The following is a 52,640-nucleotide window of genomic DNA, read 5'->3' on the forward strand; positions in this document are numbered from 1 at the left end:
TCAGTGCGACGACGCCTACGTCAGTGCGCCGACGCCTCTGCCGTGCGTGCGACGACGCCTGTGCCGGTGAGCCGACGCCTGTGCCGGTGCGACGGCCGCACGGGTGCAGGAGAACGCACGCACACAGGATGCTCCGGCCCTCAGCATCCTGCCGCCGAGCGTTCTCCTGTGCCGGTGCGACGACGCCCGCGTCAGGGCGACGACGCCTGCGTCAGTGCGACGACGCCTGTGCCGTGCGACGACGCCTGCATCGGTGAGCCGGCCGCACGGGTGCAGGAGAACGCACGCACACAGGATGCTCCGCCCCTCAGCATCCTGCCCCCGAGCGTTCTCCTGTGCCGGTGCGACGACGCCTGCGTCAGTGCGACGACGCCTACGTCAGTGCGCCGACGCCTCTGCCGTGCGTGCGACGACGCCTGTGCCGGTGAGCCGACGCCTGTGCCGGTGCGACGGCCGCACGGGTGCAGGAGAACGCACGCACACAGCATGCTCCGGCCCTCAGCATCCTACCTCCCAGCGTTCTCCTGTTCCGGTGCGACGACGCCTGCGTCGGTGAGCCGGCCGCGCGGGTGCAGGAGAACGCACGCACACAGGATGCTCCGCCCCTAAGCATCCTGCCTCCCAGCGTTCTCCTGTTCCGGTGCGACGACGCCTGTGCCGGTGCGACGGCCGCACGGGTGCAGGAGAACGCACGCACACAGGATGCTCCGGCCCTCAGCATCCTGCCTCCCAGCGTTCTCCTGTGCCGGTGAGCCGACGCCTGTGCCAGGGCGACGACCGCGCGGCTACTCGTCGGCGGTCTCCTGCTTGCCGCGCATCACCAGGAGCGGATCGGGCTTGCCCACCACATCGTCGTTGCGGCCCTCGTACTCGAACTGACCCAGGAAGAACCGCATCGCGTTCAACCGCGCGCGCTTCTTGTCGTTCGAGCGGATGATCGTCCACGGCGCGTGCTTCTTGTCGGTGCGCCGGAACATCTCCTCCTTGGCCTGCGTGTAGTCCTCCCACCGGTCGAGCGAGGCGAGGTCCATGGGCGACAGCTTCCACCGGCGGACCGGGTCGAGCTGGCGGATCGCGAAGCGCGTGCGCTGCTCGGTGCGCGAGACCGAGAACCAGAACTTCGTGACATGGATGCCGGAATCGTTCAGCATCTTCTCGAACTGCGGCGCCTGGCTCATGAAGTCCTCGTACTGCTCGTCGGTGCAGAACCCCATGACCCGCTCGACGCCGGCCCGGTTGTACCAGGAGCGGTCGAACATGACGATCTCGCCGGCCGTCGGCAGGTGCTCGACGTACCGCTGGAAGTACCACTGCCCCTGCTCGCGCTCGGTGGGCTTGGTCAAGGCGACGACCCGGGAGGTGCGGGGATTGAGGTGCTCGGTGAATCGCTTGATCGTGCCGCCCTTGCCCGCGGCATCCCGCCCCTCGAAGAGGATGATCGCGCGCTTGCCGTTGTCTTCGAGCCAGTACTGGTACTTCAGCAGCTCGACCTGCAGCAGGTACTTCTCGTATTCGTACGTGTCGCGATCCAAACGCTCGTCGTACGGGTAGCCCTCCTGCCACGTGTAGACCGGATTGCCGTGGGGGTCGATCAGGTCGGGGTCGGGGGTGTGTCCGTCGCGCACCGAGTAGCCGTCCTGACGCAGCTGCTCGATGTAGTCGCGCAATCCGTCGCCGCGCTGATCGTCCATGTGTCCTGCCCTCTCACCCGACCGCTCCGGCGGCGGCCCTGCGCGCATTATCCCGCCTGCGAGTGACTGCGCGGTGTCGTCCGCTCGACGAGCCGGTGCCGCGTGTCTAGCTGTGCTGAGGGAAGCCGAGGTTGATCCCGGTGTGCTCGGTGTGGTGGCGCGTGGCGGGGTCGAGCCAGCGGGCGGTGACGGCCTTCTCGCGGGTGAAGAAGTCGAACCCGTGGGTGCCGTAGGCCTTCGCGTCACCGAACAGCGACTTCTTCCAGCCGCCGAACGAGTGGTACGCGACCGGGACGGGGATCGGCACGTTGATGCCGATCATGCCGACCTGCACCTCGTTCTGGAATCGGCGGGCCGCGCCGCCGTCGTTCGTGAAGATCGCGGTGCCGTTGCCGAACTGGCCCGAGTTGATCAGATCCAGTCCCTCGTCGTACGACGCGACCCGCACCACCGACAGGACAGGTCCGAAGATCTCCTCCTGATAGGCGCGGGAAGACGTCGGGATGCGGTCGATCAGCGTCGGTCCGAAGAAGAACCCGTCCTCGAGCCCGTCGACGGAGAGCCCGCGACCGTCCACGACGATCGTCGCCCCGTCCGCCTCGGCGATGTCGACGTAGGAGGCGACCTTGTCGCGGTGCACGTCGGTGATGAGCGGGCCCATGTCGGGCTCCACCCCATCCACACCCGCGCCGTTGCCGATCTTGAGCCGCCCGATCCGCTCGGTGATCTTCTCGATGAGCTCATCGGCGACCGGCTCGACGGCCAGCACGACCGAGATCGCCATGCACCGCTCGCCCGCCGCGCCGAACCCCGCGTTCACCGCCTGGTCGGCGACGAGGTCGAGGTCGGCGTCCGGGAGCACGAGCATGTGGTTCTTCGCGCCGCCGAGCGCCTGCACGCGCTTGCCGTTGCGGGATGCCGTCTCGTAGATGTACTGCGCGATCGGCGTCGACCCGACGAACGAGATCGACTGCACGACGGGGCTGTTCAGCAGCCCGTCCACGGCGAGCTTGTCGCCCTGCAGCACCGTGAACACCCCATCCGGGAGCCCCGCTTCCTTCCACAGCTGCGCCATCCACAGCGACGCCGACGGGTCCTTCTCGCTCGGCTTGAGCACGACCGCGTTGCCTGCGGCGATCGCGATCGAGAAGAACCACATCGGCACCATCGCCGGGAAGTTGAACGGCGAGATGATCCCCACCACGCCGAGGGGCTGCTTCAGGGAGTACACGTCGATCCCCGCCGAGGCATTCTCCGAGTAGCCGCCCTTGATCAGGTGCGGGAACCCGGTCGCGAGCTCCACGACCTCCTGACCGCGGAGCACTTCACCCATCGCGTCGGAGACGACCTTGCCGTGCTCGGCCGTGATGATCTCGGCCAGTTCGAGCTTGCGGGCGTTCAGCAGCTCACGGAACGCGAACATCACCGCCTGGCGCTTCGCGATCGACCACCCCGACCACACCTCGAACCCGCGCTGCGCCGACGCGATCGCCTCATCGATCTCGGCCTGGTCGGCGAATGCGACCTGCGCCTGGACCGCTCCGGTCGCGGGGTTGTAGACCGGCGCGCTCCGCCCGCTCGACGACGCGCGCTCGGCGCCATCGATCCAATGCGAGATCACCCGGACGGGGCCGGATTCGGTCGAGGCGGTTTCCACGGTCTCTGCGGTGGTCATGATTGGCTCCTTCGCGCGTCAGGTCGCCGACGTGCACGGTCATGGATGTGCACGAAGGTCGAGGTGCACGCGATCGAGGCTACCTCCGCAGCGCCCCGTTCAGGAGGTCCCGGTCGGATGGTGCGGCCCGTCGGTCGGCTCAGATGGTCGCGACCGAGCCGGCGTCCACGCGATAGTTCGACCCGTTCACGAACGATGCCCGGTCGGAGCAGAGGAAGGCGATGACATCGGCGACCTCCTCCGGCTCGCCCCGGCGCCCGAGCTCCATGTACGGCCGTTCCTCCGCGAGGAACGACGCGATCGCCTCCTTCGTGGAGACGCCGAGCTCACCCGCGCGCTTCTGCATCATCGCGTCCGTCATCGGCGTGTGGATGAAAGCGGGCGACACGGCGTTCACGAGCAGCCCCTCTGACGCGTACGAACGCGACAGTCCCTTCGACAGAGCGAGGATGCCGGCCTTCGCGGCGCAGTACGGAAGCTCATCGTCGTACGGCTGGACGGCATCCTCCGACGCGACGAAGACGAGCCGCCCCCACCCGCCCTTGCGCAGGGAGGGGAGGAACTGACGTACGAGCCGCACCGGCCCGAGCAGGTCGATCTCGACGGTCTTGACCCATCCTTCGTCGCTGATCTCGTGGAAGAGCCCCTGGGCGCCGGTCACTCCCGCGGCCTGGACGAGGATGTCGATGTCACCCACCGCGTCCTGCACCGATGCGTGCAGGGCCTCGAGGGAATCGAGGCTGGTGATATCGGCGGCGAACGCGTGCAGCCTGCCGCGCTTCGGCTCCAGTCGCGCGGCAGTCGCGTCGAGCTTGTCCTGATCCTGGTCGGAGATCACGACGGTGGCGCCCTCTTCCAGGAGCAGGCGAGCGGTGTGCCAGCCGATGCCCGAATCGGCGCCGGTGATGAGTGCGGTGCGGTGTGCGATGCCCAGGTCCATGTCGGGTCATCCTCTCTTCTCGTGTCGTCTTGTCGGCACGGTCGAGGCGCCCGGGGTGAGCTCGTCGATCGTGATCGCCGCGGTGATCAGGGCCAGGTGGCTGAGGGCCTGCGGCAGGTTCCCCCAGAAAGAGCCGTCGGCAGGATCGATCATCTCGGCGAGCAGGCCGACGTCGTTGCTCTGCTCGACGAGCTCGTCCATCAGCGCGACCGCCTCGTGGTGTCTGCCCACGCACGCGAGCGCCGTCGCCCGCCAGAACCCGCACGCGACGAACGCCGCCTCCTCCTGCTGGACACCGGAGTACCGATAGAGATGGGGTCCGTCGCCCAGCGAGGCCGAGATCGCATCGATCGTCGCCGACATCCTGGGCCCGCGGTCGAATCCGCTCATCGCGTGCAGCAGCACGGATGCGTCGAGGTCGTCCGAACCGGGATGCATCACGTAGGCCTGCGCAGCCTCCGACCAGCAGTTCTCGTGGATCCACGCAGCGATGCGATCGCGCTCGATGCGCCAGCGGTCCGAGCTCCCGGAGACCTGGCCGGCGTCGGCGAGGTGGATCGCATCGCCCAGGGCCTGCCAGCATCCCATCTTCGATGACGTGTAGTGCTCGACATCGGGAAGCTCCCACATGCCGGCGTCGCGATTGCGCCACACGTCGCACGTGCGATCGGCGATCTCCGCGAGCATCCGCCCCGTCTCGATATCCAACACGTTGCCCGCGTCGACGTACGTGCGGCAGATGGCGAACAGGTCGCCGTACACACCGAGCTGCAGCTGGCCCTGGGCGGGGTTGCCGGTGACGACGGGTCCGATACCGCGCCAGCCGTCGACGTCGTGCTCTTGCACGCCCTGGGGCACGCCGCCGTCCAGGTCGTAGAAGATGTGCAGCTCCGGCCCGTTGTCGCGGACCGTCCGCAGCAGCCACGAGAGCGCCGCATGCGTCTCTTCGCGCAGCCCGAATCGCACGAGGGCGTCGGTCGTGTATGCGAGGTCGCGCACCCACGCGAAGCGGTAGTCCCAGTTCTTTCCGCCGCGGCGGCTCTCGGGGAGAGAGGTCGTGCCGGCTGCGGCGATCGCGCCGCTGGGGCTGAAGATCAGGAGCTTGAGGGCCAGCGCGCTGCGCTGCACGTGCGTGCGCCACGGCCCGTCGTACGAGAACTCCCGCGACCAGGTCCGCCAGTTCGCGATCGTGCGATCGATCCCCTCATCGACGATCGCCGGGTCGGGAAGGTGCAGCGGCTCGTCGTGGGTCGCGACGATCACGAGGAGGTGACGCGACCCGGCGCGGGTCGTGAACGATCCGGACAGCTCGGGCGCGGCATCCTCCGCGTGCGCCCGGCGACGGGGGCCGTGATCTCTGCCGACCGTCGCGATCGTCGTCCGGCCCGAGCGGATGATGGGGCCTCGCGTGGTCTCTTCGATCCAGGGCGACGCGGTGCCCAGCGCCGTGCCCGGGCGCACCCGCCAGCGGAACCTCATGGCTCCGCTGATCCCGTCGATCCGGCGTGCGAGCTCAGCCCACGGCAGCCGTCCGGCGACGCCGGTGACGAGCGCATCGGTCACCGTGGCCTTTGCGTCGGCCGTCGTGAAGGTCGTCCGCAGCACGTTCGTGCCGGAGACGTAGCCGCGCCGCACGGTGTACGCGCCGACCGGCTCGAGCTCGATGCACCCACCGGTCTCGTCGTCGAGCAGCCGGGCGAAGACCGGTTGCGAGCCGAGGTCGGGGATCGGCATCCAATCGACCTGACCGCGCATGCCGATGAGCGCGACCGTGCGTCCGTCGCCGATCACCGCGTAACTGCGCAGATCCTCCCCGGCAGGTTCGACCGGCCCGTCCCGTTCACTCATCCCGACCACGGTACGTTGCCGCCCTTCCTCCTCACGGGGGCTTGCGCGGCTGCGCGATCTGCGCCAGCACCCTTCTCAAGCCCCTGGGGGCAGCGGTGGCGCGCACGTAGACGACGGGACGCCGGGGCGCAAGCCCGGGTCGCGCGCGGGGGCGTGTGCGTAGCGTCGGCGGCATGGCTGACATGTACACCGCACAAGATCCGACCACGCAGTTCCCCCGGCCTCCGTTCCCCCCGCAGCAGCAGGACGCGCCGGGAGACATCCACAAGATGGATCCCGCACCCGACCACGGTGAGAAGACCTACATCGGCAAGGGCCGGCTCCCCGGCCGCAAGGCCCTCGTGACCGGGGCCGACTCGGGCATCGGGCGGGCCGTCGCGATCGCTTACGCCCGCGAGGGCGCCGACGTCGCCCTGAGCTACCTCGCCGCCGAGCAGAAGCAGGCGGAGGAGGTCGCCGAGCTCATCCGCGCCGAGGGCCGCACGGCCGTGCTCATCCCGGGCGACCTGCAGGTCGAGCAGGCGAACATCGACGCGGTCGACAAGACCGTCGCCGAACTCGGCGGGCTCGACATCCTCGTCATCAACGCCGGTACCATGCCGACGGTCGACAGCATCGACGACTTCGAGACCACGACACTCGATCACGTCACCAAGACCAACATCTACCCGTTGTTCTGGCTCACGAAGGCGGCATCGCCCCACCTCGAGCCCGGCGCCTCGATCATCACGACCTCGAGCGTCCAGGGCTTCCAGCCGTCGCCGTCGCTCGCCGAATACGCGGTGTCGAAGGCCGGCATCGCGAACTGGACCCGGGCGATGTCGCAGCAGCTCATCGAGCGGGGCATCCGGGTCAACGGCGTTGCGCCGGGCCCGATCTGGACCCCCCTCCAGCCGGCGTTCGTCCCCAACGAGAAGATCGAGGAGTTCGGCTCGCAGACCCCGATCGGGCGTGCCGGCCAGCCCGTGGAGCTCGCGCCCGCGTTCGTGTTCCTCGCATCGCAGGAGTCGAGCTACGTCATCGGCGAGACGATCGCCGTCACGGGCGGGATGCCGGTGCACTGAACCCGACCCGGGGCCCTGGGGCCGTCCGCCTCAGGGCCCCGGATCGCCCGCGAGAGCCGGTCATGGCAGACTTGCGAAACGGGAGGACGAGTGGGAAAGCTGATCTATGGCGCCCCGACGTGGTCGGTGGAGTTCGATGACAGGGCGCTGGCGCACCTGCGGATCGTGATGATGGCGAAGCTGCGGCGTGCCGAGAGCTTCTCCTTCTCATGGAAGTTCGAGGCCGCCTACGGGAGCGGCCGGAGCTCGCTGTGGCTCCACCCCGCCATCCCGCTGCAGTTCGAGTTCTACGGGGGCCGCGAGCCCGCGCTCAACCGCGCATGGATCGAGGAGCTCATGCTCACCGCCAACAGTCCCGGAGGCCTCGAGCTCACCCCCGAGCCGGGAACGGCGGCAGCCCGCACAGCAGGACGCGCGTAGCCGCACGCGTCGCAGAGATGAAAAGGTCCAGATGACTAGTGTGAACCGACTCACCGTCGACGGTCGCGACTACTTCCTGCCCGACCCGGTGACCGAGCTGCGGGAGCAGATCCTCGCCGCGGTCAAGGCGGGCGGCGGGTACGTCAACATCCCGCCGCTGCGGTCCGGCCCGGGGATCGACATCCTGTTCTCTCCCGGGATGCCGGTGGTGTGGACGCGCATCGACGTGGGCGGCGAGCCCGACTCGTCCGAGCCCGACGTCATCGAGGACTCGTACCCCGACGTGTGATCGGGGGGCTCAGAGCGCCTCGACGTCGCTCGTGCTCATCGGGGCCGCGAAGAGGTATCCCTGCGCACGATCGCAGCCGAGGTCGCGCGCATACGCGAGGTGCTCCTCGGTCTCGACGCCTTCTGCGACGATCCGCAGACCGCGATCACGCGCGCGCTCGACACCTTCCCGCAGCGCGCGTCCGGCCTTCCGGCTCGCGCTCTGGATGAGCGACCTGTCGAGTTTGACCTCGGTGAGAGGCAGAAGCTGCATCTGCGCCAGCGAGGCGTGGCCGGTGCCGAAGTCGTCGAGCGACACCCCCACTCCGAGCGCGCGCACCTCTTCGAGACGCGGCACGATCACTGACATGTCCGACACGGGCATCGACTCGGTGATCTCGATCGTCATCGTCGGTGCACCCGGCGAGCGCTTCGCCGCCTGAGCGATCAGGTAGTCGACGAACGATGAGCGGGTGAGCTGCATCGACGACACGTTGACCGACACATCGATCGCTCGCCCGGTAGCGACGAATCGATCGTGCATCGCGAGGCACTCGTCGAGCATGAAGCGACCGAGGTCGTGAATGATCCCCGATCGCTCCGCGGCCGGGATGAACACGTCGGGGCCGACCGCCTCGCCATCCGCGCGCCGCCACCGGCACAGCGCCTCGACGGCGCAGATCTGCTCACCGCGCAGGTCGATCTGGGGCTGATACAGCGCGTACAGGTCGCCGTGAGCGAGGGCTGTGGCGAGGTCAGCCGACAGGTTGTCCAGATCGAGCATCCTTCACTCATTCATTTTCTCGGCTGATCGGACAAGGCCCCGCACCCCGTGCGAGATGAGCGTATAGTGCGCCCCGGCATCCGAACTCGGTCTCACCGTCATCTTCATCTACGATTCGATATGAGTCCGTCTCGCACACGGCGTTCACGTCGTTCCTCGGGAGAATCAGTGGCATCACGACTGTCGGGCGACGTCATCCGTCGCCACAACGAGGCCAAGGGCCGGGGCCGCTCCGGTCGGCCGATGACTCATACACGCGAATCCGGTCGCGGTCAATCCCCCGCAAGCCCGGCCGCCACCACCCGCGTCAGCGCCTCATGAATCTCGGGGACTACGAGAGGCTCTATCTTCACGCGCCGTGCGGTCTGCTGACCACGGACGCGGCCGGCCGCGTCGTGAGCGTGAACGACACGCTCCTGGATTGGACCGGTCATCGCCGTCCCGCGCTCGTGGGCACGGATTTCGCATCGCTGCTGGATGCTCCGGACCGGATCCTCTTCGAGACGCACCTTACCCGGGCCCGCCATCTCGAACGCGGCGTCGCGGAGGTCGCACTGATGGTTCTGCGCGCCGATGGGTCGCGCCTGCCGGTCCTGCTCAGTTCGGCGATCGTCCACGACGAAGCGTCACCGCTCGTACACACCGCCCTGTTCGACGCGACCGACCGGATGGAGTATGAGGACGAACTGCTGCGCGCCCGCACCTCGGCGGAGTCGTCGGAGGAAAGCGTCCGAGTGCTGCAGGAGATCTCGAGCCTGTTCGGCGAGAGCGTGAGCGATGAAGACGTCGCCCAGACCTTCGCCGAAGTCGCGCGGGCGGCGTTCGACGCCGAAGAGACGGCGGTGCTCCTGCGCGGCAGCGACGGGCTCTACGAGCTGGTCGGGGGCACCAATCCGCTCGCCGACTCGGTGCCGCCGATCCAGGCGCTGCGCGACACCGCGGTCGAGATCGTCGTGCATGATGTCGACGCCGAGACGGACTACCCGGTCCTGGCGGCCGGTCTGCGTGCGGCGCGGCTCGAGTCGCTCAGCATCACTCCCCTCTTGAGCGACAGTGAGCGCCTGGGCGTGCTGGTGTGCTTCTACCGTCGGCGGCGCGAGTTCGACGACCGCGCCTTCGAGCTCCAGCGCGCACTGGGGCGACAGGCATCGCAGACGCTCGTGCGCGTGCGGTTGCAGCGGCAACTCGAACACCTCGCGACGCACGACCCTTTGACCGGGTTGGCGAACCGGCAGTTGCTGCAGCAGGAACTCGACGATGCTCTGGAGGACGCCCGCCGCGCGAACGAGCCTCTCGCCGTCATCTTCCTCGATGTCGACGAGTTCAAGTCGGTCAATGACGGGTGGGGACACGCGACCGGCGACGGGGTGCTGCGCTCGCTCGCGGATCGGTTGCGCAACGGCGTCCGAGCCGACGACATGGTCGGCCGCATCGGCGGCGACGAGTTCGTCGCGATCTGCCGGAATGCCGACCTCGATGCCGCCGTCTCGATCGCCGACAGGGTGCTCGAACTCACCAGGGCCCCCGTCGTCATCGAGGACGCCACGATCCGCGTGTCGATGAGCGCGGGAGTCTCGACGTTCGATCCCGCACAGCATCCTCTCCCCCTCGCCAACGATCTGCTCATCCGCGCGGACGTCGCGATGTATCGATCGAAGGATGCGGGGAAAGACCGGGTCACCCTGTCCACCGGGTGAGCGGTCGGCGCTCCGCTCAGCGGAAGATGCGCCGGAACACGTTCGTGTCAGCCAGGTCCAGGAGCTCGCCACCCCGCCCCGACATGACGGTACGGAGGGCGTAGAGCGCGAAACCCTTCGCCTGCGCCGCCGTGATCGACGGCGGGATCGACAGCTCTTCCCGGGCGACGACGACGTCGATCAGGGCGGCTCCCGGAAGTGCCAGCGCGCGCTCGAGAGCCGGACGCAGGTCGGCTCCCTTCTCGACGCGGATGCCGGTGATCCCGATCGAGGCCGCGACGTCGGCGAAATTGGGGTTCTCCAGCTCGGTGCCGTAGTTGACGATTCCGGCGGCCTTCATCTCGACCTCGACGAAGTTCAGTGATGAGTTGTTGAAGACCACGATCTTGATCGGCAGATCGTTCTGGCGGATCGAGATGAGGTCGCCGAGCAGCATCGACAACCCCCCGTCGCCGCTGAGCGCGATCACCTGGCGTGAGCGATCCACGCCCTGCGCGCCGAGCGCGTGGGGCATGGCATTGGCCATCGATCCGTGTGTGAACGATCCGATCAGGCGCCGCCGCTCCGTCATCCGCAAATACCGCGCAGCCCAGATCACGGGCGTGCCCACATCGGCGGTGAAGATCGCATCGTCGTCGGCGAGCTCGTCGATCAGCCGCGCGACGAACTGCGGATGGATCGGCTCCTTCCCGTCGTCGTCGGCGAAGCCGTCGAGCTCTTTGCGCGTCTTGCGGTAATGCCTGACGCTGCCGTCCAGGTGCGCGCTGGAGCGACCTTCGGCGACCAGAGGAAGGAGGGCGACGGCCGTCTCGTGGACGCCTCCGACCAGGCCGAGATCGATCGGCGTCCGCCGGCCGAGCTGCTCGCCCCGGATGTCGACCTGGATGATCTTGGCCTTCGAGGGGTAGAACTGCCGGTACGGAAAGTCGGTTCCGAGCATCAGGAGCACGTCGCACGATTCCATCGCCCGGTATCCGGACGCGAAGCCCAGGAGCCCTGTCATCCCGACGTCGTACGGGTTGTCGTACTCGATGTGCTCCTTGCCCCGGAAGGCGTGCACGATCGGTGCCTGCAGCCGCTCAGCCAGCGCGAGCACTTCGGCGTGGGCGCCGGCGACACCCGCGCCGGCGAGGATCGTCACCTTCTTGGCTCCGTTCAGGAGCACAGCGGCCCTCTGCAGCTCTTCCTCGCCGGGGATGATCCGCGGAGCGGTCGCGACGATCGGGGCGGATGCTCGCCGGTCCGGCACATCCTCGAAGAACACGTCGCCGGGCACGACGACCACCGCGACGCCCCGCCGCTCCACCGCTGTCCGCATCGCGATCTCGAGCACCCACGGCAGCTGTGACGCGTCGGACACCAGCTCGGTGTAGACGCTGCACTCGCGGAACAGCTCCTGTGGGTGCGTCTCCTGGAAGTAGCCGCTGCCGATCTCGGCCGAGGGGATGTGCGAGGCGATGGCGAGCAGGGGCACGCGGCTGCGCTGCGCGTCGAACAGTCCGTTGATGAAATGCAGGTTGCCCGGACCGCAGCTGCCGGCGACGACGGCGAGTTCGCCGGTGACCTCTGCCTCGGCGGCCGCGGCGAAGGCCGCCGCCTCCTCGTGGCGCACGTGCATCCAGCGGAGGTCGCCGTCGCGCCGCAGCGCGTCGGTGAACGCGTTCAGCGAATCCCCCGGGAGCCCCCAGACGCGCGTGACGCCCGCGCTCTTGAGCGTTGCGACGAACAGTTCGGCGACGGATTGGGCCATGTGTGCCTCCTCGATGCAATCGGATGCTCGTGCCACGAGCATCCGGATTCCGGGCGGATCTCACGTGCGCACGCGGGTAGCGCGCGGATGCACGAGATGCAAGTGGTTCCCGCGCGGGCCGCGTGTCAGTAGAAACGTTCCATGATGATTCTGACGTACGCCGGCACCGAGCTCATGACCGGGGACGCCCTCGCCCGGGCGGTGCTGGAGTACTGCGCGGCTCTGGCGGAGGAGGGCGCGGCCGAGACCCTCGAGATCCCGGTGCTCCGGCTGGACGGCAGCATGGCGACGGCGACGCTGGTCGTCGGGCCCGCCAGTCAGATCGTCGCGATGACCGTCGATACGACGTTCCCCGAGCTGGAGGATGCGGCGACCCTCGACCACCTGATGACCCGCACCCGCGCACACCGCCCGGTGCTCCGTGCGAGCGCGACGCCGCCCGTCGCGGAGATCGGCGAGGTGTGAGGCCCTCCCCTTCCCGGTAGCCGATTCCTGAGGTTTGTCAAGCCTCCCTCTCCGCCGCGTCGGGCGCGGATAGTTGACTCATCGACGATGAGAGGAGCGGCGGAGATGACCCTGGAGATGCATCCCTCTCAGCGTCGTTCGCGGCCCCTGCCGGCCCTCGCGACCCGGGAGTCCCTGGAACAGCTGCCCACCCGCATGCCGCCGTCGCCGGCGGTGCCGTCGTCGGCGCTGCAGTGGCAGCGCATCGGCGTCGACCGGTATCAGGTGCGCATCGGCACGCTGACGCTCGGCTACATCGACGTCGTCGGCGCGGTCTTCGTCGTGCTCGCCGGGTCGCGCTACAGCCGTGCGGTCGAGACCGCTCAGACCCTCGTCTTCGAGGATGCGGTGAACATCCTGCGGACGGACGCGCCTGAGTCGTAGCGGGTCGTCTCAGGTCGCGCGGGCGGGATCGGCAGCGCAGTCGCCGGGATTGGGCACAAGCGGGTCGGCCGCGCACGCGGCGGCTCCGGCGCCAGTGACCGAGAGTCGCCTGTCCGGATCGAGCTTGCTCAGGATCGTGAACGACAGTGTGGCGAGCTGGTCGACGCCCTGATCGTCGAGCCCGTCGAGCACCATCCGCCGGACCGCATCGGCGTACAGGGCCGAGCTCTCCAGGTACACCCTCTCGCCCGCGTCGGTGAGCACGGCGTTCGTCGCCCTGCCGTCCTGTTCGCACGGGGCGCGCAGCACGAGGTCCTTGCGCTCCAGACTCGTCACGACGCGAGACAGCCGCGCGAGCGTCGCGTTCGTCCGAGCAGCGAGGGCGCTCAGCCGCAGGCGGTGATGATCGGCCTCGTGCAGCGCCTCGAGCAGCGTGAACTCGAACGACGTGATGCCGGCGGGACCGAGCTCTTTGTCGAGCGCCGTGGGAAGAAGCTCGAGGAGAGCGTGCAGCCGCGCGACCGCGACCCGCTCGTCGTAGGTCAGCCCTGGGTCGCTCATGGCCCGATTCTACCATTTATTTGTATCTACAACTAAATATTGCATGAAGTCTCAGGTGCTGCGGCGCCGCCACCGGAGAGTGGTCGTTGCGGAAATGACGACAGCCAACGCCACCGCGTATGGCCAGGTCTCCAGTAAGCCGGCCGCGGCAGAGCCCGCCAGCACGACGAGGAGCGGGCCGTCCATAGACCAGACCACACGAAGCAAAGGCATGGGATCGCCCATGGGCGACGTCGCGGACGAGAGTAATGAAAGCGGCATCATGCCCTTGAGCGCCCCGTTCACGCGCGTGAACAGAACCCCGAGGAGTAGAAGGCCCGCGAAGAGCGCGGAAGCGAATACGTCGTGCCGCGCGATCGCCGCGCCAACGACGACACCTGCCAAAGTGAGGATGCCGCAAACGAGGAAGGGCATCGACGAATGCAGAACAATCAGCCGACGATCGCCGAGTCCGTAGATCCGTTGCTCACTCGTCACCGCCGCCGCATGCCTGATCCCATCTGTGAAAGGACCGCTACCGAGGAACAACATGAGCGCGGCGCAAACACCGAACAACACTCCGCCGTACTCGACTTCGCGCGCGACCGAAAACAACGCGCCCCCGGAGAACACCGCCAGCGCCCCGAAGATCGCACGTGCAGGGGTGCGCATCGCGCCGATCAGATCGCGAACCATGAACAACGCGATGAAGTTCCCGAAGGAGCGGATCGCAGTCGTCGATCGCCATCGAGTGGGTTTTGCTTGATAGCCCGATGCGGCCGCTGCAAAGTCCAACGTGCACGCCAAGCTTGTGGTGCTCTCCCATCGTGAGGCCTGCGCGAGAAGGCAATCGACACGAACGTTCTCAAGCGCGACCGGTACGACGGCAAGAAAGGCGACAGCAATGAGACCGAGCGGCAGCAAGTGGGTCCACCCAGACTGCCCCGGATAGAGCTGAGCGACCCAACCCCAGGGAAACAGCGGCGTCAGCCCGGGAAGCACTCCCGAAAGTACCCACATTGCAGCCAGCATTCCCGCCCCCATCGCCGCTGAGCGGGGCCAGCATTGCCCGATCACCAACAAGGCGAGCGTCAGACCTCCGGTGAGTGCACCAGCGATACAGAACAGCACCACGTCCGAGAACTCGACCAGTTCAGCGTGGAGCAGGACTGCACCCACCGTCGCGCCGACTCCCGCTGCCGAACTCGCCAGCGCCACGAGAACGCGGCCAATCGGTCGCCGATAGGTCAGAATCCGCGGGAGGTCACTCCCACCCATTATCTGCGTCATAGCGGGGGGCAGAAGAGCGGGCCCCTGGAACCGCCCCATAGCCAACGCTCCGCACCAAAGCATCAGAGCGAACGCGCCAGCCACAAACGGCGCGGAAGGGGATCCAAGCATGCCGACCACCACTGGCGTCGACAGCCCGACCCACACCGCCCGCATTGCGGGGACGACAAGGACAGCTGTCACCGCCACCGCGGCATACAAGCGGAACAACCTGTTGCGATCGTCGAGGCGCCGTCGAGAATCCCAGACAGCTCGGGCCGCCCGAGCACGTGCTCTCACCTCTGCGGGTCTAGCGTCAGGACTTGATCGGCAAAGGCTTCGGTCAGGGCATCGCTGTGCGTTGCGACAATGAGAGTGCGACCCTCGTTCCGCAGCGCAATGAGTATGCCGGATAGGCGCTTCACGTGCTCCGAATCCAGCCTCTGCTCGGGTTCGTCGAGAATGAGTACCTCGTATGGTCGCGCGAGGATCAAGCCGAGTCCGAACAGCTGGCGCTGCCCAGATGACAACTCGTGCGGGAACCGATGTTCGAGCTCGGCCAGACCTGTCGCCTCGACAACCTGGGCCGCCACTGCCGCTCGTTGACTCATTCCCGAGAACCAGGTGGCGGCCACGAGATCGACATGATCCCTCACGGTGAGGTCGGGTGCCATCGGGGGGAGGCCGATCATGCTTGCAACTCGACGACGAAAGTCTCGCCCGGGATGCCGGACATCACTTCCAGCGACGAATGCCGAGCCACTCGACGGCGCGTACTGGCCACACATCACCTTGAGCAAAGTCGACTTCCCCGCCCCGTTCCTTCCTCTCACCGCGGTGGCTTTGCCCGCTGCCGACACGAAGGTTGTCGGGGGCAGGAGTTCTACGCCCGCTGACGTCACCCCAACCTCGCGAAGATCGATCGATCCCACGGACGGCTTGGTTCGGAACCCCGTAGCCCCAGCATTCATCTCTGTGTGGCTGTGGATTGATTGTCGTGTCGACTTCGAGCTTGATTGATGCGGCTCGTCCGCCGGCGCATCGGGTCTCCTCGCCTGGTATGGCCCGCGTCAAAGAGTCAGTCGGCATTCTCGAGGGCGTTGCAGTTCGCTATCAGCAGATAAGACAGATCGTGCTCCCCTGAACGACGAACTGGGCCGCCGTAACCAGGATGGGCGTCGTCATGGAGGGGGCCGTCGAGTCGCTCATGATGCCCTCCTGAGCGCATCACAGTGACGCGTTGGCGAAGGCCTGAACTTCCAAACTTTCCGTCTGCATCGAACTCTCCTCATTCGGAACCGCATCTGCGCGGGATTCAGTGGCTCGCAAGCCCGGATCTGTGGATGAGAGTAACGTATATTATCGTTCAGCGCAAATCGCGTCCCTGCCCTTCTCGATCGGCGATTGAGCGGCGATCTCCCGCATTATTTGTATCTACAACTAAATGCGAGTACTGTGTTACTTGTAGATACAACCAAAGGAGATGGGTCTCATGGCTCAGGTCAGCATCATCGGCACCGGCAACATGGCGAACGCGATCGGCGGCGTCCTCGCCGACGGCGGCAGCAGCGTCGGATACATCACGCAGGAGCAGACCGGGAAGGCCCCCCTCACGGGTGAGATCGTCGTGCTCGCCGTCCCCTACCCGGCGGTCGACAGCATCCTCTCCGCGTACGGCGACCAGTTCGACGGCAAGATCGTCGTCGACATCACCAACCCTCTGAACTTCGAGACGTTCGACTCGCTCACCGTGCCCGCCGGCAGTTCAGCCGCCGCCGAGATCCAGGCCAAGCTCCCGAAAGCGACCGTGCTGAAGGCGTTCAACACCACATTCGCCGCGACCCTCGTGAGCAAGAAGATCGGCGACCAGCCCACGACGGTACTCATCGCGGGCGACGACTCGGCCGCGAAGCATGCTCTGGCGACCGCCGTCGAGGCCGGCGGGGTCTCCGCGATCGACGCCGGTGCGCTCTCACGCGCGCACGAGCTCGAGGCGCTCGGATTCCTTCAGCTCACTCTTGCCGCCGGTGAGAAGATCAGCTGGACCGGCGGCTTCGCCGTCATCCGCTGAGACCGCGTTCCCGCGGGAGAACCCGATGCCTGACCAGACCGACTCGTTGAACCCCGACACGATGATGGATGCCGTCACCCTCCGGGTCGGCGACCTCGAGGCGATGTCGGGGTACTACTCGGGCGCCCTCGCGCTCACGCCGCTCGAGGAGCGGGCCTACGGCCGCGAGGTGCACCGCGTGCTCGGCCGCGGGGCCACGCCGATGGTCAAACTCGTGCACACCCCCGACCTGCCGGGAGTCGACCCCCGGCAGGCGGGGCTGTACCACACCGCTTTCCTGTTCGACGATGCGCCCAGCCTGGCGGCGACCGTCTATCGCGCCGCCCAGACGCCCCGCAGCCGGTTCGTCGGTTCGAGCGATCACCTCGTCAGCGAGGCGTTCTACTTCACCGACCCCGAAGGCAACGGCATCGAGCTGTACAGCGACCGGCCGCGCAGCCAGTGGGCGTGGACGAACGGGCAGATCCAGATGGCGACCGAATACCTCGATCCGAACGCCTACCTGCAACGGCATCTCACGCAGGACGTGCTGGATGCTGCACCCGCCCTCGCCGGGCGCGTCGGCCATGTGCATCTCCAGGTAGGCGATGTCGCCCTGGCGCGGGCGTTCTACGTCGACGCGCTCGGCTTCGAGTCGACGGCGACCGGTTACCCGGGCGCCCTGTTCGCCTCGGCCGGCGGCTACCACCACCACGTCGCGATGAACACGTGGCACTCGGCCGGAGCGGGTCCGCGCGCGGCGAGCCTCGGTCTGGGCGATGTGGCGATCTCGGTGCCGACCCGCGAGGATCTCGATGCCCTCATCGCGCGGCTGACCGCGCGGGGCGTCCCGTTCGCCGACGACGGGCGCGCCGTCCGCGTGAGCGACCCATGGGGGACGCAGGTGACGGTCGCCGCATCCGGCACCACCGCCGACGATCTGCTCGCGTGATCGTTCGGACCCTTCCGCGAGACCGGATAGGAGCGACGAGACCCTGACAGAACCCCGGGGTCTCGTGGTTCCTATCCGGTCTCGCGTGTCATTGCGGCCGGCGCCGGGCGGATCTACGGTGTGCGCATGGGATTCGATGGCGCGGCGGTCGACTACGACCGGTTCATGGGCCGGTACTCCGCGGGGCTGAGCGGGGCCTTCGCCGATTTCGCCGGCGTCGAAGCCGGCCAGCGCGTGCTCGACGTCGGCTGCGGACCCGGTGCCTTGACGAGCGAGCTCGTCTCGCGCGTCGGGGCTTCGTCGGTCGCCGGCGTCGACCCGTCCGTCTCGTATGCCGCATCCGCGCGCGAGCGGTACCCGGACGTGCGCATCGAGGTGGCACCGGCGGGCGCCCTTCCGTTCGAGGATGCTTCGTTCGACGCCGTCCTCGCACAGCTCGTCGTGCACTTCATGGCCGACCCGGTGCACGACATCCGGGAGATGGCTCGCGTCACGCGCCCCGGCGGGATCGTCGCGGCCTGCGTGTGGGACCACGCCGGCGGCACCAGCCCGCTGAGCCGATTCTGGGACGTGCTCAGCGCGACCGACCCGTCCGCGCCCAGCGAGGCCGCCCTCCCGGGCACGCGGCGGGGCCAGCTCGGCGAGTACCTCGCCGCCGCCGGATTGACCGCCATCGCTGAGACCGTGCTCACCGTGCGGGTGATGCATCCGACATTCGAAGACTGGTGGGAGCCGTACCTGCGGGGCGCCGGACCTGTCGGCTCCTACATCGAGTCGCTCGACGACGCCGGGCGCGAGCGACTGGAGCGCACGCTCCGCGCCGAGATGCCGGCGGCACCCTTCGAGGTGACCGGATCGGCCTGGGCCGCACGAGGCGTCGCCGGCATCGACCGATAGCCGCAGACCGACCGCGTTTGACCGGCGAACCGACAGCGCCGACAGCGCCGACAGCGCCGACAGCGCTGACAGCGCTGACAGCCGAGGATCAGCGCTTGACTGGTACCTGATCGATGATCGCCCACCACGCCGTGTCGAAGGCACCGTCGGCGTTGCGGAAGCCCTCGAGAGAGGATGCCACGATCGCCCCCGTGCGCATCGTGAAGAGCACCTCGGCGGTGCCGAACGGGTTCGGGTGGCCGAGTTCGGTCAGGGCATCGACCATGATGTCGCGCACCCACGCCCGGTGACGGTCGACGACGACACGGGTGGGATGCTCGGGATCGCTGTATTCGGCCGCGGTGTTGATGAACTCGCACCCGCGGAACCCCGTGCAGTCCATCCCCATCTTCGCGCCCGACGCGATCTCGGCCAAGAGAGCCCGGGCGCCATCGGGGCCGGTCCGCACTGCGGTCATCATGCGTCGCCCCTCGGCGGCCTGCCGCTCGAGGAACGCGACGACGAGGTCGTCCTTGGCCGGGAAATGGCGGAAGAACGTCGCGCGGGCCACGCCGGATTCGGCGATCAACCGGTCGACGCCGACGGAGCGGATGCCTGTCGAGATGAAGAGGGTGCTCGCGGTGGTCAGAATCCGCTCTCGCGCGGCCGACTCGGGGCGTCGGGGCGAGCCCGGCACCGCCTCAGCCGCGGTGGTCTCCCTGTTCACGAAATCATCCCTTGCCATCCGCCGTTCGGTTCCGCCATACTCTCACACAGACGAGATAGACCGGTCCGTCTACCTCATCGCGCTCCCGCACCTCCTCGTGACAGGAAGACCGCATGGACCTTCAGCTGACGGGCCGATCGGCCGTCGTGACCGGCGCGAGCAAGGGCATCGGCCTCGCCGTCACACGTGCCCTCGTCGATGAAGGGGCGCACGTCGTGGCCGGCGCCCGCACACTCAGCCGCGAACTCGACGCGCTCGTCCACGCGGGCGGGGTCGACTTCTTCGCGGTCGACCTCTCGACGCCGGACGGCCCGGCTGCCCTCATCGAGCACGCACGGGCATCCGGAGACATCGACGTCCTGGTCAACAACGTCGGCGCGGTCGCCCCGAGACTGGACGGGATCCTGGGCGTGACGGATGCCGAATGGCAGAGCTCGCTCGACCTGACCCTCCTGGCCGCCGTGCGAACCATCCGCGCCGCGGTGCCGGCCTTGGAACAGGCGGGCGGGGGGAGCATCGTCACCATCAGCTCGGTGAACGCGGTCCTCCCCGATCCGCTCGTGGTCGACTACTCGGCGGCGAAGGCCGCCCTCACGAACTACTGCAAATCGCTCTCGAAGGTCGTCGGCGCCTCGGGCATACGCGTGAATACGATCAGCCCCGGTCCTGTCGAGACGGCACTATGGCTCGGCGAGCACGGTGTCGCCCAGACCGTCTCCGGCGCCGGCGGCGGTACTCCCGCTCAAATCGCCGCCGCTGCCGCCGCCCAGGCCGTCACCGGTCGTTTCACCCGCCCCGAGGAGGTCGCCGATCTCGTGCTCGTCCTTTCCAGCGGACGGTTCGCGAACATCACCGGCGCCGACTTCCGCATCGACGGCGGTCTGATCCAGACGCTCTGATCTCGCTGATCGCTTTGCCTCCCGTCCGCCAATCCTCGAAGGAGCCGTCATGTCCGACGCATCCGCTGCCCGCCCCTTTCCCGTCCTGTTCATCCACGGCCTGTGGATCCACGCCAGTGCGTGGCGCGACTGGCAAGACCTGTTCGAAGCGTCCGGGTACGAGACGTCCGCCCCCGGTTGGCCGGGCGACGGCGCCTCGGTGGAGGCCACCCGCGCCGACCCCGATGCGCTCAATGACGTCGGAATCGAGGCGATCTGCCGTCACTATGCGGAACTGATCGACGCGATGCCCATCAAGCCCATCGTGATCGGGCATTCGTTCGGCGGCCTGATCGCGCAGGAGCTGCTGGCCAACGGCTACGCCACGGCCGCGGTCGCGATCGACCCCGCACCGGTCAAGGGGGTGAAGATCCTGCCGTTCTCGCAGCTGCGGTCCGGCCTGCCGGTGCTCGGGAATCCGGCGAACAAGAAGCGCACGGTCTCGCTGACCTCAGACCAGTTCCGCTACAGCTTCGGCAATGCACTGGCCCCCGAAGAGTCCGACGCGCTGTTCGAGAGGTGGACGATCCCCGGCCCCGGCCGTCCCCTCTTCGAGGACGCGGTGGCGACCTTCGTGCGCGACTCTCCGGCCGCGGTCGACACGCATCATGCGGTGCGCGGTCCGCTGCTGCTCGTCTCGGGCACCGAAGACCACGTCGTTCCGCTGAAAGTCACCGAGGCGGTCGTGAAGCTCTACGCCGACAACCCGTCACGGACCGACTTCGTGAAGGTCGAGGGGCGCGGGCACTCGCTCACGATGGATGCCGGGTGGCCCGACGTCGCCGCCATCGCGCTGGACTGGGTCGGCGAGCGCGCGGCCGAGCTGGCGTAACCAGAGGCGGTCGGGCGACAGCATCCAGCCCGAAAACACGAAAACCCGCGGATTTCCGCGGGTTTTCGTGGTTACTGTCTCAACACAGTGTGCGCCCGAAGAGACTCGAACTCCCAACCTTCTGTTCTGTAGCCAACGAGGGCTATGAGGACTTCTGGACCACCGAGCGGGCGCTGGTCTGGCTTGAATTCTACTGTCAGGGATTCCCTGACAGTGAATCGACGTACTCCGGCACGGTGGCATCGTGAGCCGTCGAGCACGTCGAGAGCGCGACACGCTCGAATATCTGAGTGCCGCACGGAGGTTCATCCGACGCGCTGGTGAGCGTGTAGCCGACGCCGACGAGTTCGAGCTAGCTGAGCTTGTCGAGCTGCGTGGCGCTCTAGAGGACGCCATCCGTGTTGCCATCGCCGGACAGCGGTCCTACGGCCGCTCATGGGCGCACATAGGCGATGCGCTCGGGATCACCCGCCAGAGCGCGCAGGAGCGCTACGCCGAGAAGGTGCCCGCGTGATCCTCGTGGGGATCTGCATCGCCGTGTCGATCATCACGTCGCTTGGATCTGTGCTGCTGTGCCTCGTACCCATGGGCGCTACCCGTGCCCGTCGAGCCGCCCACCTAGTAAATGGGAGCCGTGATGCCTGATCTGCTGAAGACCAAGGACGTGAAGGCCCGCAAGCCGCACAGCTGTGAGACGTGCAACATGACCGCCATCCAGCCGGGAGAGACGTACAGCCGAGACACGTACGTCTACGACGGGCGCATATACGACTGGGTGCAGTGCGCTGCGTGTTCGGCGCTGTGCGGCATCGTCTTCGCGTGGGCGGCGTACCCAGACGAGGGCGTCGGCCGCGACGACTACACGGAGTGGGCGCGTGAAGTCGCCGCCGATGACACGCTCGAAGGCGAACGCGCGCGCTGGTATCTGGCGCGTACCGGTCAGCCCACCGACCACGTGGATGGGAGCCGAGGGTGACTACCGCTTGCCCGCCCAGGATCGAATGGTCATCCGGGTCACGCCGAGCGATCGAGCAACCGCCGCCTCGGCGTGACCCTCGGCGAGCGCTTGGAGTGCTGTTTCGCGCGCTGCCTCGGTCGCGCTGTCGAGGGACGCGCGAGCGCGCCGGAGGCGAGCCCCGGCGCGCTCTAGCTCGTCAGTCATGCGACGAGCATCTCACGGGTGCCGTTCCACTTCGCGAAGCATTCGTTTGCGGCCTTGCGGGCGGCTGCCTCGGTGAACTCGGTCTTCCAGGTCATCCGGCGACGCTCAGCGGCGCGCTTGACCAGGTGCGTGTACTCGACAGTGAAGATCGTGCGTCCGGTGTAAGCGACCTCGCGGTAGATGTCAACGCGGGTCGAGGTGTCGGCGGTGGTAGCGGTGGCGATGCGGTGGCTGCTCATGTATCCCACTATACACCTAAGTCTGTATATGTCTATACACAATCTGAGGAATTTCCTCGCCGAGGAAGAGCAGCATGAGCCGGACCACCCAACCGTCCGATTCGGCGGCAGACCGTGGCTGAGCACGAGATCGAGGTCATCATGTGGGCATGCAAGGTCTGCGGCAAGCCCGTCACGACCGAGGCGATAGGCGAGGACTCTCACCGCTGGGTGCATCTGCCCGATTCGTCCGATCTGTCGCAGGAGGTAGACCGTGGCTGAGGGCACCTTGCCAATGGTCCCGGCTCCCGCGCGGGCGCTCTGCGATGCGATGGGCTGGGACTCGTACCCCGGGCGCACGAGTGAGGGTTTCCCGCACGGTGGGCAGTTGGCAATCGAGGTGCTGGACGAGCTTCGACAGGCGGGCTGGCAACTTGTCCCCATCGAGGCATCCGCTCCGGAGGATCTGGGCGTGATCTTCCGTGACTGGCGGACCAATAGGCCGCTGCCAGGTGCACGGGGCCGCTCGAAATAGCTAGCCAGGGCTAGCTAAGCCGCAATTTCTGATATCAGTTCTGCATCCGAGGCGACGCTGGGGCGTGTGTGCTGTGACGCTTCGGATCTAAGATCCAACAAACGGGGGACAAATGTTGACCAAAGAATGGTCGGAAGCCATCGAGGGCTTCCTGGCACACGAACGCGCAGGCGGGAAGCGCACTGACACGAACCGCGCCCGCCGCGAGCATCTACAGCATCTCGCGCGCCGCGTGAACGTCGGCCCGTGGGGGGTCAGTGCTGACCTTCTCCTCGACTACCTCGCTGCCCAGGAATGGGCTGTAGAGACACGTCGCGGCCGACGCACGTCGCTCGCCCGGTTCTACGACTGGGGCGCGTACAGAGGGCTCGTGACCGTGAATCCGGTCGAGTCGGTGCCGAAGGTCAAGATGCGGGAGGCGCACGCGCGCCCAGCTCCCGACAGGGCGTATCACGAGGCGCTGATGGCGGCGCGGCCGCGCGAGAAGCTGATGCTTCGCCTCGCCGCCGAGGTCGGGATGCGCCGGGCAGAGGTCGCCCAGGTGCATACCAAGGATCTGATCGAGGACATGGTGGGGCACTCGCTGATCGTGCACGGCAAGGGCGGGAAGACGCGTATCGTCCCGCTGCCCGTGTCGCTCGGTAGGGCGATCCAGCACGCCGAACCGGGCTACCTGTTCCCCGGCCGCGTCGACGGGCACCTATCGGCCCGCTACGTGGGCAAGATGCTCGCCGCGCTCATCCCCGACCACTGGACGATGCACACTCTCCGGCACCGGTTTGCCGCGAAGCTGTTCGCGCTCACCAGCGACGTGCTCATGGTCCAGGAGACGCTGGGACACGCATCCGTATCCACCACACGCCTCTACATCCCACGCGACGGCGAACGCGCCCGAGCCGCCATCAACGAACTAGCCGGATAGGACACCCGCCCATGAAACCGTTCTTCTTGCCCACTCAGCTCATCATCCTGTGGATCATTGCTTTGGGGGGCTTGGCGTCAGGTGTCATCACAGCCCTTGTGCTCGCCAGCAAGGCTGGGGACTACTACGCAAGCGAAACGGACCTAGCCGCCCTCGCAACGTGGTCAAATTTCCTCGTCATCGTCGGCGTCATCGCGCTCGTCGGCGCGCTCATGCTCTCAGGCGTGCGCGAGATGATGCGCGTGCTCGGTCAGCGCCCGAGTGAAGTTGCGACGACACTCCCCCACACGGACGCTGACGGCCTCTAGAGGTCGGCGCGGAGGGTTCCCTCTGGGAGGGGCTGGCCGGTGCGATCAGCGGATGTAGGGTCGATCGGCGGGGACTGCGCTAGGAGGTTGGTGAGGCGTTCATTCTCAGCCATCAGACGCGACGTGTTGCCATTGGTCTGCTGCTGAATCGTCTCGATCTTCTTACCCTGCTGCCCGAGCGCGGCGAAAGTCCCGGCACCCACGGTGACGATCCCGAGGAGCTGCACAGCGAACGCGATGAATGTCGCTGTGGCATCCGGGCGGAAGAGAAAGATGAGCACCCCGCCGATCGTGAACAGGCACGCGAGGAGCGCGAAACATATGAATGCCGTGGTCCGGTTCACTTGGCACCACCACCATCTGTTGCGATAGCCCCGCCGAGTTCCTGGCGCACCATGAGGCGCGCCCAGGCCTTGTCGTCGGGGGTGAAGTCGAACGCTTTCACGAGCGCTCCGCCGAGTTCCTGGCGCACCATGAGGCGCAACCAGTCCTTTTCGTCTGTGCTGAGGGGCATGTCGGTTTCCGTTTCTCCGGCAGGGGCGCCGGTGTCGTATCGGTGGTTGTCTCGGTCGGGGAAGTACTCGAAGTGCCACGGCTCTACGAGCGCGCCGTTGCGGTAGACGGTCTGGTACCAGCCGTGGTCGTTGAGGAGCCATACGAGGTCGGTGTCGTCGGTGTCGATCGCGTAGCCGAGGCAATGCACCGACTCGTCAGCCGGTAGGCCGATCGGTGCCCATGGTGCCCACGGCCCGCCGCGCTGGAAGGCGAGCCACGCCTGATACTTGCGCGCGTTCTCGTCGGCGTCGGCAGGGGAACGCCACGCCTCATTGATGTCCATGCGACGCCCCCAGGCATCGAACATGACCGCATCGATGCGGGCGAGAGATGCCGCCGCGGGGGCTGCAAGTCGTCCGCGCCCGTAGCCGATGTCTACGGCGTCACCGTACGCGAGGAGGGCGCTCATGCTCGCGCCCCTTCTAGGGTGTCCAGCCGTGCCAGGACGCCATCGAGCCCGACCTCTGCCTCGGTGAGCCGGGCTTCGTGGTCCTGCACGATCGGGAGGAGCGCGAGCGCGAGTTTTTCGTAGTGGACGCCTGCGGGCAGGCCCTCGGCGTCGTAGTAGACGAGCCACGTCAGACCCAGTGCGTCGAGGTCTTCGGCGATCAGACCAACCTCGATCGGGGCGTCGCGGCGGAGCGGGTCGGTCTTGTCGAACAGTTCGGCCCGGTATCGGAAGGTGACGACTTGGATCGCGAGGAGCGCCTGGAGGTTCGGTGCCCAAGCTTTGATTTCCTTCTTGGCGCGGCGCGTGGACGGGCTCAGGCCGATGCGCCCCGAGGCATCGCGGTAGACGGCCACGTAGCCGGATACCACGGACGACATGCCGCTGTTGAAGATCGACCCGGACACACCGAGGTTGGGTACATCGAGGTTGCCGCTCATGGTGTCGCCTGACTTCGCGACACGGCTGGAGAGGTCGGGCGCTCCCGGGATGTCGGTGAGGTAGGCGAGGGTGTGCGGGAACGCGATGCCAGGCGCTTCGAGCGAGATGCGGTCGAAGCCGGGCGACGTGAATTTCAGACCGCCTGGCGCGCCGCTCGCGCCCACCGCGTCCCAGGGTGCGGCGAGGTTGGTGCGGGCTTGGGCGGCCGTGCTGCCGCCGTGCCCACCCCGTGTCACAGGGAGGAGAATGCCGGGCTTCCAGTAGGTGTGACCGTTGGCCAAGTAGTCCGCGACGCGGTTGATGTATTCCTCGAGGTCGGCTGCGAGGCCCGCGCCGGGTACCAGTGTCATTCCGGCGAGTACGGCGTCAGAGCCGGGTGTAGGCGTGAGGGGCACGGTTTCCTCCTAGAGCGAGTTGATGGTGCCGGTGAGGCTGTTGATAGTGCTGGACAGGAGGTCGATCGCGCCGAGGGGCGTGTCGGTGGTGCGGGTGACGATGGTCATGCGGTCGTTGTCGAGGTTGTAGGTGATGCTGCTGGTCTTACCGACCTGCGCGGGTGCCCCGTCAAGGAGCCCGGTGATGGGTTGCTCCGCGGCGGCGGTCCAGTCCGCGACGGTTTCGACTGTCACGTCACGGCCCCGGCCCTGTGCCCGCTGTACGGCGTACTGGGAGCGGCCAGGGCCGGGGTACGGGGTGTTCAGCTCGACGCGGTTCACGCGCGTCGGGGTCGCTGTGAGTGCCCAGGCGTCCACGGCCTCGCGCTGCTCTCCCGCTTCGGTCCAGCGATGTCGAGTGACTTGCCCGTCGAACCACAGGCCGTCGCGGGTGAGGGTGTCGGTGGCGTCGATCAGGTTGACGGCGTGGCGGACAGTGAGGTTTCCAGGCGCGGTGTACCCAGCCCCCCTGAGGGTCCACGTGCGCGTTTCGTCACAGACGAGCCGATAGCCGGCCGCTTGGAACAGGGGCACCAGAAACTCCAGAGCGGACTGACCAGCCCGCCACGTGAACGACTCCGGCGACCGCTCCAGGATCGGAACACGCGTGGACGTGGAGGCGTTCGCACCACCGGAACCCCACTGGTAGTTGTACCCGCCGCCCGTGGAGCTGCCGTGGAAGAACGGCACCATGCGCGAATCGCGGTACAGCATCGGGGCGTCCACGGCGAACTGGTCAGCGGCGGCGACCGCGTTCTGCCGGATGAACATGTAGACCTTGGTCGCGCCGGGAGGAGCGGTAACCGTGATGCCGAGGCGCGTCCATGTCGAGTAGGAGATGCCGATCGGTATCGACGTGAAGTCGCCCATGAGCGCTCCCGCGTCATTGGTGAACCGCACGAGGATGCTGCACGTGCGTGTCGTGGTGCCCGTGTTGGCACGCACGTACGCTGACGCCGTGAAGGTCTCTTCTGCGCGGCACGCGGGCTCGTTCGGCACCTGGAGGAAGCTCGCGCCCGCCGCCGAGGCGTTCCACACCACGGACGCCGAGCCCTGCCACGGTGACGATCCCGACGTGGCGACGGCACTCGTCCCGCCTGCAGCCAGGTATCCCGTGGCCGTATCGGCCTGAGGGTTGGTGACAAGGTTCGTGATGGACCAATAGGGGGTGAGGTCGGCGTCACCCGCGGGGGTGCTGGCGAGCGTCGCGCCGATGCCTGCGGTCGTGAGCACGTAGTTGATGACGGAGCGGAGTGAGCCCGCCAGTGCGAGTGTGTTGGTGTCGTCGGCCAGCGGGGCGTAGTCGCCCAGTAGCGCCTCATCGGAGGCGACAGCGAGCGCGACCGTGCCGTCGCGGTGCGACACCGACCGCTCTCGCAGGGTGAGGTCGAACGTCCGCGATTGGGTACCAGTGGGGAACGCCGCGGCCACGCTCACCCGTACGCGCTTACCGAGCCGAGGATCGAGCGCTGTGAGGGTCGAGAGGGCGGGGATAGCGATCGTGAGCGTCCCCTGCACATGCGGGGCGGTGGCTTCGTCCAGCTTGATCGAGCCGCCCTTGACGCGCAGAGCAATGTCGGGAGAGCCGATGAGAGCGGCTGTGTAGGTGTGCGCCGATCTCATGCCGTCTCCTGATATCCGAAGGTGACGATCCAGGCGTTTCGCGTGGCGTCCTCCAGCTCGCGACGTACTGTGCCTACGACGACAAATGGCATCGCAACTGTGGCGCGGTCGGTGCTCGCCAAGCTCCCGACACCGACCGCCGCCAGGAGCGTTTCTGCGGCGCGGGAGCTGCCCTCACTGCCGGTGTCGGAGAATCCAAGCGACAGCGTGCCTGAGCGCAGGAGCGCCGGGCGCAGGGTCACATCAGGAGACTCAGCGCCGAGGATCGGGTGCACGATGTTCTGAGCTGCGCGCTCAGACGAGTAGCCGAGCACAACGGTCGGGGCAATGGTGCTCGCACCAACAGTGATGATGTCGGTCACTGCAACGCCACCTTTCCGTTGCGCACAATCTCCCCTTCGAGGTGGACCACGGGTCGCCAGTTGTTGATTTGGGAGCGAGCCCGGGACAGGTCGAGGTCTACTCCGATCGTGAAGTCACGGAAGTTCAGAAGGTCCTGCAACTGACCGTTGATCCCCGCGACCTTGCCCGATGCGATATCGAGTGCACTGTTCATGCTCGCGATCGCAGCAACAGTGTCCTTCGTTCGCTGGGTGGCGTTGTCCTGCTCGCGCTGCGCGTCGGTGAGGAAGTCGAGCATGGTGCCGTACTTCGCGTTGATGCCGTCGATCACCACGGACTTGTCTTCGAGAGACCGCTTCGAGTCCTGGACTTTCTTGATCTCTTCGTCGCGCTTGCCGTTGGTGATGGTGAGGATCTGCGACTGGGCGTCGGCTTCCCCAGCCATGGCCCGACGTACGAGCTGCTCGTCTACGCCGAGCTGTATGGATCGTTCGTGGGCCCGGTTGATGTCGTCCGTGCTCTGGGCGATGAGGTTCTTCTGTACGCGGTCTGCGGTGACGAATGCCGCCCCGTCCTCCACCATGGCGTTGTACATGTCCTGGACGCGGGTCTTTGACTCTTCGGACGCGGTGATCCAGTTCTGGAGGAACGCACCGGCTGCTGCGCCGAGGATGGCGATGGGGATACCGATCCCCGGCGTGAGCGACGAGGCCAGGCCACCCGTGAGACCCTGCACGCCGTCCGCCATGCCCTGCATGTCGCCTTGGAATGAGGAGGCAACTTCGGAGAAGTTCTGAACGGCTTCATCTTTGAACCCGCGCACGTTCTCGCTGGACGACTCGAATGCCTGTTTGCTGTCCGCTTTCATCGCGGTGCTGGCTCGGTCGCTTGCGCGCATCATGTCGCGGAACGATGCTTCGAGCTTGTCGCCCGCTTTGGCCCCGTCAGTCGCCACGTCATCGAGCGAGTCGGATACCCCGTCGAGGGCTTTGGCGAGTTCCTTGACCTTGTTCTGTGCGGCGCGGGTGTTGGCGTCGATGTCGATGGTGGGCATCTGGTCCTACTTCCCGTCGAGGGCTTTGACGATGAGGCGGGTGGCGTTGTCCACCCAGAGGTCGGTGATGATCGGGATGATTGCGAGTGAGGCAGGCCCCAAGACGTAGCCCCTCGCGTTGCGTGGTCGAAATTGGGGGAGACTCGAACCGTGTTCGATCGGTTGCCAGCCGGTCGATAGGTTCAATCCCCCGCTGAGCCGCCCGCGCTGGGCGGTGGCAAGCTGCACGCCACGCTTGTTGACTGTTGCGGTGGCGGTGGCCGCGAGTGCCTGCTCTTGGCGAGTCGCGGCGTGCCTGCGGGTTTCCTTCGCCCATGCGGGTGCGATGGTGCGTTGCGGGTCAGCCGTTGTGCCGTCCTGGAGGCCTTCCGAAAGCCCCCGGACGGCGTTCCCGAGCTCGCGCATCTCGCGCCGGTTGGTCACGTCCAGGGGCATGGCGGCTGGGCTTACGCGGTGGCGAGAACGGGCTGGCCGACGCACTGGAGCGTGACGCTCGCGGTCGCTACCGTATCCAGCGCGCCGCCGATTGCACCCGGCTGGATCACGGCAGTGATCGTGAACGTGGGGCCGGTGGTGGTCGGCTTCTTGGGCTTGAAGGTGATTGCCTTCTGCTGGCCCGCGTTGGTGAGGAGATACTGGGCGAGCGCGTTGGTCGTGGCCCAGTCCTGCGCGTAGTCGATGGTGAGCGCCCATTCCGGGGTGCCTGCGAGGGGGATGATTGCGGAGGGGGTCATCCCTTTCCACTTGACATCCGGGGTCTTCGGATCAAGCTGCACCTTGGCGACGGATGCCTCGTAGTTGTCGGTGCCGATCACGAGTACGCAATCGTTCAGGATGATGGGGGCGGGGACAATGCTTGCCATGGTGGTCAGTCCTTTGCGATGAGGGTGAGTGGGATGCGGTAGCAGAGGCGATCGACGTAGAGGCCAGACACGGCAGGCTCGTGGGTGTGGCGCGTGCCGAGGTAGTCCAGAACGGCGGGCACGAGGATGTCGAGTTCGTCGGCGGCGAGGTCCATGTCTTCGTGGGACGAGATGATCGTGATGTGCATCCCGTAGCCGCGATGACTGAGCGGCACTTCGGGGAGCCGCCCCAGGCTCTTCTGCTGGATGAGCGCAGTGGGCTGCACGGGAGGATCAATGTTGCGCTCAGTGGCGAGCACCCGCACTCCGACGAGGCCAGTGATACCGGCCCAATCGGTGGTGAGTTGTGCGGCGAATCCGGCACGGACGCTAGTAGACACGGGGGCTCACGTTCGTCGGCCGGATGATTGATTGGATGGTCTTGTCGAGCGGGCGAGGCGTGTACGAGAACTCCCCGCCGATCTGCCCGTCGCCGCCCGCGCGGCCCGCGTTCCACAGGTTGCGAGCCTGCTGGAGCTGCGCGTAGACCAGATCGTCGGGGGGCGCGCCCGTGAAGTCCTGGACGGTGCCCCAACGGCTGAGGTCGTCGGCGGCGGGAGAGTAGGCGATGACTTGCGTACGGGCGACGCTGAGGAGGAGTCCCAACGCTTCGAGGTTCATCAGCGGCGCGTCGTTCCACGCGGCCTTGAGCCTGTCTTGCGCGGGCTGTCCCGTCGCGCTGTACCAAGTGCTTGTCATCGCCTACGCTCCCAGCGGCCTAGGCCAGGCGCTTCCAGGTCACGGTGCCGTCCGTGACGTTCGCGCCCACGGCGGGGTTGGTCGGCGCGGCGGCGCCGGTCGTGCCCGCGTTCAGCGCCTGGAGCGTGGCCGCACCGTTCTTCATGTACTGGCCCGTGACGACTGCGGTCGTCGCGGCCCATGCGTCGGCGGTGCCGATGGTCACGAACGACTCCGGGCGCTTGGTGAACGTCTGGAAGTAGCCGTGCGTGGCCTTGTCGATGCCGCCTCGGGCGAGGTCGATGGCGTCGATGACGAGCGGCCCACCGGCGAGCTCGTCAAAGTCGATGCCCATCTTGGAGCCGACCGTGACGGATGGGGTGCCGATGATGCCGTTGTCACCGTTGACGGCGATCACGTTCCCGAGCTGCCCGATTTCGGACTGAGGCACGTTCAGTGCCGACAGGGCGAGGGTGATGAACGCGGGGAGGTTCTGGTCACCACCGACCGCGTAGGCGATCTGCTCGAATGCGAGGTCGTTGAGGATCGCGAACGTGGGCTGGTCGCGGCGTCCGTCTGCCTTGCGCTTGCGGACAGCGAGGATGCCCTGGATCAGCATGCCGAGCGCGGTCGTGCCGTTGGTCGTGTAGATCGCGGGGTACGTCTTCGCGGCGACCGGTGCCCCCGCTGCGGCGAGGATCGTCTCGCGGGCGAGCCGGTCGGACCAGAAGAGGTAGTCCTCGATGATGAGTTGCAGGAATTCCTGCACCACTTCCCATCCGCCCGGGAGGTCGTAGAGGGACCGGTCGATGTCGTTGCCGACCGCGAACCGGTAGAGGAGCGAGCCGACCGTGGACGAGTCGCCACGGTACCCGTTGATGGGCTGCTTGTTGCCCACCCAGGTACCGTCCTGCGGGCCGAGGGGGGATGCTGCGGTGCCTCGCACGACCTTCATTCCGAGCTTGCCCGCCGCGCTGATTTCGGTGCCGAGGTTGCAGAGCTGCGCGTACTCACGCACGTACGGGATGCCCTGGTACAGCTTGCCGAGCCAGTTGGGTCGGAGCGTGTTCGCGCCGGGGAGGGTGTTGGTGCCGGACATGGTGATGTCCGCGATAGCGGCGAGAACCTGCATGGCGTCGGCGTCGCGCGGGTTGGTGCGGAGAGACGCGAGCGCGGCGAGCACCTGTCGGGAGTCGTCGGCCACGACACCTGGGGGTTCCGTGACGACCGCGGCCGGGAGGCCGTTGATCGCGACCGGGACGGGGGCGGGGGGTGCGAGGACGGGGGCGGGGTCCACGGCCGGGGCCGCGACGGGAGCCAGGGGCTCGGGCATGGTGTTTCCTCCTGTTGGTTCCGCCACGGCGGGTGCCGGGTCGGGGGTTTGGATCGGTTCGGGGTCGGGCGTGTCGGCGGCGAGCACCATTGCTCCGGCGAACGCGCCAGCCGGGACGAGCGCGGAGCCCCAGAGGCGGGCGTGACCGGCGACGAGCTTGCCCGCGCGGATCACCACGGGGCCGAACTCTGCCGAGAGCCGCTTGCGCTTGCCTGCGGGCGAGATGGCGTCCTGGAGGGCTGCGTCTCCGGCCGGGGTGCGAACGATCGACCACGAGGCGTAGACGCCGTCTGCCTGCTCCCAGACGCGCATGCCGCGACCGACGTTCTGCCACGGGATGTGGTCGGTGTTGATGCCGAGGAATGACGGGTCTGCGGTGGCTTCACTGATGTCCACGGTTCCCGGTTCGACGGTGAAGCGTCCCTGGTTGGTGCGGCCCTCTTCGTTGAACGGGATGAGTCGGCCGCTGATGGTGCGCTCTTCGAGGTTCGCGAGAACCTGACCGCCCTCGATCTGCACGTTGTTGTCGGTCATGGTCAGTCCTCCCGAGTTGGGTTGGTGTTGAGGTTGGGCGCGGCGAACTCGCCGGTGAGGTCGGCGCGGATGCTCAGGCCTGGAGCCACCACGTCGTCCATGGACATGCGCGCTTCGAACGCGGCGACAAATCGTGACGGGAGTCCGAAGTCCCAGAGTTCGGAGCGGTGTGCCCCGCCGACATCCGAGCTGTAGTGCATCTCGGTGCCGCCGCTCCCTCCCTGCTTGAGCCCTTCGAGGAGCCCCGCGGGCATCGCTGTGTGATTGGCGATGTCGAGGCGGACGGCATTGCGGCCCGTCTCGTACAGGTCCACGGCAGTCTGTCCTGGCATCTCGACGGGGAACTCTGCGACTTTGAGCGCGACGCCGCCGTTACGGCGTCCCTCTACCCACTGCGTCTGGTAGAACTTCTTCTCGGTATCGGTCCACCGCTCCCACACGTCGCGGGGAACGCCAAGGATGGTGAGCGGGATCGGGTTATCCAGGCGATCCTGATAGGCCGCTTCGATCGCGCGGGCTTGCTTGAGGGTGTCCGCGCCGTCCGCCAGTAGCCCGTTCTCGCCGTACCCGATGATGATGGGCCGCGCCCGGTACTCGACCGGCACGGCCTCATCGAGCTTGATCGTTCCGTCAGGGTTGACGCTCCACATGCCCCAGGGGACATGGATCTTGTCTGTCATCTCCGCGTTGAATGCGAGGCATCCCCAGCCGTAGAAGAACCAGTCAGACGCGAGGCCGTGGTGGGCGTTGTAGACCGGGACGCCGCTGTGCGTGGTGGTGAGCCACGAGGGCTGGTGGACGGCCCGCGTGGTATCGGCCATCACGTAGAACGGGATGCGGGCGAACATCGCGCAGACGATGCCGTGCGCTCGCTTCACGCCGGGGATGCGGAGCGCGATGCTCTTGGTCATCACCACGGGCTGCTGGGCCAGGAGCCCGCCCAGCGCGTCTTGGGCGACGAGCTGCACGAGCGAGTCTTGCGACGTGTAGGGCGAGAGCGGCGTGAGCGTTCCGGGGATCACGGGCACGCCGTAGTCCACGTCCTTGTTACGTCCCCAGAGGCTGAATCCCACGTTCAGACCATGCGGACGAAACCTCAGATCGTCAGAATCACCCGCGTGTCGGACTTCCGGCGTGCCAGGCTGTTGCGCTCGTCGCGGGCGTGACGCTGATGCTCGTCCTCAGGGTGCACCCGCTCCTCGTGCAGGCAAGCGGCATCCCATGCGTCGTCCTTGTGAAATCGGAATGCGCGCCAGTATTCACATTCAGTGCAGTAGACGACGATGCCGGTGGACGAGCTGTCTAGCTTGATGGTCATGGTTCTCCTAGTCGTTCCACTGGATGGCGTCGGCCGGGGTGAGGCTCTGAATGGGCCGGTCGGGGAGTGCGTCGAGGGCGAGCGCTACGGCCTCGAGAGGGGTCACGTCTGCGCCGTCGTCGCCCTTGGGCAGACCGATGAGGAACCCTTGCCCTACGGATCGGCGTACGGCGATTGCGGCTGCCTTCTCGATGGGTGCTTGAGCCCAGTGCCACACGGTGCCTGCCTCGATCGCGGCGACGAGCTGCGCGGCGGCGACCTTCGCGTCACTGAATTGGTAGGGGGTGAACTCGGGCCGAGGGTAGGCGCGTGCGCTCAGGCGCTCGATCGCGGCGCGGGTCTGGCTGGCCCCGTGGTCGTACACGATGGGTGCGTTGAGGCGTCGCGCGAAGCTGAGGAGTATCTCTTCGATGCCCTCCATGTCGCGCTGGTGGTGCACGAGCTTGAAGCCGATGTGTGGCTCGGTGACGGTTGCGCCGTCGAGTTCCCAGGCGGCGGTGGCGAGGTCGGTGGGGCCGGTGACGTGCCAGGCTACGGCGATGGAAACCCAGAGGCCGTGCGGGTGGATGGCGAGAGCGAGCGCCGCGTCGGTGATCCCCTCGGGGGGCTCGCCGGGCTGCATACCCTTTTGCCATCCGCTCGCGCTGAACAGGGTGGTGGTGCCGTGTTCGTCCCCGAAGTGGCCGAGGTATTCGCGCGCGAACAGGGCCGCACCGAGGTCAGGGAAGTTCTCTCCGATGATGGCGAGATTGGTGAGCCCGTCGAGGCCGGGGTGGATCGCGTCAGTGATGTCGCGAACCCCGCCTTCCCACGTCTCCAGAGAGTCGGGGTCTACGTCGTCGGGCACGCCGTAGCGGAGCACGCCGGCCGATTCCATGTGGAGCACGCGCCAGAAGTATGAGCCCGTGCGGTATCTGCCACCGGTGCCAGCGATCACGAGCTGCGCGTTGGGGCCGCGGGTGTCGAACGCGGGAACGACGGCAGACACGACGATGGCCCACTTCTCGGGCTCGGGCTCGCCGCCCTCATCGAGCACGAGGAGGTCGTATGCGCCGGATCGGATCGCGTCACCCTCAGGCGAGAGGATCGCGAGCACACTGCCGTTGTGGAACTCGATGCGCTCGAAACCGTTCGAGTTGATGAGCTTGACGGGGCGTGTCTTCGGGTTGGGCCATGCACGCTCGATCGGTCCGACCAGATCGAGACGGAACCGTTCGGTGGTCTTCTTGGCGGTCGTCATCATCGAGTACCCGGCCATGTACACGGGCCGCATGTAGCAGCGACCGAGGAGCACGCACCAGAGACCGGTGGTCTTCGCGGATCGGCGGGGTTCGAGGATCGCGTTACGGCGTCGACCGGCGTTGAGCACGTCGGCTTCTCGGAGCATCTGCGGTTGCAGGTTCCCCAAGAGTGAACCGCCTAGGTCGGGCGGCACGATGAGGTCAATCAGCCATGCGCCGATCAGAAACTCAGCGCGGGTGCGCTCGGTGGTGAACATGGGCGTGCAGTCGAGAGGGGTCCGGCCGGACTCCCTGAGAGTCACCCAAGCGTCGTGGTCCAAGAGGGGATGGGTCCGCACTTGAAGTGGGAGCCCAGCCAGCTCACCCTCTGAGAGAGAGGGAGACTTCAGAGCTGTTCTACGAGCTGGCTCAGCCTCAAAAAAAACCGGCGATGCATCGGTCACAGATTCCATGTGGTGGTCCCTCCGGTCGGTGCGCGTCGGGCGTGGCTGATGGATGCGGCGATGGCTCCGCCGTTGGCTCGGTTGCCTTCGCAGTACGGTGTGGCGTGGCGGTGCTCGGGTGCGAGGTCGGTGAGGGCTGAGCCGACAGCGCCGGTGCGGTGGCCAGCGTCGAATGGTTGGCCGGGTGTGATGTCACGGCCGCATCGCCAGCATGTGACGGACTCGCCGCGTGCGTGGATGGCGAGCACGCGCCTACGGAGGATGCGGGCGTTGCGCTTGTACTGCGGCGTCTGGTGCTTGGCGATCACGTTGTGGCCTGCCGATGCCGCTCGCCCTCACGGCTGTATCGCTGGTGCGTCAGGTGCCACCACCGGCACGGACACTGGTACACGTACAGCGTCTCGGGCACGATGTGCGCACGGCGTAGATGCTCGGCGTGAGTTGCCCCCGCCAGTACTGCATCGTCGGCGGTCAGGTGTCGTTGCTTGCTCGGTGTCGGGCAGAGCTTGGCCCGTGACGCACGACGGCTCACCGCTTGCCCCCGTCAGTGACGAGCAGGATCAGGCCAAGCACGGCGGCGACAACGCACCAGAACTCGATCACCCAGTAGGCGATCATGCGTGCAGCCGTTCCATGAGCGCGCGATCGAGAAGACGCGCATGGTCGGCCGTCATGCGCCTACCGGCGTCGAGGAACGCCCATGCTGCATCGAGGTAGTCGGGGCCGTCTTCCACGAGGCGAGTACGTGCCCCGTCGAGCGTTGCCGCGCACTCCGCCGCCGCCGTTGCGAGGCGCGTGTAGCCGATCGAGTCAGCCGCGCGGGCGATGTCGCGGCCGCTGTGCACGAGGTCGGACAGGGCGATGATGCAGGGGCGGGTGATACTCATGAGTGGGCTCGCTCTCGGAACAGGGCCAGGTCGGCCGGGGTGTAGTTGGGGCCGGTGCGCGACACATCGCCGTGCCAGGTCTGCCGCCCGTCGTCGCGCAGGGTGCATCCGTCGCACCACCCGCTCAGAGGGTCGAAGTGGTGCTCGTGCTCAGCCATGAATCTCAACCGCCGAGTTATCCACAGGTGCAAGTGAGATGGCGCTGTGAGATGAGGTTGTTCCTGGCTCTTGTTCCTCGTTGTTCCTTGGTATTCCTGAGGGGCAGGTTGCATCTGGGTTTGGGGCCAGGTCCGTCCTGGGTTTGGGGCCAGGTTCAACCTGGGTTTGAAACCAGGTCCGTCCTGGGTTTGGGGCACGCTTGGCAAACTCGGACGTGGACCGAGATGCGATCGCGTCGAGACGGATCGCGTACTCTGACCGCCGTCCATTCCGGCCCATGCTGATGCGGTCCACTGCGCCGATCGCAACGAGTCCAGCGAGGGCGACCCGCACTGCCTCGAACGCTGCCGCGCGCTCGCGCTGGTCAGCTTCGTCGCCGTATCCGTCATCGACCACGCGGCGACCGATGGCGAGGGCTGACGCCTCGCGGGAGTCGAAGTAGCGGGGCGTGGTGTCGTCATCGAGCGCCGTCATCGACATCCAGCCCAAGAGCCTGAATTCGTTGGGTTTGAGCGGGATGTCGAGCGCGTAGAGGTACGCGAGCTTCACAAGTCGCACGCCCATCAGCCGTACATCTCCACTTCGCGCTGAGCGATCCAGATGCGCTCGAAGCGCGCGAACGTCACGCGCGGATACCGCGCCCAGTGCTCCACGAGTTCTTCCGAGGCGTAGGCGTAGGCGCGGGCGTCGGAGCCCATGAACAGTGACAGCGGATCGATCCCCGCCGACCGACCACGCTCGTTCAGGAGAGCATCGCGGCATGCATCAGCGGCACGCTCGTACGCGGCGTACAAGGCGAGGTCGAACTCGGCACGGCACTCACGCCATTCAGCGAGAGCGTTCTCGAAGTGCAGGCTCATCGGTGCGCCTTGCCCCGAGTACGGTTATCTTGCATGCGGCTCAGGTTAGAACCATGCGTGCGAGACACGCCACATTGGATTGATTGCGGCGTGTCGTGATTTCTAGCCTGGGATCAGCTATTCTCGTGCCTATGACGACACAGCTGAATGACACCGGCCTGGCGCTGGGCGCTCGCGTGCGCGTTGCGCGCGTGGCGAGCGGAATGAAGCAGAGCGAGCTAGCTGCGGAGTGCGGGGTGTCGCGCGCGGCTATCGGGCAATGGGAGGCAGGGCTTACCGAACCTTCCGCGTCGAAGATGTTCGCTATCGCTCGTGCAACGAATCAGCCCCTCGACTGGTTCGCCGAGGGGCTGGATTCGGTTACGGTGCGCCCGAAGAGACTCGAACTCCCAACCTTCTGATCCGTAGTCAGATGCTCTATCCATTGAGCTACGGGCGCGCAGCCTGCGCGCGAAACGGCGAGCAGGCCAGCGACCAGGTTACCCTACGGCGCGTCAGCCCGCGAATCGAGCCACTCTCGCCGCGAGACGCGGCGTCGGCACCGAGAAAACCGCCGCGAAGGTGCCCGCGCCGCGTCTCGCGCGCTCCGGCACGGGGTCAGGCCTCTGACTTGGGCCGGCGGCGAGCCTGGGACGCGAGCCGTGACAGGTCGACGAGGCGCAGCGCCTGCATCCGGGCCTCGCGCATGCGGGCGTAATCGGGGTCGGCGTCGGCCGTCATGCTCTCGACCTGGAGCCGGCGCTGGAGATTGCCCTCGACATCGCCCCACGCCGCGTCGCGCGCGGCCTCGACGAGCTGCGCGACCGCGTCGGGATCTGCCGCGAGGGCACGCAGTCGCTCGGCGACCTTGACGTACTGCGAGTGGCGCTTGCGCAGATTGCGGGTATCGCGGTCGCGATAATCGTGCGTGCCGTCGGGATCGGAGAATTTGCCCCACGCCGACTTGCGCTGCTTCTTCGCGAGCGCGGCCGCCTCCTCCTGCTCGGCGGCGAGCGACCGGAGCGTCTCCTGGGCGAATTCGCCGACCTGGGCGGCATCGAAGTCCGCGCCGCGTGAGATCGTCTCGACAAGGATGTGGTTGCGCACCGCCAGCCGCGCAGCGGCGGACGCGATCGACACGCCCTCGCCGACGGCATCCGAGCTCTTACCCATGCGCGACCCTCTCCGCTACCGAGGGTATCGGGAGGCGCGTCAGGCGCGGACGGGCTCGATGTACTTCGACGACCCGAACCCGAGGACGAGGTAGCCGACGAACGAGAAGAGCCACAGCAGGAAGAATGAGAAGGCGCCGCCCTTGCCGAACGCCGACCCGAGTTTGAAGGCCACGATGAGGCCGAACACGAAGCCGACGACCGGGATGATGTAAAGCAGCGTCAGCCACATCGACATGCCCGCGATCTTGACGAGGTAGAAGACGTTGACGATCGGGATGATCCCGAGGATGCCGGGGAGGCCGGCCTTCTGGAAGATCCGCCACAGGGCGACGGCCATGAGGCCGTAGTAGACCAGGCCCACGACAGTCAGGATCGCGGTGTGTTCGACACTGATCGGGGCGATCCCGGCGGATGCCGGGGCGAGGGCGAGGTTCATGCCGCTCATCCTACGGGCGCGGTGCGCGTGGCCACGGCGCTCCCCGGATCGCTCAGCCCTGGAGCTTGGCGATCACCGCTGCCACGCGGCGGGCACGCGTCTCGGCGGCCTTCGCCGACTCGACGCTCGTCACGTGCGCCTTGCGGTGGCTGGGCGCGAGAGCATCGAACGCCTCGCGCAGGCCCGCCTCGGCGAGCGCGGTCGCGAGGTCGCCGGGCACTTCGACCGTGCGCGGGGCATCGTCGAGCTCGATCTGGACCGTGATCGGGTCGCCGCCGCTGAGCCCGGTGGCCGCGCGCTTGTCGGAGCTGAACGGGATCAGGAACTTTCCGCCCATCACCCCCACCGTGCTGGCATACGCGAAGCCGTTGACGATGACCTTCACGGCGGGGCGCTTGCCACCGCCCAGCTCGTCGATCTGCTGCGGGGAGACCTCGATGCCGGTGTTGTTGCCCATGGCGAGCAGAGTCGTATCGAACTTCATGCGCACGAGTGTGCCACGGATGCTTGCGGTGGTCGATCTGCGAGGGATTGTCAAGCCCCCCATCCGCCGTGGACGGGCGTCGTATTTTCGGATGGACACCTTCACTCGCCTGTACGAAAGGAGCGCACCATGGGAATCCTGGATGACGCCAAGGAAGTCGCCGACACCGCCGGCCGCAAGATCAAGGACGCGTTCGAAGACACCACCGACCGCATCGGCGACAAGGTCGACGAGGTCAAGGCGGACGCCGAGGTCAAGAAGGCCGAAGCCGACCGCGACTCGGTGCAGAAGCGCAACGAGATCAAGGAAGAGCTCCGCGACTGATCCACACATGCCCCGGCCCATCGGGCCGGTCTGAGATGCGGAGGGCCCCTGGGAATACCCGGGGGCCTTCTGCTGTCCACGGACCGATACCCATCCGATGGCGTGGATGCTCCGAAGAACCTGTATACGCGGCATCCGCCGCTCGAATCTGGAGGTCGCTCATGCGCCAGTCACCGAACCGCCTCGTCGCTGTCATCTTCGGCGCGGTCTATGTCCTCGTCGGTCTGCTCGGCTTCGCCGTCACCGGCGGCGTCGGCTTCATCGCCACCCAGGGCGGGCTGCTCCTCGGAATCTTCGAGGTCAACCCGCTGCACAACGTCGCGCACCTCCTGATCGGCGCTGCGCTGCTGATCGCCGGGATCGCCTCGACCCGCGCCGCGAAGGGCGTCAACATCACGATCGGAGCGGTGTACCTGCTGCTCGGCATCGTGGGCTTCTTCCTGGTCGGCACGGCGCTGAACATCCTCGCGCTGAACACCTTCGACCACTTCCTGCACCTCGCGAGCGCGATCGTGCTGCTCGGTGTCGGGCTCGCCGCTGACCGCGGCGTGCGCACGTCGGTCGCCGGTCAGGTCGCCTGATGACCATCGGCGCCCCCATCGCTGCACGGAGCGGCCGGCGGATCGCTGCGCGGACGGATGCTCAGGCATCCGCCCCCGTGGCTCCCGACGCGGCTTCGACACAGCCCGCCCCCTCGACCGTCCCGGCGCGCCGGACGTCATCGTGGCCGGCTGTGGCAGCGTGGGGCGCCGGACTCCTCCAGCTCGCACTGGGCGCCGGGGCTCTCACCGGGGCGGGAGGGAAGGTCTGGCTGGGGGTAGCCGGGGCCACCCTCGTGATCCTCGGAGCCGGCGAGCTGGTGTGGGGGGCCGCGGCGCTCGCGCGGGGACGCATCGTCGTTCCCCGCGTGGGTGTCGCGGGGGCCCTCGTCGGGATCGTCGCGGCCACGGCGACACTGATGCTGGATCCTGAGCGGACCAGCATCCTCGCCGTGGCCGCGACATCCCTCCTTCTCATCTCCGTGGGGGTCGGCTGCGGCATCGCTCTGCGACGCGGCCTCCCGGGTGGTGACGTGCGCACGGGCCTTCTCGGCCTGTTCGTCGCGGCCGTGCTGGTCGCCGGCGTGGTCACTCCCGCGCTCGGCGCGACCGAGGCCGGGCGAAACGCCCCGAGCCACAGCGGCCACGACCTGGTCTTCAACGAGCACCAGCACTGACCCGGGCACGATGTGCGCCCGGGCCTTCCCGTCCGTTCGCAGGGAGAGCTGTGACGGGTGAGGCGCCTGGGGCGCGACACGCCGAATCGACTCGACGTCTCCCTGCAGATGGCGCGGAGAGCAGCCTCAGCCGATCGCGGAGATCCGCCAAGAGGCTTCGGACGACTCGTCGGGGCCGAGCACGATCAAGCCCGTATCGAACGGGTACGCATCGGCGTTGAAGGCATCGGGCGCGCACGTCATCGGCTCGACGGCGAGCCCGATGCGGTGGAAGGGATGCCCGGGCTCGATGTCGGCCGTGTGCACCTGCACCCACGGGCACGACGCACCCCAGACCATCGCGACGCCCTGGCCCGCCGCATCCGTCACGCGCACCTCAGCGCGGCCGTCGGCACCGCGGGCGAGCGCCGTGAAGGCGTGGTCTATCTCGGCGGCCCCGATCTCGTGCGGGGCGCGGAAGTCGAATCGCCGCGGATCGAGGTCGACCGGCTCCAGAGCGATGGGGGCGAGACGGTCGGGCGTGACGGCCAGCACATCGGATGCCGGCAGCGACAGCGTCCAGCTCTCGAGCGGTGAGTCGCCCGCGCGCAGGTAGGGGTGCGGGCCGGTCCCCCATGGTGCTGCGGTACGGCTGTCGTTCGTCGCGGTCACGGTCTGGGTCAGCCCGTCGGGCCCGAGCGCGTACGTCGTCTCGATCGTGATGCGCCAGGGATACCCCGCCTGCGGCTCGACGACGGCCACGAGGGTGACGTGGCTCGGGCCCTTGTCGGCCACCGTGAAGTCGAGCCAGCCTGCGAGTCCGTGAAGGGCGTGCCCGCGCTTGGGCTCGGTGAGCGACAGCACGTAGTCCTCGCCCCCGAACGAGTACCGTCCGTCGACGACCCGGTTCGGCCAGGGCGCGAGGGTCGCGCCGCGGAACCCGGGCCTTACCTCGTCGGCGCCGAACGGCACCACGAGGTCGCGACTCGCGTAGGTCAGCGAGCGCAGGCTCGCTCCCACGCTGGCGATGACGGCTTCGTAGTCGCCTGCGCGGATCGAATGCTGGGTGCCGGATGCCGGTATATGAGCCACGGGAATCGAGCCTAGAGCCCCTGGGCCAGCCGGTAGTACGCCTGATTCCATCGCAGCTCGCGCTGGAAGTCGCGCACCGTCGTGTGCTCGTCGATGACGACCAGCTCGGTCCGTGCGATCTCGGCGAAGTCACGGAACACGTCGATGCCGACGGCGGTGGTCATCACGGTGTGGTGTGCCGCGCCGGCCGCGAGCCAGCATCCCGCACTCGTCGCGAAGTCGGGCTGCGGCTTCCACACCGCGCGACCGACCGGGAGCTTCGGCAGGTCGGGCGCCTCGACGTTCTCGACGACGTTGGCGACGAGCCGGAATCTGTCGCGCATGTCGCTCATCGCGACCACGAGCGCGGGGCCCGGATCGGCGGTGAAGACGAGGCGCACCGGGTCTTCCTTGCCGCCGATGCCGAGCGGGTGCACCTCGAGGCGGGGCTTGGTCGTGGTCAGCGACGGCGAGACCTCGAGCATGTGGGCCCCGAGGATGCGCTCACTGCCGGGCACGAGGTCGTACGTGTAGTCCTCCATGAGGCTCGCCCCGCCCGGGAGGCCCGCACCCATGACGTTCGCGACGCGGACGAGGATCGCCGTCTTCCAGTCGCCCTCGGCCCCGAAGCCGTAGCCATCGGCCATGAGCCGCTGCACCGCGAGCCCCGGGAGCTGCTTCAGCGCGCCGAGGTCTTCGAACGACGTCGTGAAGGCGCCGAAGCCGCCCTCTTCGAGGAACGACCGCAGACCGAGCTCGATGGCCGCACCGTCGCGGAGCGACTGGTGTCGCTCGCCCCCGTCGCGCAGGTCGGGCTGCACGTCGTAGAGCTCCTGATACTCCTCCACCAGAGCGTCGACATCGGCGCTCTGGGCCTGGGCTACGGCATCCGCCAGCTCGTTGACCCCCCACGTGTTGACCTGCACGCCGAATCGCAGCTCAGCCTCGGTCTTGTCGCCCTCGGTGACGGCGACGTAGCGCATGTTGTCGCCGAAACGGGCGAGCTTGAGAGTGCGGGATGCCGTCCATCCGGCCGCGGCGCGCTGCCAGTCCTCGACCTGCTGACGCACCGCCGGGTTCGAGACGTGCCCGACCACGGTCTTGCGCGCGACACCGAGCCGGGTCTGGATATAGCCGAACTCACGGTCGCCGTGGGCGGCCTGGTTCAGGTTCATGAAGTCGAAGTCGATGTCGGCCCAGGGCAGCTCGACGTAGGCCTGCGTGTGCAGGTGGAGGAGCGGCTTCTGCAGGGCATCGAGCCCGGCGATCCACATCTTGGCCGGGCTGAAGGTGTGCATCCACGCGATCACGCCGATCACGTCGTCGCGCGCGTTGACCTCGAGGGCGAGACGGCGGATGCTGTCCGAATCCTTCAGCACCGGCTTCCATACGACGGTGACCGGCAGGCCGGCGAGTCCGTCGGCGACGGCCTGCGACTGCTCGGCGACCTGGCGGAGGGTCTCCTCGCCGTACAGGTTCTGGCTGCCGGTGACGAACCAGACCTCGTAGGCGGCGAGCGAGGTGGAGAGCGGGGTGCGGGTCATGTCGGTTCCTCCGGGGATCGGGTGAGGGGTCGGCGTGGGTGAACGGGTCGGCGGGTGTCTGCCGGGTGGCGCACGTCGCGGCGCGTGTCTGCCAGGTGGCGGACGTCTGCCAGGTGGCGGACATCGCGGCGCGCGGCCACCAGGTGGCGGACACGAAAGCACCCCGGCCACACGCGGTCGCCTCCGGGATCCATCACAGCGCTTCGACGGCGGCGGCCGCGACGGCGAGCCCCGCGCGGTAGCGGTCGAGGAATGCCGCGAAGCCCGCGACGTCGTCGGGGTCGGGGGTGGCGACGACGATCTGCGCGCCGCGGAAGACGCGCTGGTCGAGATACTCGCCGAGCGAGAGGTCGGAGCCGGCTGCCGCGAAGGCGGCGAGGATCGCGATGCCCCACGCACCACCCTCCGACGCGGTGTCGCCGACGGCGACGGGCGCATCCAGGGCTCCGGCGAGGAAGCGCTGAGCGACCCCGGCGGTGCGGAACATCCCTCCGTGGGCGAACATCCGATCCAGTGCGACGCCTTCGTCGGCGAGGACGCGCATGCCGAGCGCGAGAGTGCCGAAGACCCCGTAGAGCTGCGCGCGCATGACGTTCGCGAGCGTGAAGCGGCTCTCGGGTGTGCGGACGAACAGCGGGCGCCCCTCGGTGAGACCGGCGATCGGCTCGCCGGCGAGATGGTTGTACGCCAGAAGGCCTCCGGCATCCGTCTCACCGTCCAGCGCTTCACGGAACAGCAGCTCGAAGACGGCGTCCGGCTCGACGGGCGCCCCCGCGACGGCGGCGAAGCGCCCGAACATCCCCGCCCAGGCCGCCAGTTCGCTCGCTCCGTTGTTGCAGTGCACCATCGCGACGAGGTCGCCGGCGGGCGTGGTCACGAGATCCAGCTCGTGGTGCACCCGGGCCAGGGGCCGTTCCAGGACGACCATCGCGAAGATGCTCGTCCCCGCACTCACGTTGCCCCTCCGGGGCGAGACCGCGTTGGTCGCGACCATTCCGGTTCCGGCATCACCCTCCGGGGGGCAGGCGATCGCTCCGGCACGAAGAGTGCCGGAGGGATCCAGCAGCGCCGCGCCTTCCGGGGTCAGTCTCCCCGCCTCGGCACCGGCACCCAGAACCTCGGGAAGAAGGGACAGGATGCTCCGGCCGCCGAGCGCCTCGGCATCCAGCCGGTCGAAGAGCTCGGCCAGCCGGGTGTCGTAGCCGCCTGTCGCCGTATCGATCGGGAACATGCCCGAGGCGTCGCCGACGCCGAGCACCGCGCGGCCGGTCAGGCGCCAGTGCACGTATCCGGCGAGGGTCGTGAGTATCCGCACATCGGCGACGTGCGGTTCGGCATCCCGCACGGCCTGGTGGAAGTGGGCGATCGACCATCGGAGCGGGATGTTCACTCCGAACAGCGCCGTGAGCTCGGCCGCCGCCACCCCCGTGCTGGTGTTGCGCCACGTCCGGAACGGCACGAGGAGCTCTCCCGACGCATCGAAGGCGAGGTACCCGTGCATCATGGCCGAGATGCCGATGCCGGCGAGTCCCGGCACTCCCACGCCCCAGCGATTCCCGACGTCGCGAACGAGGTCGTCGTAGGCAGCCTGGAGCCCCGCCCACACCGCGTCGGTCGAGTAGGTCCACCGTCTGTCCCGGAACTCGTTCTCCCAGTCGGAGGCACCGACCGCCAGCACCCGGCCGGGATCGTCGGGATCGATGAGGCAGGCTTTGATCCGGGTGGAACCGAGCTCGATGCCGAGGATCGCGCGTCCTGAGCCCACCAGGGCCGCGTCCCGCCCCGAATCGATCGTGGAATGCTGTCCGGCGGTCATCGTCGCTCGTCTGCGCTCTGCCCGTAGACGTTCTGGTAGCGGCTGTAGAGGGCGTCGATCTTCTCCTGCGGGATCGGGATCAACGGCCCGCCCTGCCGGGCGATGTGCACCGATCGCGCAGCGTCTTCGCACATGACTGCCGCCTTGACGGCATCCTTCGCGGTCACCCCGATCGTGAACGGACCGTGGTTGCGCATCAGCACGGCGCGGGAGCGGTGCCCGCGCAGCGTGTCGACGATCCCCCTGCCGATGGATTCGTCGCCGATCACGGCGAACGGGCCGATCGGGATCGGACCGCCGAACTCGTCGGCCATTCCGGTGATGACGCACGGGATCTCCTCGCCGCGCGCCGCCCACGCGACGGCGTAGGTGGAGTGCGTATGCACGACGCCGCCCACCTCGGGCATGTGGCGGTAGACGTAGGCGTGCGCCGCGGTGTCGCTCGAGGGACTGCGGTCGCTTCCGGCGGATCCGGGCACGACGACTCCGTCCAGGTCGCAGAGGATCATGTTCTCGGCGGTGAGATCGTCGTACGCGACGCCGGAGGGTTTGATCACGAAGAGGTCGGCGCCCGGAACGCGTCCCGATACGTTGCCGCCGGTCCAGACCACCAGTCCGTAGCGGACGAGCTCGCCGTGCAGTCGCGCGACGTCTTCCCGGACGCCGGCGACGGCGGCCTCGATCTCTGGGCTGTCTGTCGGTTCAGCACGCACGGTTGCTCCGTCGGTCTCGTGGGCGGTCGATCCATGTTACCGGTAACAATGACCCCGCGCCATGGGCGGGTCCGTTCCGATCGCCGTCCGCGCCCGCCCGTTGCTCAGACCGGCGCGCGACCGGTCGACGCCCTCACGACGAGCCGAGGCTCGGCAGGCGGCGACCCCGCCAAGCCGCGCGCGGTCGCGACGCAGCGTGCTGCTTCGCCCGCGATGTCGAGGCGCACCGAGGTCAGCGACGGGCGGTAGTACGCAGCATCCGGGTTGTCGTCGAATCCGGCGATGCTGACCTCCGCGGGCACCGCCACGCCTTGCGCCTCGAGGCCGGAGATGAGGCCGAGCGCCATCTGGTCGTTGGCGACGACAACGGCCGTGGGGCCGCCGGGACGGCGAACGGATGCTGCGACCTCCGCGGCGACGGAAGCTCCTGCCTCGGCCGACCAATCGCCTGCCCATGCGGGGCCGGGTGCCAGCCCGTGCGCGGTCAGGGCGGATTCGAATCCGGCGGCGCGCGAGCGTTCCTCGAGCCAGTCGGCGGGACCGCCGAGCCGGGCGATCACGCGATGGCCGAGGCCCGCCAGATGGGTGACGACGAGGCCGGCCGCTTCGGCCTGGCGCTGCGCGCCCAGGCCATCGTGCATCGCCGCGACGGGGATGCTCACGCCCGACCGCGTGAGCATCTCGGCGGTGCGGGTGTGCGCAGCCACCAGGATGATCCCGTCGACGCCCTGGGCCAGCACATGCTCTACGGCGGCGGAGACGGAGGCCTCATCGCCAGCGTCGGCGTAGACGGTCGAGATCCATCGCCCGCCCGAGCGCGCCGCCGTCTCGAGCGCGGCGATCCCCGCGGTGGGTCCGTAGAGGGTCGCATCCGAGGCGATCACGCCCAGCACCCGGGTCGTGTCGGTTCCGAGCGACCGCGCCGCGTTGTTGACCCGGTAGCCGAGCGATGCCATCGCGTCGCGGACGCGCTCGCGCGTGTCGTCTCGGATATGGGGATGGTCGTTGATCACGCGCGAGACCGTCTGCGTTGACACCCCCGCGAGGCGCGCGACATCGCGCACGCCCACGCGCCGCGCGTCATTGGCCTGATCGGCTGCCATCGGGCCAGAGTAGTGCGATCGATTCGAGTCCTGCGCCCCGCGGACGTGCCAGGGTGGGACCATGCGCATCGCTCTCACCGGTTCGTCCGGCAAGCTCGGAACCGTCGTCGCCCGCGAACTGCGGGCCTCCGGCCACGACGTCGTCGGCCTCGACCTGGTCGGCACCCGCGGCCCGGGGTTCGTACAGGTCGACCTGACCGATTACGGCCAGGTCGTCGACGCCCTCGCGGGCGTCGACCGCACCGCGCCCTTCGAAGCCGTCGTGCACCTGGGTGCGGTGCCGGCATCGGGCATCAAGACCGACGCGGCGACCTTCCACAACAACATGCCGAGCACCTTCAACGTCTTCTGGGCCGCGGTGCGCACCGGCATCCGCCGCATCGTCTATGCGTCGAGCGAGACGGTTCTCGGGCTCCCGTTCGACGTTCCGCCGCCGTACATCCCCGTCGACGAGGAGTACGCGGCCCGCCCCGAGAGCGTCTACTCGATCGTGAAGGTCCTGGAGGAGCAGCTGGCCACCGAGCTGGTGCGCTGGCACCCGGATCTGTCGATCACGGCACTGCGATTCTCGAACGTCATGGTGCCCGCCGACTACGCAGCCTTCCCGTCGTACGACGCCGACGCACTCTCGCGCAAGTGGAATCTGTGGGGGTACATCGACGCCCGCGACGGCGCACAGGCGATCGAGCGCGCGCTCGAGGTCGCTCCCCCGGGTTTCGACAGGTTCATCATCGCGGCGGCCGACACCGTCATGTCACGGCCGAACGCCGAGCTCATCGCCGAGGTCTTCCCCGATGTGCCGGTGCACGGCGAGATCGGCGAGCACGACACGCTGCTGGGGATCGACAAGGCCCGCCGTCTGCTCGGCTATGCGCCGCAGCACTCCTGGCGCAACGAGGTCTGACGCCGAACGAGGGGTTCACGCCCAGACGAGGAACCCGGTCACGGCGGCGACCGCCGCGAGCACCACGAGAACCACGTTGATGACCGGCTTCTCGCCCAGGCGCGCGTGGGTCACGGCGGCGCCGATCTGCAGCACGCCGAGGCCGAGCGCTGCGACCGGCGCGAGGATGGGAGCGATGGCCACCAGAGGCGGCACGATCAGCCCGATCGCACCCAGCAGCTCGGCGACGCCGATCAGCCGGATGGCGCCCTGCGAGAACCCCTTCGTCCAGGCCATGCCGTTCGCACGCTCGAGCTGCTCCTTCGTGCGCAAGAGCTTGAGCCCCGCGGCGTAGAGCGAGACGAGGGCGAGCAGCCCCGCGGCGATCCAGTACGCGATCAGCATGCGCTCACGCTACTCCCGCCGGTGGTCCGCGCCGCGCGGAACCGGCTCGGTGGATTCGGGTCCGAATCGCGCGACAATCAGGCATGACCCGTCACTGGACCCCTCTCGCGTTCGTCTACCTCGGCCTGGCGGTCGTCGGGCTCATCGGCACCATGGCGTTCAACGTGCTGTCGGTCGTGCTCATGCGCGACTATCTCGGCGACCTGTTCGGCGGCGGCCCCGCCGTCACCTCGATCTCGATCGATCTGCTCGTGGCCGCGATCGCCGCGAGCATCTTCGTGATCGTCGAGTCCCGGCGCCTCGGGATGCGTTTCGGATGGCTCTACATCGTGGCAGCCGGGGTCACGGCGTTCGCGTTCACCTTCCCCCTGTTCCTCGCGATGAGACAGCGGCGGATGACGGAGCGGCGGATGACGGAGCGCGCCGCTCCGCGCGAGTGAGGCGCCGCGGGACTCAGGCGGTGGCGAGCATCGCGACCGACCGGTCCCACAGTTCGCGCGCGAGCGCAGCATCCGTCGCCTGCTTCTTCGGCTTCGCGGGCTTGCGGTCGACGAAGTATTCGCCGGTCGGGTAGTCGATCCCCGGGCGTCCCTCGGCGAGGAAGACGAGCGTGTCGGCGCCTTTCTCGACCGGAGAGAGGAACATCTTGGCGAGCCGGGACGCGTACACGGCGCGCATCGCCGATCCGGGGGCGGCGGAGAAGCTCGAGGCGATCACTCCGGGGTGGAACGCGGTCGAGGTGAGCCCCACGTCGCGATACCGCCGGTCGAGCTCTTTCGTGTGGAGGATCTGCGCGAGCTTGGCGTTGCCGTACGCGAGCCTCGGGCTGTAGCGGCGCTCGGCGTCGAGGTCGTCGATGTCGAAGCGGCTGAACAGCTTGTTCGCGGCGCTCGAGGTGTTGATCACGGTGCCGTGCGCGGCGACGAGGTTCTCGTGCAGCAGCTGCGTCAGGAGGAACGGCGCGAGGTAGTTCACCTGGAACGTCAGCTCGTGCCCGTCGGCGGTGACCTCGCGGTTCTTGCCGAAGATGCCGCCGGCATTGTTCGCGAGCACATCGATGCGAGGATGCCGCGAACCGAGCTCGCTCGCCAGCCGCCGCACCGAGGCGAGCTCGGCGTAGTCGACGAGGTGATGCTCGGCGCCCAGCTCGCGGGCGATGGCCTCGGTCTTCTGCGGCGAGCGCCCGACGACCACGACTTCGTGCCCGTGCCCGGCGAGTTCGCGGGCGGCCGCCGCGCCGATGCCGTCGCTCGCACCTGTCACGATGATCGTGCGTCGTTCGGTGGGGCCTCGTTCGTGGGAATCGGTCACACCCCCGACGCTACCCCGCGCCGAGGGCCCTGGGCTCGCCGTGCCGGCAGCGCCGGCCGCCCGACGTCACGCCGGCTCGGCGTCGCCTCGGTCGACAGAGCCGGGCGCTTCGCGCGAAGCGCGCCACATCCGTGCCCACCACCCCGACTGCTGCGGGGCCGTAGCCTGTGGCGCCGTTCGGCGCGCAGCATCCCTCCGCGCCCGCCATTCCCCGGTGCGCTCGTCCACGTCGACGGTCGGCGTCACCACGGGAGGGCCGCCCAGAAGCTGGCGGCGCGCCTCGATCACGCGAGCGTTGAAGTCTTCGAGGTAGTCACGCACCTCGTCCTCGGTGCGCAGGTCATCCAGGCGCGCGTCGAGCTGCGCGTGCTCCGTGCGAAGCAGGAGCGCGGGCGGGCCGAGGCCGGTCAGCCCCTCGGTCTCGATCTTGCGGCGGATCCACCAGTCCGGATCGTGAGATGCCCCGAGCCCGATCAGGGGCTTGCCCGCACCCGGCAGATTGTCGAACTCGCCGCGGCGGATCGCCTGCTGAATCGTCGTTTCCACGTAAGCGGCGCGCTCGAGCTCGCTGAACCCTCGCGATGGGGGCGCGGATGCCTCGACCTCCGGTTCGCCGCCCGTGTCGCGCGCCTCCTTGTCGAGGCGGTACCGGGCGGCCGCCTCGCGGGGATCGTCAGCCATGTCAGCCTCCTCGGACGTCGCGGGCGCTGCGTCCATTCTCGTCGATGCGGTGCGCGGTGGCGCGGCTCGAACGGCCTGCGAGCGCAGCTGCGGGCGTGTGGACTCGCCTAGAGTTCTCGGGTGAGCATCTCGGTCGTGATCCCCTGGCGCCCCGCCCCCTCGCGGATCGACGCGTTCGAACGCGTCACCGACTGGTACGCGCAGAATCTTCCCGAGGCCACCGTCACCACGATCGACACCGACGACGACGTGTTCGTGCTCTCACGCTGCCGCAACCTGGCGATCGCCGCTGTCGCCGACCCCGACGAGGTGATCGTCGTCGGCGACGCCGACACGATCCCCGAACGCGAACCGCTCCTGGCTGCCGTGCGGGCGGCCGCGACGAGCGGGCTGGTGCACCTTCCCTACACGCAATACCGGTGGCTCGGCCCTGAGGGATCGGCGCAGTTCGCGGCCGGCACACCGCTCATCGACTGCGCGGTCGGGCAGTTCGTCGAGGGCGCCTGCTCAGGCGTGTATGTGACGACGCGACGCACGTGGGAGCGGCACGGCGGCCAGGACGAGCGGTTCCGCGGCTGGGGTTTCGAGGACGCGGCCTGGTACCGCGCGCACACCACCCTGCTGGGCGCTCCCCCCGCGCGGCACGATGGCCGCGTCTACGCCCTTCACCACGTGGGCGAGGTACGGGCCGGAACCGGGTACGAGCGCAATGCCGCGCTCATGGAGCGCTACCGCGACGCCGAGGGGGATGCCGCGGCGATGGCCGCGCTCGTCGCTGAAGGTCAGTCCGCCAGGGCGGAGAACGCACGGTCAGGACCGGACTCCGCTCGCTGAGCCTCGGCCGCGGCATCCAATCGCCCCCGCGTGCCGGGGTCGAGAGACAGCACCGCACGGAGCGCCGCGGCGAGCTCATCGACGGTCGCGCTGTTCGGGTCGAGCGCGACCCCGAAGCCGGTGCGTTCGAGCGCCGCGGCGCCCGCGAACTGATCGGTCGAGAACGGCAGCACCACCAGCGGCACGCCCGAGCCGATCGCCTCGGTGACGGAGTTGTTGCCGCCGTGGGTCACCGCCGCCTGAGCCGCCCCCAGCAGCCGGACCTGGGGCAGGTACGCGCGCACGAGCCAGTCGCCCGGAAGCTCGCCCAGTTCGCCGGCGTCGGTCGAGCCCGTCGCGATCGCGAGGCGCACGCCGGCGATCTTCGCGGCGTCCACGACCCGGCGCAGCACATCGCCGCGCACCGAGAGGAAGCTGCCGAAGCTCACATAGACGAACGAGCCGGATGCGGCGATCCACCGCTCGACGTCGGGTTCGTCCGGTTCGACACGACGCGTCGAACCGAGGTGCACGTGCGGCGGCAGCAGTGCGCCCCGACCGGGGTCGGCGAGCTCGGGCGGATAGTTGTAGAGCACGACGGGGCCGTGCTCGGCGAACGCGTCACCCGTTCGGGCACCGCCGGGATCGAGTACCGCCAGTGCGGCGTTCCACTCCTCGGTGAACCGCTCCGAGACCCTCTCGCACAGCTCGCGCAGCTCGGCGAGCGCCTCGGGCGACGGCTGGATGGCCTCGGGCCACGAGGGCGGGAACCCGTACACCTCGCCCGCGACCGGCAGCGCGCTCGGATGCCCGAGCACGACGTCCGCGTAGCGGATGCCGGCCGCGTGGAGGCCGAGGCGGGCGCTGAAGGCGAGGTGGTCGACGATGATCGCGTTCGGTGCGACGTCGTCGATGATCCGCAGGACGGCGCGCGCAGCATCCACGGGTCGCCACATCAGATCGGTGAGGCGCTCGGTCGCCTGATACGTCAAGGTCTCGACCGCCCCGGCTCGCGTCGCGTCGAAGAAGCCACGCAGCGAATCGCCCTCGTCGGTCGGCTGGTCTTCGGCGCGGATGACCCCCGCGTTGGACCCGCGCCCCA

General features: G+C 68.0%; 68 protein-coding genes and 1 tRNA gene (1 of these 69 running past the window's edge). 24 read left to right on the forward strand and 45 right to left on the reverse strand.

Annotation, left to right across the window (positions count from 1 at the left end; translation table 11 throughout):
- Window positions 1-785 precede the first annotated feature (785 nt).
- From ppk2 to F6B43_RS18180, 4 genes are all read right to left on the reverse strand, one after another.
- Window positions 786-1,691: a polyphosphate kinase 2 gene (ppk2, locus tag F6B43_RS18165; protein ID WP_150450432.1), complete on the reverse strand. Its 906-nt coding sequence runs from the start codon at window positions 1,689-1,691 to the stop codon at window positions 786-788.
- 106 nt (window positions 1,692-1,797) lie between these two features.
- A complete protein-coding gene (locus F6B43_RS18170) occupies window positions 1,798-3,366 on the reverse strand; it encodes a CoA-acylating methylmalonate-semialdehyde dehydrogenase (RefSeq protein WP_150450433.1) in 1,569 nt (522 codons plus the stop codon).
- 139 nt (window positions 3,367-3,505) lie between these two features.
- Entirely contained in the window at window positions 3,506-4,306 is an 801-nt protein-coding gene (locus F6B43_RS18175) for an SDR family NAD(P)-dependent oxidoreductase (RefSeq protein ID WP_150450434.1), read from the reverse strand.
- Window positions 4,307-4,312: 6 nt separating this feature from the next.
- Entirely contained in the window at window positions 4,313-6,154 is a 1,842-nt protein-coding gene (locus tag F6B43_RS18180) for a glycoside hydrolase family 15 protein (protein ID WP_150450435.1), read from the reverse strand.
- 173 nt (window positions 6,155-6,327) lie between these two features.
- Between F6B43_RS18180 and F6B43_RS18185 the strand changes: the two genes are divergently transcribed.
- From F6B43_RS18185 to F6B43_RS18195, 3 genes are all read left to right on the forward strand, one after another.
- Entirely contained in the window at window positions 6,328-7,218 is an 891-nt protein-coding gene (locus F6B43_RS18185) for an SDR family oxidoreductase (RefSeq protein ID WP_281349569.1), read from the forward strand.
- Between the two features lie 90 nt (window positions 7,219-7,308).
- Window positions 7,309-7,638 (forward strand): DUF7882 family protein, encoded by a 330-nt coding sequence (locus tag F6B43_RS18190; RefSeq protein ID WP_150450436.1) that lies wholly within the window; start codon window positions 7,309-7,311, stop codon window positions 7,636-7,638.
- 31 nt (window positions 7,639-7,669) lie between these two features.
- Entirely contained in the window at window positions 7,670-7,927 is a 258-nt protein-coding gene (locus F6B43_RS18195; protein WP_150450437.1) for a hypothetical protein, read from the forward strand.
- A 9-nt stretch (window positions 7,928-7,936) separates the two neighbouring features.
- Here F6B43_RS18195 and F6B43_RS18200 read toward each other — a convergent pair whose 3' ends face one another.
- A complete protein-coding gene (locus tag F6B43_RS18200; RefSeq protein ID WP_150450438.1) occupies window positions 7,937-8,689 on the reverse strand; it encodes an EAL domain-containing protein in 753 nt (250 codons plus the stop codon).
- 317 nt (window positions 8,690-9,006) lie between these two features.
- On the opposite strand from F6B43_RS18200, the gene F6B43_RS18205 reads away from it, so the two are divergent.
- Window positions 9,007-10,386, forward strand: coding sequence for a sensor domain-containing protein (locus F6B43_RS18205; protein WP_150450439.1), 1,380 nt, complete (start codon window positions 9,007-9,009; stop codon window positions 10,384-10,386).
- 16 nt (window positions 10,387-10,402) lie between these two features.
- Here the strand turns inward: F6B43_RS18205 and poxB are convergent, their stop codons facing one another.
- Window positions 10,403-12,136 (reverse strand): ubiquinone-dependent pyruvate dehydrogenase, encoded by a 1,734-nt coding sequence (poxB, locus tag F6B43_RS18210; RefSeq protein WP_150450440.1) that lies wholly within the window; start codon window positions 12,134-12,136, stop codon window positions 10,403-10,405.
- Window positions 12,137-12,277: 141 nt separating this feature from the next.
- Here poxB and F6B43_RS18215 point away from each other — a divergent pair, with 141 nt between their 5' ends.
- Together F6B43_RS18215 and F6B43_RS18220 are read left to right on the forward strand one after the other, a co-directional pair.
- Window positions 12,278-12,601, forward strand: a complete 324-nt coding sequence (locus tag F6B43_RS18215) for a hypothetical protein (RefSeq protein ID WP_150450441.1) — start codon at window positions 12,278-12,280, stop codon at window positions 12,599-12,601.
- A gap of 105 nt (window positions 12,602-12,706) precedes the next feature.
- Window positions 12,707-13,024, forward strand: coding sequence for a hypothetical protein (locus tag F6B43_RS18220; RefSeq protein ID WP_246160049.1), 318 nt, complete (start codon window positions 12,707-12,709; stop codon window positions 13,022-13,024).
- A 9-nt stretch (window positions 13,025-13,033) separates the two neighbouring features.
- Here the strand turns inward: F6B43_RS18220 and F6B43_RS18225 are convergent, their stop codons facing one another.
- The 4 genes from F6B43_RS18225 to F6B43_RS18240 form a co-directional block, all read right to left on the reverse strand.
- Window positions 13,034-13,585 carry a MarR family winged helix-turn-helix transcriptional regulator gene (locus tag F6B43_RS18225; RefSeq protein WP_150450442.1) on the reverse strand — a complete coding sequence of 184 codons (552 nt, stop codon included), beginning with the start codon at window positions 13,583-13,585 and terminating at the stop codon, window positions 13,034-13,036.
- A 51-nt stretch (window positions 13,586-13,636) separates the two neighbouring features.
- Window positions 13,637-14,743, reverse strand: a complete 1,107-nt coding sequence (locus F6B43_RS18230) for a hypothetical protein (RefSeq protein ID WP_150450443.1) — start codon at window positions 14,741-14,743, stop codon at window positions 13,637-13,639.
- A 386-nt stretch (window positions 14,744-15,129) separates the two neighbouring features.
- Window positions 15,130-15,804, reverse strand: a complete 675-nt coding sequence (locus F6B43_RS18235; RefSeq protein WP_150450444.1) for an ABC transporter ATP-binding protein — start codon at window positions 15,802-15,804, stop codon at window positions 15,130-15,132.
- A 142-nt stretch (window positions 15,805-15,946) separates the two neighbouring features.
- Entirely contained in the window at window positions 15,947-16,045 is a 99-nt protein-coding gene (locus F6B43_RS18240) for a cypemycin family RiPP (protein WP_281349571.1), read from the reverse strand.
- A gap of 280 nt (window positions 16,046-16,325) precedes the next feature.
- On the opposite strand from F6B43_RS18240, the gene F6B43_RS18245 reads away from it, so the two are divergent.
- From F6B43_RS18245 to F6B43_RS18255, 3 genes are all read left to right on the forward strand, one after another.
- On the forward strand, window positions 16,326-16,904 hold the full coding sequence (locus F6B43_RS18245; RefSeq protein WP_150450446.1) for an NADPH-dependent F420 reductase: 579 nt from the start codon (window positions 16,326-16,328) through the stop codon (window positions 16,902-16,904).
- Between the two features lie 25 nt (window positions 16,905-16,929).
- Window positions 16,930-17,835, forward strand: coding sequence for a VOC family protein (locus tag F6B43_RS18250; RefSeq protein ID WP_150450447.1), 906 nt, complete (start codon window positions 16,930-16,932; stop codon window positions 17,833-17,835).
- 126 nt (window positions 17,836-17,961) lie between these two features.
- The gene (locus F6B43_RS18255; RefSeq protein WP_150450448.1) at window positions 17,962-18,732 is read left to right on the forward strand and encodes a class I SAM-dependent methyltransferase; all 771 of its coding nucleotides are present in this window, start codon (window positions 17,962-17,964) and stop codon (window positions 18,730-18,732) included.
- 88 nt (window positions 18,733-18,820) lie between these two features.
- On the opposite strand, the gene F6B43_RS18260 is transcribed toward F6B43_RS18255, so the two are convergent.
- Window positions 18,821-19,438 carry a TetR/AcrR family transcriptional regulator gene (locus F6B43_RS18260; RefSeq protein WP_170285738.1) on the reverse strand — a complete coding sequence of 206 codons (618 nt, stop codon included), beginning with the start codon at window positions 19,436-19,438 and terminating at the stop codon, window positions 18,821-18,823.
- Between the two features lie 113 nt (window positions 19,439-19,551).
- Here F6B43_RS18260 and F6B43_RS18265 point away from each other — a divergent pair, with 113 nt between their 5' ends.
- The 4 genes from F6B43_RS18265 (at window position 19,552) to F6B43_RS18280 (ending at window position 22,184) form a co-directional block, all read left to right on the forward strand.
- Window positions 19,552-20,337, forward strand: coding sequence for an SDR family oxidoreductase (locus tag F6B43_RS18265; RefSeq protein WP_150450450.1), 786 nt, complete (start codon window positions 19,552-19,554; stop codon window positions 20,335-20,337).
- A 49-nt stretch (window positions 20,338-20,386) separates the two neighbouring features.
- On the forward strand, window positions 20,387-21,208 hold the full coding sequence (locus tag F6B43_RS18270; RefSeq protein WP_150450451.1) for an alpha/beta fold hydrolase: 822 nt from the start codon (window positions 20,387-20,389) through the stop codon (window positions 21,206-21,208).
- Window positions 21,209-21,452: 244 nt separating this feature from the next.
- Window positions 21,453-21,722, forward strand: a complete 270-nt coding sequence (locus F6B43_RS18275; protein WP_150450452.1) for a hypothetical protein — start codon at window positions 21,453-21,455, stop codon at window positions 21,720-21,722.
- A 123-nt stretch (window positions 21,723-21,845) separates the two neighbouring features.
- On the forward strand, window positions 21,846-22,184 hold the full coding sequence (locus tag F6B43_RS18280; protein WP_150450453.1) for a hypothetical protein: 339 nt from the start codon (window positions 21,846-21,848) through the stop codon (window positions 22,182-22,184).
- Here F6B43_RS18280 and F6B43_RS18285 read toward each other — a convergent pair whose 3' ends face one another.
- Both F6B43_RS18285 and F6B43_RS18290 read right to left on the reverse strand, forming a co-directional pair.
- Window positions 22,185-22,370, reverse strand: a complete 186-nt coding sequence (locus tag F6B43_RS18285) for a helix-turn-helix domain-containing protein (RefSeq protein ID WP_150450454.1) — start codon at window positions 22,368-22,370, stop codon at window positions 22,185-22,187.
- Window positions 22,367-22,609 (reverse strand): hypothetical protein, encoded by a 243-nt coding sequence (locus F6B43_RS18290; protein WP_150450455.1) that lies wholly within the window; start codon window positions 22,607-22,609, stop codon window positions 22,367-22,369. The genes F6B43_RS18285 and F6B43_RS18290 overlap by 4 nt, the downstream gene beginning before the upstream one ends.
- Before the next feature lie 114 nt (window positions 22,610-22,723).
- Here F6B43_RS18290 and F6B43_RS19685 point away from each other — a divergent pair, with 114 nt between their 5' ends.
- From F6B43_RS19685 to F6B43_RS18305, 4 genes are all read left to right on the forward strand, one after another.
- Entirely contained in the window at window positions 22,724-22,870 is a 147-nt protein-coding gene (locus tag F6B43_RS19685; RefSeq protein WP_170285739.1) for a hypothetical protein, read from the forward strand.
- A complete protein-coding gene (locus F6B43_RS18295; protein ID WP_150450456.1) occupies window positions 22,863-23,123 on the forward strand; it encodes a hypothetical protein in 261 nt (86 codons plus the stop codon). The genes F6B43_RS19685 and F6B43_RS18295 overlap by 8 nt, the downstream gene beginning before the upstream one ends.
- A 112-nt stretch (window positions 23,124-23,235) precedes the next feature.
- Complete coding sequence (locus F6B43_RS18300) at window positions 23,236-24,045, forward strand: tyrosine-type recombinase/integrase (RefSeq protein ID WP_150450457.1); 810 nt, start codon at window positions 23,236-23,238, stop codon at window positions 24,043-24,045.
- An 11-nt stretch (window positions 24,046-24,056) separates the two neighbouring features.
- The gene (locus F6B43_RS18305) at window positions 24,057-24,353 is read left to right on the forward strand and encodes a hypothetical protein (protein ID WP_150450458.1); all 297 of its coding nucleotides are present in this window, start codon (window positions 24,057-24,059) and stop codon (window positions 24,351-24,353) included.
- On the opposite strand, the gene F6B43_RS18310 is transcribed toward F6B43_RS18305, so the two are convergent.
- The 19 genes from F6B43_RS18310 to F6B43_RS18395 all read right to left on the reverse strand — a co-directional run bounded on the left by F6B43_RS18310 (window position 24,350) and on the right by F6B43_RS18395 (window position 37,605).
- A complete protein-coding gene (locus F6B43_RS18310) occupies window positions 24,350-24,697 on the reverse strand; it encodes a hypothetical protein (RefSeq protein WP_150450459.1) in 348 nt (115 codons plus the stop codon). The two genes, F6B43_RS18305 and F6B43_RS18310, sit on opposite strands and share 4 nt — an antisense overlap.
- The gene (locus tag F6B43_RS18315; protein ID WP_150450460.1) at window positions 24,694-25,317 is read right to left on the reverse strand and encodes a M15 family metallopeptidase domain-containing protein; all 624 of its coding nucleotides are present in this window, start codon (window positions 25,315-25,317) and stop codon (window positions 24,694-24,696) included. The genes F6B43_RS18310 and F6B43_RS18315 overlap by 4 nt, the downstream gene beginning before the upstream one ends.
- Complete coding sequence (locus F6B43_RS18320; protein ID WP_150450461.1) at window positions 25,314-26,192, reverse strand: tail fiber domain-containing protein; 879 nt, start codon at window positions 26,190-26,192, stop codon at window positions 25,314-25,316. Before F6B43_RS18320 ends, F6B43_RS18315 begins: the two co-directional genes overlap by 4 nt.
- Window positions 26,193-26,201: 9 nt before the next feature.
- Window positions 26,202-27,854 (reverse strand): hypothetical protein, encoded by a 1,653-nt coding sequence (locus tag F6B43_RS18325; protein WP_150450462.1) that lies wholly within the window; start codon window positions 27,852-27,854, stop codon window positions 26,202-26,204.
- The gene (locus F6B43_RS18330; protein WP_150450463.1) at window positions 27,851-28,216 is read right to left on the reverse strand and encodes a hypothetical protein; all 366 of its coding nucleotides are present in this window, start codon (window positions 28,214-28,216) and stop codon (window positions 27,851-27,853) included. Before F6B43_RS18330 ends, F6B43_RS18325 begins: the two co-directional genes overlap by 4 nt.
- On the reverse strand, window positions 28,213-29,250 hold the full coding sequence (locus F6B43_RS18335; protein WP_150450464.1) for a hypothetical protein: 1,038 nt from the start codon (window positions 29,248-29,250) through the stop codon (window positions 28,213-28,215). Before F6B43_RS18335 ends, F6B43_RS18330 begins: the two co-directional genes overlap by 4 nt.
- A gap of 6 nt (window positions 29,251-29,256) precedes the next feature.
- Entirely contained in the window at window positions 29,257-29,685 is a 429-nt protein-coding gene (locus tag F6B43_RS18340) for a hypothetical protein (protein WP_150450465.1), read from the reverse strand.
- Window positions 29,686-29,696: 11 nt separating this feature from the next.
- Entirely contained in the window at window positions 29,697-30,113 is a 417-nt protein-coding gene (locus F6B43_RS18345) for a hypothetical protein (protein WP_150450466.1), read from the reverse strand.
- A gap of 5 nt (window positions 30,114-30,118) precedes the next feature.
- A complete protein-coding gene (locus tag F6B43_RS18350) occupies window positions 30,119-30,493 on the reverse strand; it encodes a hypothetical protein (RefSeq protein ID WP_150450467.1) in 375 nt (124 codons plus the stop codon).
- Window positions 30,483-30,851, reverse strand: a complete 369-nt coding sequence (locus tag F6B43_RS18355) for a hypothetical protein (protein ID WP_150450468.1) — start codon at window positions 30,849-30,851, stop codon at window positions 30,483-30,485. Before F6B43_RS18355 ends, F6B43_RS18350 begins: the two co-directional genes overlap by 11 nt.
- Window positions 30,852-30,870: 19 nt before the next feature.
- Complete coding sequence (locus F6B43_RS18360) at window positions 30,871-32,697, reverse strand: hypothetical protein (RefSeq protein ID WP_150450469.1); 1,827 nt, start codon at window positions 32,695-32,697, stop codon at window positions 30,871-30,873.
- A 2-nt stretch (window positions 32,698-32,699) separates the two neighbouring features.
- Window positions 32,700-33,770: a hypothetical protein gene (locus tag F6B43_RS18365; protein ID WP_150450470.1), complete on the reverse strand. Its 1,071-nt coding sequence runs from the start codon at window positions 33,768-33,770 to the stop codon at window positions 32,700-32,702.
- A 23-nt stretch (window positions 33,771-33,793) separates the two neighbouring features.
- Window positions 33,794-34,015 (reverse strand): hypothetical protein, encoded by a 222-nt coding sequence (locus tag F6B43_RS18370; protein WP_150450471.1) that lies wholly within the window; start codon window positions 34,013-34,015, stop codon window positions 33,794-33,796.
- 7 nt (window positions 34,016-34,022) lie between these two features.
- The gene (locus tag F6B43_RS18375; RefSeq protein ID WP_150450472.1) at window positions 34,023-35,513 is read right to left on the reverse strand and encodes a hypothetical protein; all 1,491 of its coding nucleotides are present in this window, start codon (window positions 35,511-35,513) and stop codon (window positions 34,023-34,025) included.
- Between the two features lie 182 nt (window positions 35,514-35,695).
- A complete protein-coding gene (locus F6B43_RS18380; RefSeq protein ID WP_150450473.1) occupies window positions 35,696-36,007 on the reverse strand; it encodes a hypothetical protein in 312 nt (103 codons plus the stop codon).
- Between the two features lie 306 nt (window positions 36,008-36,313).
- Window positions 36,314-36,586, reverse strand: coding sequence for a hypothetical protein (locus F6B43_RS18385; protein WP_150450474.1), 273 nt, complete (start codon window positions 36,584-36,586; stop codon window positions 36,314-36,316).
- Window positions 36,583-36,744 carry a hypothetical protein gene (locus F6B43_RS19690; RefSeq protein WP_170285740.1) on the reverse strand — a complete coding sequence of 54 codons (162 nt, stop codon included), beginning with the start codon at window positions 36,742-36,744 and terminating at the stop codon, window positions 36,583-36,585. The genes F6B43_RS18385 and F6B43_RS19690 overlap by 4 nt, the downstream gene beginning before the upstream one ends.
- The gene (locus tag F6B43_RS18390; RefSeq protein WP_150450475.1) at window positions 36,737-37,309 is read right to left on the reverse strand and encodes a hypothetical protein; all 573 of its coding nucleotides are present in this window, start codon (window positions 37,307-37,309) and stop codon (window positions 36,737-36,739) included. Before F6B43_RS18390 ends, F6B43_RS19690 begins: the two co-directional genes overlap by 8 nt.
- The gene (locus tag F6B43_RS18395) at window positions 37,309-37,605 is read right to left on the reverse strand and encodes a hypothetical protein (protein ID WP_150450476.1); all 297 of its coding nucleotides are present in this window, start codon (window positions 37,603-37,605) and stop codon (window positions 37,309-37,311) included. The genes F6B43_RS18390 and F6B43_RS18395 overlap by 1 nt, the downstream gene beginning before the upstream one ends.
- Before the next feature lie 131 nt (window positions 37,606-37,736).
- On the opposite strand from F6B43_RS18395, the gene F6B43_RS18400 reads away from it, so the two are divergent.
- Window positions 37,737-38,006 carry a helix-turn-helix domain-containing protein gene (locus tag F6B43_RS18400; protein WP_150450477.1) on the forward strand — a complete coding sequence of 90 codons (270 nt, stop codon included), beginning with the start codon at window positions 37,737-37,739 and terminating at the stop codon, window positions 38,004-38,006.
- On the opposite strand, the gene F6B43_RS18405 is transcribed toward F6B43_RS18400, so the two are convergent.
- The 4 genes from F6B43_RS18405 to F6B43_RS18420 form a co-directional block, all read right to left on the reverse strand.
- Window positions 37,972-38,044: transfer RNA gene (locus tag F6B43_RS18405), tRNA-Arg, on the reverse strand. The two genes, F6B43_RS18400 and F6B43_RS18405, sit on opposite strands and share 35 nt — an antisense overlap.
- Window positions 38,045-38,202: 158 nt before the next feature.
- The gene (locus F6B43_RS18410; RefSeq protein ID WP_150450478.1) at window positions 38,203-38,757 is read right to left on the reverse strand and encodes an asparagine synthase; all 555 of its coding nucleotides are present in this window, start codon (window positions 38,755-38,757) and stop codon (window positions 38,203-38,205) included.
- A 39-nt stretch (window positions 38,758-38,796) separates the two neighbouring features.
- Window positions 38,797-39,195, reverse strand: a complete 399-nt coding sequence (locus F6B43_RS18415) for a DUF5684 domain-containing protein (RefSeq protein ID WP_246160050.1) — start codon at window positions 39,193-39,195, stop codon at window positions 38,797-38,799.
- Window positions 39,196-39,247: 52 nt separating this feature from the next.
- On the reverse strand, window positions 39,248-39,679 hold the full coding sequence (locus tag F6B43_RS18420) for a YdeI/OmpD-associated family protein (protein ID WP_150450479.1): 432 nt from the start codon (window positions 39,677-39,679) through the stop codon (window positions 39,248-39,250).
- A 129-nt stretch (window positions 39,680-39,808) separates the two neighbouring features.
- Here F6B43_RS18420 and F6B43_RS18425 point away from each other — a divergent pair, with 129 nt between their 5' ends.
- From F6B43_RS18425 to F6B43_RS18435, 3 genes are all read left to right on the forward strand, one after another.
- Window positions 39,809-40,003 (forward strand): hypothetical protein, encoded by a 195-nt coding sequence (locus F6B43_RS18425; protein WP_150450480.1) that lies wholly within the window; start codon window positions 39,809-39,811, stop codon window positions 40,001-40,003.
- Window positions 40,004-40,164: 161 nt separating this feature from the next.
- Complete coding sequence (locus tag F6B43_RS18430) at window positions 40,165-40,584, forward strand: DUF4383 domain-containing protein (protein WP_150450481.1); 420 nt, start codon at window positions 40,165-40,167, stop codon at window positions 40,582-40,584.
- Window positions 40,584-41,219: a hypothetical protein gene (locus tag F6B43_RS18435; protein ID WP_150450482.1), complete on the forward strand. Its 636-nt coding sequence runs from the start codon at window positions 40,584-40,586 to the stop codon at window positions 41,217-41,219. The genes F6B43_RS18430 and F6B43_RS18435 overlap by 1 nt, the downstream gene beginning before the upstream one ends.
- Before the next feature lie 126 nt (window positions 41,220-41,345).
- Here the strand turns inward: F6B43_RS18435 and F6B43_RS18440 are convergent, their stop codons facing one another.
- From F6B43_RS18440 to F6B43_RS18460, 5 genes are all read right to left on the reverse strand, one after another.
- Window positions 41,346-42,290: an aldose 1-epimerase family protein gene (locus F6B43_RS18440; RefSeq protein WP_246160051.1), complete on the reverse strand. Its 945-nt coding sequence runs from the start codon at window positions 42,288-42,290 to the stop codon at window positions 41,346-41,348.
- A gap of 11 nt (window positions 42,291-42,301) precedes the next feature.
- Complete coding sequence (araA, locus tag F6B43_RS18445; RefSeq protein ID WP_150450484.1) at window positions 42,302-43,813, reverse strand: L-arabinose isomerase; 1,512 nt, start codon at window positions 43,811-43,813, stop codon at window positions 42,302-42,304.
- 193 nt (window positions 43,814-44,006) lie between these two features.
- Window positions 44,007-45,629, reverse strand: coding sequence for a xylulokinase (locus F6B43_RS18450; RefSeq protein WP_150450485.1), 1,623 nt, complete (start codon window positions 45,627-45,629; stop codon window positions 44,007-44,009).
- Window positions 45,626-46,342 carry an L-ribulose-5-phosphate 4-epimerase gene (locus F6B43_RS18455; RefSeq protein ID WP_150450486.1) on the reverse strand — a complete coding sequence of 239 codons (717 nt, stop codon included), beginning with the start codon at window positions 46,340-46,342 and terminating at the stop codon, window positions 45,626-45,628. The genes F6B43_RS18450 and F6B43_RS18455 overlap by 4 nt, the downstream gene beginning before the upstream one ends.
- 104 nt (window positions 46,343-46,446) lie before the next feature.
- Window positions 46,447-47,445: a LacI family DNA-binding transcriptional regulator gene (locus F6B43_RS18460; protein ID WP_150450487.1), complete on the reverse strand. Its 999-nt coding sequence runs from the start codon at window positions 47,443-47,445 to the stop codon at window positions 46,447-46,449.
- Between the two features lie 61 nt (window positions 47,446-47,506).
- Here F6B43_RS18460 and F6B43_RS18465 point away from each other — a divergent pair, with 61 nt between their 5' ends.
- Window positions 47,507-48,349, forward strand: a complete 843-nt coding sequence (locus F6B43_RS18465) for an NAD-dependent epimerase/dehydratase family protein (protein WP_150450488.1) — start codon at window positions 47,507-47,509, stop codon at window positions 48,347-48,349.
- Between the two features lie 15 nt (window positions 48,350-48,364).
- Here F6B43_RS18465 and F6B43_RS18470 read toward each other — a convergent pair whose 3' ends face one another.
- A complete protein-coding gene (locus F6B43_RS18470; protein ID WP_150450489.1) occupies window positions 48,365-48,733 on the reverse strand; it encodes a DoxX family protein in 369 nt (122 codons plus the stop codon).
- Window positions 48,734-48,816: 83 nt separating this feature from the next.
- On the opposite strand from F6B43_RS18470, the gene F6B43_RS18475 reads away from it, so the two are divergent.
- Window positions 48,817-49,173 carry a DUF2834 domain-containing protein gene (locus F6B43_RS18475; RefSeq protein ID WP_150450490.1) on the forward strand — a complete coding sequence of 119 codons (357 nt, stop codon included), beginning with the start codon at window positions 48,817-48,819 and terminating at the stop codon, window positions 49,171-49,173.
- 13 nt (window positions 49,174-49,186) lie between these two features.
- Here F6B43_RS18475 and F6B43_RS18480 read toward each other — a convergent pair whose 3' ends face one another.
- Both F6B43_RS18480 and F6B43_RS18485 read right to left on the reverse strand, forming a co-directional pair.
- Window positions 49,187-50,044, reverse strand: a complete 858-nt coding sequence (locus tag F6B43_RS18480; protein WP_150450491.1) for an SDR family NAD(P)-dependent oxidoreductase — start codon at window positions 50,042-50,044, stop codon at window positions 49,187-49,189.
- Between the two features lie 66 nt (window positions 50,045-50,110).
- Window positions 50,111-50,725, reverse strand: coding sequence for a DnaJ family domain-containing protein (locus F6B43_RS18485; protein WP_150450492.1), 615 nt, complete (start codon window positions 50,723-50,725; stop codon window positions 50,111-50,113).
- A 120-nt stretch (window positions 50,726-50,845) separates the two neighbouring features.
- Between F6B43_RS18485 and F6B43_RS18490 the strand changes: the two genes are divergently transcribed.
- The gene (locus F6B43_RS18490) at window positions 50,846-51,559 is read left to right on the forward strand and encodes a galactosyltransferase-related protein (protein WP_150450493.1); all 714 of its coding nucleotides are present in this window, start codon (window positions 50,846-50,848) and stop codon (window positions 51,557-51,559) included.
- On the opposite strand, the gene F6B43_RS18495 is transcribed toward F6B43_RS18490, so the two are convergent.
- Window positions 51,508-52,640: the 3' portion of a nucleotide disphospho-sugar-binding domain-containing protein gene (locus F6B43_RS18495; protein ID WP_150450494.1), read on the reverse strand. 163 nt of this gene lie beyond the right edge of the window; 1,133 of the gene's 1,296 nt are visible here — the last part of the coding sequence; the start codon falls outside the window, past its right edge; the stop codon is at window positions 51,508-51,510. The two genes, F6B43_RS18490 and F6B43_RS18495, sit on opposite strands and share 52 nt — an antisense overlap.

Source organism: Microbacterium rhizomatis (assembly GCF_008710745.1).
Classification (GTDB): Bacteria; Actinomycetota; Actinomycetes; order Actinomycetales; family Microbacteriaceae; genus Microbacterium; species Microbacterium rhizomatis.

Excerpts from the sequence above, each read along its gene's own strand:
- ppk2 (WP_150450432.1), bottom strand. The coding sequence starts at position 1,691 with ATGGACGATCAGCGCGGCGACGGATTGCGCGACTACATCGAGCAGCTG.
- F6B43_RS18170 (WP_150450433.1), bottom strand. The coding sequence starts at position 3,366 with ATGACCACCGCAGAGACCGTGGAAACCGCCTCGACCGAATCCGGCCCC.
- F6B43_RS18175 (WP_150450434.1), bottom strand. The coding sequence starts at position 4,306 with ATGGACCTGGGCATCGCACACCGCACCGCACTCATCACCGGCGCCGAT.
- F6B43_RS18180 (WP_150450435.1), bottom strand. The coding sequence starts at position 6,154 with ATGAGTGAACGGGACGGGCCGGTCGAACCTGCCGGGGAGGATCTGCGC.
- F6B43_RS18185 (WP_281349569.1), top strand. The coding sequence starts at position 6,328 with ATGGCTGACATGTACACCGCACAAGATCCGACCACGCAGTTCCCCCGG.
- F6B43_RS18195 (WP_150450437.1), top strand. The coding sequence starts at position 7,670 with ATGACTAGTGTGAACCGACTCACCGTCGACGGTCGCGACTACTTCCTG.
- F6B43_RS18200 (WP_150450438.1), bottom strand. The coding sequence starts at position 8,689 with ATGCTCGATCTGGACAACCTGTCGGCTGACCTCGCCACAGCCCTCGCT.
- F6B43_RS18205 (WP_150450439.1), top strand. The coding sequence starts at position 9,007 with ATGAATCTCGGGGACTACGAGAGGCTCTATCTTCACGCGCCGTGCGGT.
- poxB (WP_150450440.1), bottom strand. The coding sequence starts at position 12,136 with ATGGCCCAATCCGTCGCCGAACTGTTCGTCGCAACGCTCAAGAGCGCG.
- F6B43_RS18215 (WP_150450441.1), top strand. The coding sequence starts at position 12,278 with ATGATGATTCTGACGTACGCCGGCACCGAGCTCATGACCGGGGACGCC.
- F6B43_RS18220 (WP_246160049.1), top strand. The coding sequence starts at position 12,707 with ATGACCCTGGAGATGCATCCCTCTCAGCGTCGTTCGCGGCCCCTGCCG.
- F6B43_RS18225 (WP_150450442.1), bottom strand. The coding sequence starts at position 13,585 with ATGAGCGACCCAGGGCTGACCTACGACGAGCGGGTCGCGGTCGCGCGG.
- F6B43_RS18235 (WP_150450444.1), bottom strand. The coding sequence starts at position 15,804 with ATGAATGCTGGGGCTACGGGGTTCCGAACCAAGCCGTCCGTGGGATCG.
- F6B43_RS18245 (WP_150450446.1), top strand. The coding sequence starts at position 16,326 with ATGGCTCAGGTCAGCATCATCGGCACCGGCAACATGGCGAACGCGATC.
- F6B43_RS18250 (WP_150450447.1), top strand. The coding sequence starts at position 16,930 with ATGCCTGACCAGACCGACTCGTTGAACCCCGACACGATGATGGATGCC.
- F6B43_RS18255 (WP_150450448.1), top strand. The coding sequence starts at position 17,962 with ATGGGATTCGATGGCGCGGCGGTCGACTACGACCGGTTCATGGGCCGG.
- F6B43_RS18265 (WP_150450450.1), top strand. The coding sequence starts at position 19,552 with ATGGACCTTCAGCTGACGGGCCGATCGGCCGTCGTGACCGGCGCGAGC.
- F6B43_RS18270 (WP_150450451.1), top strand. The coding sequence starts at position 20,387 with ATGTCCGACGCATCCGCTGCCCGCCCCTTTCCCGTCCTGTTCATCCAC.
- F6B43_RS18280 (WP_150450453.1), top strand. The coding sequence starts at position 21,846 with ATGCCTGATCTGCTGAAGACCAAGGACGTGAAGGCCCGCAAGCCGCAC.
- F6B43_RS18285 (WP_150450454.1), bottom strand. The coding sequence starts at position 22,370 with ATGACTGACGAGCTAGAGCGCGCCGGGGCTCGCCTCCGGCGCGCTCGC.
- F6B43_RS18290 (WP_150450455.1), bottom strand. The coding sequence starts at position 22,609 with ATGAGCAGCCACCGCATCGCCACCGCTACCACCGCCGACACCTCGACC.
- F6B43_RS18300 (WP_150450457.1), top strand. The coding sequence starts at position 23,236 with ATGTTGACCAAAGAATGGTCGGAAGCCATCGAGGGCTTCCTGGCACAC.
- F6B43_RS18305 (WP_150450458.1), top strand. The coding sequence starts at position 24,057 with ATGAAACCGTTCTTCTTGCCCACTCAGCTCATCATCCTGTGGATCATT.
- F6B43_RS18315 (WP_150450460.1), bottom strand. The coding sequence starts at position 25,317 with ATGAGCGCCCTCCTCGCGTACGGTGACGCCGTAGACATCGGCTACGGG.
- F6B43_RS18325 (WP_150450462.1), bottom strand. The coding sequence starts at position 27,854 with ATGAGATCGGCGCACACCTACACAGCCGCTCTCATCGGCTCTCCCGAC.
- F6B43_RS18335 (WP_150450464.1), bottom strand. The coding sequence starts at position 29,250 with ATGCCCACCATCGACATCGACGCCAACACCCGCGCCGCACAGAACAAG.
- F6B43_RS18340 (WP_150450465.1), bottom strand. The coding sequence starts at position 29,685 with ATGCCCCTGGACGTGACCAACCGGCGCGAGATGCGCGAGCTCGGGAAC.
- F6B43_RS18345 (WP_150450466.1), bottom strand. The coding sequence starts at position 30,113 with ATGGCAAGCATTGTCCCCGCCCCCATCATCCTGAACGATTGCGTACTC.
- F6B43_RS18355 (WP_150450468.1), bottom strand. The coding sequence starts at position 30,851 with ATGACAAGCACTTGGTACAGCGCGACGGGACAGCCCGCGCAAGACAGG.
- F6B43_RS18360 (WP_150450469.1), bottom strand. The coding sequence starts at position 32,697 with ATGACCGACAACAACGTGCAGATCGAGGGCGGTCAGGTTCTCGCGAAC.
- F6B43_RS18370 (WP_150450471.1), bottom strand. The coding sequence starts at position 34,015 with ATGACCATCAAGCTAGACAGCTCGTCCACCGGCATCGTCGTCTACTGC.
- F6B43_RS18375 (WP_150450472.1), bottom strand. The coding sequence starts at position 35,513 with ATGTTCACCACCGAGCGCACCCGCGCTGAGTTTCTGATCGGCGCATGG.
- F6B43_RS18385 (WP_150450474.1), bottom strand. The coding sequence starts at position 36,586 with ATGAGTATCACCCGCCCCTGCATCATCGCCCTGTCCGACCTCGTGCAC.
- F6B43_RS19690 (WP_170285740.1), bottom strand. The coding sequence starts at position 36,744 with ATGGCTGAGCACGAGCACCACTTCGACCCTCTGAGCGGGTGGTGCGAC.
- F6B43_RS18390 (WP_150450475.1), bottom strand. The coding sequence starts at position 37,309 with ATGGGCGTGCGACTTGTGAAGCTCGCGTACCTCTACGCGCTCGACATC.
- F6B43_RS18395 (WP_150450476.1), bottom strand. The coding sequence starts at position 37,605 with ATGAGCCTGCACTTCGAGAACGCTCTCGCTGAATGGCGTGAGTGCCGT.
- F6B43_RS18400 (WP_150450477.1), top strand. The coding sequence starts at position 37,737 with ATGACGACACAGCTGAATGACACCGGCCTGGCGCTGGGCGCTCGCGTG.
- F6B43_RS18410 (WP_150450478.1), bottom strand. The coding sequence starts at position 38,757 with ATGGGTAAGAGCTCGGATGCCGTCGGCGAGGGCGTGTCGATCGCGTCC.
- F6B43_RS18415 (WP_246160050.1), bottom strand. The coding sequence starts at position 39,195 with ATGAACCTCGCCCTCGCCCCGGCATCCGCCGGGATCGCCCCGATCAGT.
- F6B43_RS18420 (WP_150450479.1), bottom strand. The coding sequence starts at position 39,679 with ATGAAGTTCGATACGACTCTGCTCGCCATGGGCAACAACACCGGCATC.
- F6B43_RS18425 (WP_150450480.1), top strand. The coding sequence starts at position 39,809 with ATGGGAATCCTGGATGACGCCAAGGAAGTCGCCGACACCGCCGGCCGC.
- F6B43_RS18430 (WP_150450481.1), top strand. The coding sequence starts at position 40,165 with ATGCGCCAGTCACCGAACCGCCTCGTCGCTGTCATCTTCGGCGCGGTC.
- F6B43_RS18435 (WP_150450482.1), top strand. The coding sequence starts at position 40,584 with ATGACCATCGGCGCCCCCATCGCTGCACGGAGCGGCCGGCGGATCGCT.
- araA (WP_150450484.1), bottom strand. The coding sequence starts at position 43,813 with ATGACCCGCACCCCGCTCTCCACCTCGCTCGCCGCCTACGAGGTCTGG.
- F6B43_RS18450 (WP_150450485.1), bottom strand. The coding sequence starts at position 45,629 with ATGACCGCCGGACAGCATTCCACGATCGATTCGGGGCGGGACGCGGCC.
- F6B43_RS18460 (WP_150450487.1), bottom strand. The coding sequence starts at position 47,445 with ATGGCAGCCGATCAGGCCAATGACGCGCGGCGCGTGGGCGTGCGCGAT.
- F6B43_RS18465 (WP_150450488.1), top strand. The coding sequence starts at position 47,507 with ATGCGCATCGCTCTCACCGGTTCGTCCGGCAAGCTCGGAACCGTCGTC.
- F6B43_RS18470 (WP_150450489.1), bottom strand. The coding sequence starts at position 48,733 with ATGCTGATCGCGTACTGGATCGCCGCGGGGCTGCTCGCCCTCGTCTCG.
- F6B43_RS18475 (WP_150450490.1), top strand. The coding sequence starts at position 48,817 with ATGACCCGTCACTGGACCCCTCTCGCGTTCGTCTACCTCGGCCTGGCG.
- F6B43_RS18485 (WP_150450492.1), bottom strand. The coding sequence starts at position 50,725 with ATGGCTGACGATCCCCGCGAGGCGGCCGCCCGGTACCGCCTCGACAAG.